General features: G+C 38.8%; 51 protein-coding genes, 7 tRNA genes, 1 pseudogene and 2 riboswitches (1 of these 61 running past the window's edge). Of the genes and pseudogenes, 45 read left to right on the top strand and 14 right to left on the bottom strand.

The genetic code is table 11. The annotated features are described in order from the left end of the window. The 18 genes and pseudogenes from JYB65_RS12625 to JYB65_RS12540 form a co-directional block, all read left to right on the top strand. Positions 1-764: the 3' portion of a Ppx/GppA phosphatase family protein gene (locus tag JYB65_RS12625; RefSeq protein ID WP_206583046.1), read on the top strand. It extends 166 nt beyond the left edge of the window; the window shows 764 of its 930 coding nt (coding positions 167-930); the start codon falls outside the window, past its left edge; it ends in the stop codon at positions 762-764. Beyond that, entirely contained in the window at positions 739-2868 is a 2130-nt protein-coding gene (gene ppk1, locus JYB65_RS12620; protein WP_342366668.1) for a polyphosphate kinase 1, read from the top strand. Before JYB65_RS12625 ends, ppk1 begins: the two co-directional genes overlap by 26 nt. A gap of 197 nt (positions 2869-3065) precedes the next feature. Continuing rightward, entirely contained in the window at positions 3066-4286 is a 1221-nt protein-coding gene (gene sstT, locus JYB65_RS12615) for a serine/threonine transporter SstT (RefSeq protein ID WP_206583044.1), read from the top strand. 122 nt (positions 4287-4408) lie between these two features. Beyond that, positions 4409-4756: an arsenate reductase family protein gene (locus JYB65_RS12610; RefSeq protein WP_206583043.1), complete on the top strand. Its 348-nt coding sequence runs from the start codon at positions 4409-4411 to the stop codon at positions 4754-4756. A 154-nt stretch (positions 4757-4910) separates the two neighbouring features. After that, on the top strand, positions 4911-5981 hold the full coding sequence (locus JYB65_RS12605) for a copper amine oxidase N-terminal domain-containing protein (RefSeq protein ID WP_206583042.1): 1071 nt from the start codon (positions 4911-4913) through the stop codon (positions 5979-5981). Between the two features lie 111 nt (positions 5982-6092). Continuing rightward, positions 6093-6305, top strand: coding sequence for a DUF1653 domain-containing protein (locus tag JYB65_RS12600; protein ID WP_206583041.1), 213 nt, complete (start codon positions 6093-6095; stop codon positions 6303-6305). 161 nt (positions 6306-6466) lie between these two features. Next, positions 6467-6543, top strand: a tRNA-Met gene (locus JYB65_RS12595). A gap of 10 nt (positions 6544-6553) precedes the next feature. Next, positions 6554-6629: transfer RNA gene (locus tag JYB65_RS12590), tRNA-Val, on the top strand. 12 nt (positions 6630-6641) lie between these two features. Beyond that, positions 6642-6718, top strand: a tRNA-Asp gene (locus tag JYB65_RS12585). Positions 6719-6764: 46 nt separating this feature from the next. Then, positions 6765-6840 (top strand) — tRNA-His (locus JYB65_RS12580). A gap of 22 nt (positions 6841-6862) precedes the next feature. Then, positions 6863-6937 (top strand) — tRNA-Gln (locus JYB65_RS12575). Between the two features lie 28 nt (positions 6938-6965). Next, positions 6966-7040: transfer RNA gene (locus JYB65_RS12570), tRNA-Cys, on the top strand. 246 nt (positions 7041-7286) lie between these two features. Next, positions 7287-7796 (top strand): annotated as a pseudogene (locus JYB65_RS12565) (SDR family oxidoreductase); the annotation flags it as partial. A gap of 238 nt (positions 7797-8034) precedes the next feature. Beyond that, positions 8035-8808 (top strand): DUF3862 domain-containing protein, encoded by a 774-nt coding sequence (locus JYB65_RS12560; RefSeq protein WP_206583040.1) that lies wholly within the window; start codon positions 8035-8037, stop codon positions 8806-8808. A 133-nt stretch (positions 8809-8941) separates the two neighbouring features. Next, positions 8942-9016 (top strand) — tRNA-Cys (locus JYB65_RS12555). 196 nt (positions 9017-9212) lie between these two features. Beyond that, positions 9213-10949, top strand: a complete 1737-nt coding sequence (locus JYB65_RS12550; protein WP_206583039.1) for an ABC-F family ATP-binding cassette domain-containing protein — start codon at positions 9213-9215, stop codon at positions 10947-10949. A 182-nt stretch (positions 10950-11131) separates the two neighbouring features. Further along, entirely contained in the window at positions 11132-13375 is a 2244-nt protein-coding gene (locus JYB65_RS12545) for a U32 family peptidase (RefSeq protein ID WP_206583038.1), read from the top strand. Positions 13376-13456: 81 nt separating this feature from the next. Beyond that, positions 13457-14077, top strand: coding sequence for a flavodoxin domain-containing protein (locus tag JYB65_RS12540; RefSeq protein ID WP_206583037.1), 621 nt, complete (start codon positions 13457-13459; stop codon positions 14075-14077). Positions 14078-14156: 79 nt separating this feature from the next. On the opposite strand, the gene JYB65_RS12535 is transcribed toward JYB65_RS12540, so the two are convergent. The 3 genes from JYB65_RS12535 to JYB65_RS12525 form a co-directional block, all read right to left on the bottom strand. Further along, positions 14157-15458: an ammonium transporter family protein gene (locus JYB65_RS12535; protein WP_206583036.1), complete on the bottom strand. Its 1302-nt coding sequence runs from the start codon at positions 15456-15458 to the stop codon at positions 14157-14159. 176 nt (positions 15459-15634) lie between these two features. Beyond that, positions 15635-15787: a hypothetical protein gene (locus tag JYB65_RS12530; protein ID WP_206583035.1), complete on the bottom strand. Its 153-nt coding sequence runs from the start codon at positions 15785-15787 to the stop codon at positions 15635-15637. Between the two features lie 17 nt (positions 15788-15804). Further along, a complete protein-coding gene (locus tag JYB65_RS12525) occupies positions 15805-16413 on the bottom strand; it encodes an HDIG domain-containing metalloprotein (RefSeq protein ID WP_206583034.1) in 609 nt (202 codons plus the stop codon). Between the two features lie 237 nt (positions 16414-16650). On the opposite strand from JYB65_RS12525, the gene rbr reads away from it, so the two are divergent. The 6 genes from rbr to trxA all read left to right on the top strand — a co-directional run bounded on the left by rbr (position 16651) and on the right by trxA (position 23194). Beyond that, positions 16651-17193, top strand: coding sequence for a rubrerythrin (rbr, locus tag JYB65_RS12520; RefSeq protein WP_206583033.1), 543 nt, complete (start codon positions 16651-16653; stop codon positions 17191-17193). Positions 17194-17310: 117 nt separating this feature from the next. Then, positions 17311-17694 carry a desulfoferrodoxin family protein gene (locus JYB65_RS12515; protein WP_206583032.1) on the top strand — a complete coding sequence of 128 codons (384 nt, stop codon included), beginning with the start codon at positions 17311-17313 and terminating at the stop codon, positions 17692-17694. 178 nt (positions 17695-17872) lie between these two features. After that, complete coding sequence (locus tag JYB65_RS12510) at positions 17873-19258, top strand: S-layer homology domain-containing protein (RefSeq protein WP_206583031.1); 1386 nt, start codon at positions 17873-17875, stop codon at positions 19256-19258. Between the two features lie 72 nt (positions 19259-19330). Next, positions 19331-19417, top strand: a riboswitch (ZMP/ZTP riboswitch). Between the two features lie 94 nt (positions 19418-19511). Beyond that, complete coding sequence (pflB, locus tag JYB65_RS12505; protein WP_206583030.1) at positions 19512-21740, top strand: formate C-acetyltransferase; 2229 nt, start codon at positions 19512-19514, stop codon at positions 21738-21740. Between the two features lie 195 nt (positions 21741-21935). Next, positions 21936-22769: a lytic transglycosylase domain-containing protein gene (locus tag JYB65_RS12500; RefSeq protein ID WP_206583029.1), complete on the top strand. Its 834-nt coding sequence runs from the start codon at positions 21936-21938 to the stop codon at positions 22767-22769. A 113-nt stretch (positions 22770-22882) separates the two neighbouring features. Beyond that, on the top strand, positions 22883-23194 hold the full coding sequence (trxA, locus tag JYB65_RS12495; protein ID WP_206583028.1) for a thioredoxin: 312 nt from the start codon (positions 22883-22885) through the stop codon (positions 23192-23194). Between the two features lie 69 nt (positions 23195-23263). On the opposite strand, the gene JYB65_RS12490 is transcribed toward trxA, so the two are convergent. The 3 genes from JYB65_RS12490 to JYB65_RS12480 form a co-directional block, all read right to left on the bottom strand. Next, positions 23264-24148: an NAD(P)/FAD-dependent oxidoreductase gene (locus JYB65_RS12490; RefSeq protein WP_206583027.1), complete on the bottom strand. Its 885-nt coding sequence runs from the start codon at positions 24146-24148 to the stop codon at positions 23264-23266. Between the two features lie 168 nt (positions 24149-24316). After that, positions 24317-25792 (bottom strand): PH domain-containing protein, encoded by a 1476-nt coding sequence (locus JYB65_RS12485; RefSeq protein WP_206583026.1) that lies wholly within the window; start codon positions 25790-25792, stop codon positions 24317-24319. Beyond that, complete coding sequence (locus JYB65_RS12480) at positions 25779-26288, bottom strand: PH domain-containing protein (protein ID WP_206583025.1); 510 nt, start codon at positions 26286-26288, stop codon at positions 25779-25781. The genes JYB65_RS12485 and JYB65_RS12480 overlap by 14 nt, the downstream gene beginning before the upstream one ends. Positions 26289-26640: 352 nt before the next feature. On the opposite strand from JYB65_RS12480, the gene JYB65_RS12475 reads away from it, so the two are divergent. The 4 genes from JYB65_RS12475 (at position 26641) to JYB65_RS12460 (ending at position 29728) form a co-directional block, all read left to right on the top strand. After that, positions 26641-27492 carry a Rossmann-like and DUF2520 domain-containing protein gene (locus JYB65_RS12475; protein ID WP_206583024.1) on the top strand — a complete coding sequence of 284 codons (852 nt, stop codon included), beginning with the start codon at positions 26641-26643 and terminating at the stop codon, positions 27490-27492. A gap of 3 nt (positions 27493-27495) precedes the next feature. Beyond that, positions 27496-28323 (top strand): 3-methyl-2-oxobutanoate hydroxymethyltransferase, encoded by an 828-nt coding sequence (gene panB, locus JYB65_RS12470; RefSeq protein WP_206583023.1) that lies wholly within the window; start codon positions 27496-27498, stop codon positions 28321-28323. Between the two features lie 12 nt (positions 28324-28335). Next, positions 28336-29184: a pantoate--beta-alanine ligase gene (gene panC, locus JYB65_RS12465; RefSeq protein WP_206583022.1), complete on the top strand. Its 849-nt coding sequence runs from the start codon at positions 28336-28338 to the stop codon at positions 29182-29184. Positions 29185-29251: 67 nt separating this feature from the next. Further along, positions 29252-29728: a PaaI family thioesterase gene (locus tag JYB65_RS12460; protein WP_206583021.1), complete on the top strand. Its 477-nt coding sequence runs from the start codon at positions 29252-29254 to the stop codon at positions 29726-29728. A gap of 73 nt (positions 29729-29801) precedes the next feature. Here JYB65_RS12460 and JYB65_RS12455 read toward each other — a convergent pair whose 3' ends face one another. After that, entirely contained in the window at positions 29802-31877 is a 2076-nt protein-coding gene (locus tag JYB65_RS12455) for a sigma-54 interaction domain-containing protein (RefSeq protein WP_206583020.1), read from the bottom strand. Positions 31878-32325: 448 nt separating this feature from the next. On the opposite strand from JYB65_RS12455, the gene JYB65_RS12450 reads away from it, so the two are divergent. Next, the gene (locus tag JYB65_RS12450; protein ID WP_206583019.1) at positions 32326-32571 is read left to right on the top strand and encodes a hypothetical protein; all 246 of its coding nucleotides are present in this window, start codon (positions 32326-32328) and stop codon (positions 32569-32571) included. Between the two features lie 122 nt (positions 32572-32693). Here JYB65_RS12450 and hisD read toward each other — a convergent pair whose 3' ends face one another. From hisD to purR, 3 genes are all read right to left on the bottom strand, one after another. Beyond that, positions 32694-33956, bottom strand: a complete 1263-nt coding sequence (gene hisD / locus JYB65_RS12445; RefSeq protein WP_206583018.1) for a histidinol dehydrogenase — start codon at positions 33954-33956, stop codon at positions 32694-32696. 195 nt (positions 33957-34151) lie between these two features. Continuing rightward, the gene (gene spoVG / locus JYB65_RS12440) at positions 34152-34436 is read right to left on the bottom strand and encodes a septation regulator SpoVG (protein WP_128745164.1); all 285 of its coding nucleotides are present in this window, start codon (positions 34434-34436) and stop codon (positions 34152-34154) included. Positions 34437-34572: 136 nt separating this feature from the next. Further along, a complete protein-coding gene (purR, locus tag JYB65_RS12435) occupies positions 34573-35382 on the bottom strand; it encodes a pur operon repressor (RefSeq protein WP_206583017.1) in 810 nt (269 codons plus the stop codon). A 258-nt stretch (positions 35383-35640) separates the two neighbouring features. Between purR and murC the strand changes: the two genes are divergently transcribed. The 10 genes from murC (at position 35641) to JYB65_RS12385 (ending at position 48820) form a co-directional block, all read left to right on the top strand. Beyond that, a complete protein-coding gene (gene murC, locus JYB65_RS12430) occupies positions 35641-37029 on the top strand; it encodes a UDP-N-acetylmuramate--L-alanine ligase (protein ID WP_483413778.1) in 1389 nt (462 codons plus the stop codon). A gap of 10 nt (positions 37030-37039) precedes the next feature. Continuing rightward, entirely contained in the window at positions 37040-37738 is a 699-nt protein-coding gene (locus JYB65_RS12425; protein WP_206583016.1) for a DapH/DapD/GlmU-related protein, read from the top strand. 106 nt (positions 37739-37844) lie between these two features. Next, positions 37845-38795 (top strand): ribose-phosphate diphosphokinase, encoded by a 951-nt coding sequence (locus JYB65_RS12420; RefSeq protein ID WP_206583015.1) that lies wholly within the window; start codon positions 37845-37847, stop codon positions 38793-38795. A gap of 29 nt (positions 38796-38824) precedes the next feature. Beyond that, positions 38825-39406, top strand: a complete 582-nt coding sequence (pth, locus tag JYB65_RS12415; protein WP_206583014.1) for an aminoacyl-tRNA hydrolase — start codon at positions 38825-38827, stop codon at positions 39404-39406. Between the two features lie 69 nt (positions 39407-39475). Beyond that, positions 39476-42904, top strand: coding sequence for a transcription-repair coupling factor (mfd, locus tag JYB65_RS12410; protein WP_206583013.1), 3429 nt, complete (start codon positions 39476-39478; stop codon positions 42902-42904). A gap of 59 nt (positions 42905-42963) precedes the next feature. Further along, positions 42964-44409, top strand: a complete 1446-nt coding sequence (locus tag JYB65_RS12405) for a sodium:solute symporter family transporter (protein WP_206583012.1) — start codon at positions 42964-42966, stop codon at positions 44407-44409. A gap of 129 nt (positions 44410-44538) precedes the next feature. Next, positions 44539-44733, top strand: a complete 195-nt coding sequence (locus JYB65_RS12400) for a helix-turn-helix domain-containing protein (RefSeq protein WP_206583011.1) — start codon at positions 44539-44541, stop codon at positions 44731-44733. Positions 44734-44747: 14 nt separating this feature from the next. After that, entirely contained in the window at positions 44748-46196 is a 1449-nt protein-coding gene (locus JYB65_RS12395) for a sodium:solute symporter family protein (protein WP_206583010.1), read from the top strand. Positions 46197-46465: 269 nt separating this feature from the next. Beyond that, positions 46466-47362 (top strand): carbon-nitrogen hydrolase family protein, encoded by an 897-nt coding sequence (locus JYB65_RS12390; protein ID WP_206583009.1) that lies wholly within the window; start codon positions 46466-46468, stop codon positions 47360-47362. A gap of 87 nt (positions 47363-47449) precedes the next feature. Then, complete coding sequence (locus JYB65_RS12385) at positions 47450-48820, top strand: APC family permease (protein ID WP_206583008.1); 1371 nt, start codon at positions 47450-47452, stop codon at positions 48818-48820. 115 nt (positions 48821-48935) lie between these two features. Here JYB65_RS12385 and JYB65_RS12380 read toward each other — a convergent pair whose 3' ends face one another. Further along, complete coding sequence (locus JYB65_RS12380; RefSeq protein ID WP_206583007.1) at positions 48936-49430, bottom strand: stage V sporulation T C-terminal domain-containing protein; 495 nt, start codon at positions 49428-49430, stop codon at positions 48936-48938. 219 nt (positions 49431-49649) lie between these two features. Here JYB65_RS12380 and JYB65_RS12375 point away from each other — a divergent pair, with 219 nt between their 5' ends. From JYB65_RS12375 to JYB65_RS12355, 5 genes are all read left to right on the top strand, one after another. Continuing rightward, the gene (locus JYB65_RS12375; protein ID WP_206583006.1) at positions 49650-50939 is read left to right on the top strand and encodes an amidohydrolase; all 1290 of its coding nucleotides are present in this window, start codon (positions 49650-49652) and stop codon (positions 50937-50939) included. Positions 50940-51007: 68 nt separating this feature from the next. Then, on the top strand, positions 51008-52606 hold the full coding sequence (locus JYB65_RS12370) for a putative polysaccharide biosynthesis protein (protein ID WP_206583005.1): 1599 nt from the start codon (positions 51008-51010) through the stop codon (positions 52604-52606). A 39-nt stretch (positions 52607-52645) separates the two neighbouring features. Then, complete coding sequence (mazG, locus tag JYB65_RS12365; protein ID WP_206583004.1) at positions 52646-53497, top strand: nucleoside triphosphate pyrophosphohydrolase; 852 nt, start codon at positions 52646-52648, stop codon at positions 53495-53497. Positions 53498-53551: 54 nt separating this feature from the next. Continuing rightward, entirely contained in the window at positions 53552-53830 is a 279-nt protein-coding gene (locus JYB65_RS12360) for an HU family DNA-binding protein (protein ID WP_206583003.1), read from the top strand. Between the two features lie 175 nt (positions 53831-54005). After that, positions 54006-54248, top strand: coding sequence for an RNA-binding S4 domain-containing protein (locus JYB65_RS12355; RefSeq protein WP_206583002.1), 243 nt, complete (start codon positions 54006-54008; stop codon positions 54246-54248). 99 nt (positions 54249-54347) lie between these two features. On the opposite strand, the gene JYB65_RS12350 is transcribed toward JYB65_RS12355, so the two are convergent. The 3 genes from JYB65_RS12350 to JYB65_RS12340 all read right to left on the bottom strand — a co-directional run bounded on the left by JYB65_RS12350 (position 54348) and on the right by JYB65_RS12340 (position 56190). Continuing rightward, positions 54348-54848: a folate family ECF transporter S component gene (locus JYB65_RS12350; protein ID WP_206583001.1), complete on the bottom strand. Its 501-nt coding sequence runs from the start codon at positions 54846-54848 to the stop codon at positions 54348-54350. A gap of 72 nt (positions 54849-54920) precedes the next feature. Next, a riboswitch (THF riboswitch) is annotated at positions 54921-55025 on the bottom strand. An 80-nt stretch (positions 55026-55105) separates the two neighbouring features. Beyond that, entirely contained in the window at positions 55106-55489 is a 384-nt protein-coding gene (locus JYB65_RS12345; RefSeq protein WP_206583000.1) for a DUF4363 family protein, read from the bottom strand. Next, positions 55486-56190, bottom strand: coding sequence for a DUF421 domain-containing protein (locus tag JYB65_RS12340; RefSeq protein ID WP_206582999.1), 705 nt, complete (start codon positions 56188-56190; stop codon positions 55486-55488). The genes JYB65_RS12345 and JYB65_RS12340 overlap by 4 nt, the downstream gene beginning before the upstream one ends. A 118-nt stretch (positions 56191-56308) precedes the next feature. On the opposite strand from JYB65_RS12340, the gene JYB65_RS12335 reads away from it, so the two are divergent. Further along, on the top strand, positions 56309-57523 hold the full coding sequence (locus JYB65_RS12335; protein WP_206582998.1) for an MFS transporter: 1215 nt from the start codon (positions 56309-56311) through the stop codon (positions 57521-57523). Positions 57524-57671 lie beyond the last annotated feature (148 nt).

The raw sequence follows: 57671 nt of genomic DNA, 5'->3' as shown, positions 1-57671 counted from the left end.
TCGGGATTTTAAGAGCATATCGACAAATTCTTAATAATATTGAAGTAAAAGAGGTTTTTGTATTTGCGACGGCTTCTCTTCGAAATGTCAAGAATACGCAAGAAGCAATTAAGATTATTAATGAGCAAACGGGATTTGATATAGATCTTGTGTCCGGCGAACAGGAAGCTATTTATGATTTTGTCGGTGCAACTCATGTCATGAATTTGGACAAGGGCATTCTGATTGATATCGGAGGCGGCAGCACAGAACTTGTTTTTTACAGCAATGGAGAGATTGAAAAAGCGGTTTCACTACCCATTGGTTCACTCAGTCTTTATACGAAATTTGTGAAAAATATCTTACCGACTAAAAAAGAGCTTTCAAAAATGAAAGACTGCATAAACGATGAATTGAAAACGATCGAAATTTCTGGTGAGTATCAAATCATTTGCGGTGTTGGCGGCACCATACGAGGGGCTTGCAAGCTAAACAATGAAATCTTCGATATGGTTTCCGGCAACAGGAATATTGAAATAAAAAGATTGAATGAAATGTTGAGGGATTTTTCCGAAGAAAGAAAATATGCGGTACAAAAAATTATTAAAAATATCCCTGACCGTATTCACACCATTATACCCGGAATGACTATTTTAGAAAGTATCTCTGAAAAATATAACAGTGAAACTATCGTCGTAAGCGAATATGGAATTCGAGAAGGATATTTATATACAAAACTGTTTTTGGAGGGAAGTAATAGTGACAGCAGTGATAGCGAACAATAGACGTTATACACAAAACAGGGAATTGTCATGGCTTAAATTTAATGAGCGTGTATTAGAAGAGGCAGCAGATTCCAGCGTACCGTTGATGGAGAGATTAAAATTTGTATCCATCTTTACAAGCAATCTAGATGAGTTCTTTATGATACGAGTGGGGAGTTTATTTGATTTATCTGTTGTCGATGAGGAGCATCGTGACAATAAATCCGGTATGACTGCAAAGGAGCAATTGGAGAAGATATATATTGCTGTACGAACTCTTTACGAACAAAAATCAAAAGTGTATAAAGAAATCAAAACGGGACTTCAGGAGTATGGCGTATCTCCTCTTGATTTTTATGAACTGGAAACGGTAGAAGTAAAATACATAAAAGAATATTATAAAGCGAACATAAAGCCGATTTTGTCTCCTCAAATTGTGGACCCCCATCATCCGTTCCCCCATATCGCAAATAAAGAAATCTATATTATTGCGCTTTTGAAACATAGAAATGACAACATTTTGGGACTTTTACCGGTTCCGCATACCCTTCCTGAAATTATTTTTTTCCCGAGCAGCGATGTGCGGTATATTCGTACGGAAAAAGTTCTTTTAGAATTTGCAAGCGATGCTTTTGGAAAACATGAAATCGTCGAAAAAAATTGCTTGTGCGTTACGAGAAATGCGGATATCAATCCGGATAGTGAAACGTTTGAAGCAATTGAAGACTTCAGGAGCTTCATGAAAAAATTTCTACATAAACGAAAAAAACTATCCGTGATAAGACTGGAAGCCAATTATTCGATGAGTGAAAAATTTTCAAACTATCTTTGTGAGAAATTCGACATAGAATCTCGGCAGATTTTTATTTCCGATACACCGCTCAAAATGGAATATGTCTTTGGATTATTCTCAAAACTTTCGGTGTTGCAGACAAAACAGCTTACCTATCCCGCCTTCACGTCGGCACAAAGCGCGAGTCTTACTTTTCAACAGAGCATGATCAAACAAATCAAGCAAAAAGATGTTATGTTGTTTTATCCTTTTGAGAATATGGATGCTTTTTTGCACTTGATTAAAGAAGCAGCCAATGATCCAAATACAATCGCTATCAAGATAAGTATCTATCGACTGGCAAAAAAAGCAAAGTTGGTAGATTACCTCTGTGCTGCGGCGGAAAACGGCAAAGAAGTCACTGTTTTAATGGAACTTAGAGCTCGGTTTGATGAGCAGAATAATATCGATTGGTCGGAAAAATTGGAGGAATTCGGCTGTAAGATCATTTATGGACTGGATGCCTATAAAGTTCACTCAAAAGTGTGCTTGATTATGCTGAAAGAAAAAAGCGGGGTAAGTTATATCACACAAGTAGGTACGGGAAATTACAATGAAAAAACGGCAGAACTTTATACAGATTTATCTTTAATCACGGCAAATCCGGATATCGGACGAGATGCCGCTGAATTTTTTAAAAATATGTCTATCGGGCACATCGACGGAAATTATGAACAATTATTGGTCGCACCGACAAATTTTAAATCATCCTTGCTTGCAATGATCGACGAAGAAATCGGAAAAGGAGAGCACGGTTCCATTATAATCAAGATTAACTCTTTAACGGATATTGATATGATCGACAGACTAACCGAGGCATCGAAAGCAGGTGTAAATATAAAACTGATCGTTCGGGGAATCTGCTGCCTTTTACCAAAGATAAACGGTGAAACCGATAATATCACCATAATCAGCATTGTAGGGAGATTTTTAGAACATTCTAGAATATATAGCTTTGGTAAGGGAGATCAACAACAAATTTATATCTCCTCTGCCGATTTAATGACCAGAAATACCGAACGAAGAATCGAAGTAGCCTGCCCTGTATTAGACAAATATATTAAATATCAGATTAATACTATTCTGGAGGCGATTTGGTATGACAATGTAAAAGCAAGAATTCTTTTTAACGATGGGAATTATATAAAGAAAATTGACAATCGTGCATCGATTGATTGTCAAGTGTACTTTGAACAAGTGTATTCAGAGAGAGCTGCTAAGGTTTCAGCCGTCAAGAAGGGGTTCTGGCACAAATTCTCATCCTTTGTAAGCAAGCTCCGAATTACTTTATAAATATTAAAAAATTAAATCTTAATTTGGAAAAAGGGAGACTGAAAGGCTTAGGAAAATTAATCTTTACAATTTTTTGAAAAACTGCATAAATAATTTTAAACTGACTTCTCAGAAATCTGTTGATAATCATAATCTTTTGAGATAAAATTTAGCTTTGGAGGTTTGTTTAAAATGAATGAAAGAAGGAGAAACGAAAATTGAAAGATATAATAAGCAAATGGAATCAGATCAGTCTTGTTAAGAGAATCATTTTAGGACTTATTATCGGTATTATTTTAGCTTTGCTTGTTCCGGAACAAGCTCAACCCATTACCATTTTTGGTGCACTATTTGTAGGGGCATTAAAAGCAGTTGCGCCGGTATTGGTATTCTTTTTAGTAATGGCGGCTATTTCTCAGCATAGAAGCGGGCATCAGACAAACATGAAATCTATTCTTATACTGTATTTATTAGGAACATTTTTAGCTGGCCTCATTGCAGTTGTTGCAAGCTTTATCTTCCCAGTTAGTCTGACCCTTGGTGCCGGTGCAGAAAATTTGGCCCCTCCGGGTGCCGTGTCAGAAGTGTTGAAGAATCTGCTTACAAGCGTTGTGGACAACCCGGTGAAGGCACTTTTCAATGCAAATTACATTGGCATTTTGGCTTGGGCTTGTCTTTTTGGATTTACGTTAAGAGATGCAAAACAAAGTACAAAGGATATGATTACGAATTTCTCTGATTCGGTATCCACAATCGTAAAGTGGGTCATTAATTTCGCTCCTGTCGGAATTATGGGTTTAGTTTTTGAATCCATCAGTACCAATGGGATTGGCGTATTAAGCGAATACGGCAGACTGCTAGTACTCTTACTAGGATGTATGGTTTTTGTGGCGCTTGTTGTCAATCCGATTATTGTTTTTGTAAATATTCGCAGAAACCCATATCCTTTGGTGTTTAAGTGTTTGAAAGACAGCGGTATCACGGCGTTCTTTACACGCAGCTCTGCTGCAAACATTCCGGTTAATATGCAGCTTTGCGAAAGACTGGGATTAGACAAGGATACTTACTCCGTATCCATTCCTTTAGGTGCGACCATCAATATGGCGGGTGCAGCTGTTACTATTTCTGTATTGACGTTAGCGGCAGTAAATACACTGGGAATTGAAGTGGATATTGCCACAGCAATTATCCTCAGCGTATTGTCGGCTGTTTGTGCTTGCGGAGCTTCCGGCGTGGCAGGAGGATCCTTGCTTTTGATCCCCGTTGCATGCAGTTTATTTGGTATTCCAAATGATGTTGCGTCACAGGTCATTGGAGTTGGCTTCATTATCGCTGTTTTACAAGACTCTTGCGAAACAACACTGAATTCTTCAACCGACGTTTTATTTACTGCTACAGCAGAATTTGCAAAAAGACGTAAAGAAGGAAAAGCATATTAATTTTATCTGGTAATACCTCTATTCCCCTTGTCTTTTTTAATGAACAGGGGGAATATTTTTTATGTTTAAATTCAAATGGAGTGGTAATATTATATTTATCAACATATGAAAGGAGAAAAGGTATGCTGTTTGTTTGCTACCCTAAATGTACAACCTGTCAAAAAGCCAAGCGATGGCTGGACGAAAACGGAAAAGAATATGAATGGAGGGATATAAAAGAAGGTAGGCCTACATATGACGAATTGAAGCAATGGCATCAATGGAGCAAGCTTCCGTTAAAAAGATTTTTTAATACAAGTGGGTTAAAGTATAAGGAACTGAACTTGAAAGATAAACTGCTTACTATGTCAGAGGAGGAGCAGCTTCGGCTTTTAGCCAGTGACGGTATGCTGGTAAAAAGACCCTTATTGATTGCAGAGGATTTGATATTAGTAGGTTTTAAACAATCCGAGTGGGAAGAACATTTATAAGATCGAAATAGGTTGAAGAGAACACATGAGAGACAATGGACTTTCATGTGTTTTGTTTTGAATCTATTGTGTAATGATTAAAACAAGGTGTATAATGTTAAGGAAAATAGGTGGTGTATTTTGGAAGGGATTAATGACTGAAAGGCGAGAAATAATGAAAAAATACATAGTAGTCGGCATTACCGTTTTTATCTTATTGTTTTGCAGCACAGGCGCAGCAGCTTCATCTACAATTAATATCAACATGGATGGAAAGAATATATCCTTTTCACAGAATACAGGAAGCCCATTTATTGATCAGTATAACAGGACATTGGTTCCGTTTCGCGTTACGCTGGAGAGCTTCGGTTGTCAAGTCACATGGGACAATAGTCAAAAACTGGCTTATGCCCAGAAGGATGGTATTCTCGTATGTGTTCCGATCGGACAAAACAATATTTGGATAAATGGTACATCGGTAGAAAATGATACACAGGCTATTATCAAAGACGGAAGAACCTATCTGCCAATCAGAGCTGTGTTAGAGGCCTTTGGTGCCTCCGTAGAGTGGGATAAGACATCGCAAGCAGTTATCGTTGATTCCGATGGAAATTGGAATCAGCAGCGAAATCTGGCCTTGTCACAAGATACCGATGAAAGCTATAAAGCGGTTTCCTATCAATGGGAATATCCGGCCGGATCCATTTGGAGCTATGAGCTGGCATTATCAACCCCTATTTATGACAGGTATAAGAGCATGGACCGGAATCGAATCATTGGATATACTTACTATGTAAATGATACGTACGATGATGAATTCCTGAATGAATTAGCTCATGTTTTTAAGAAAACGGCAGAAGAAAATAATATGAGTGATTGGGATATGGTCAATTTGATGGTGTGCTTTGTACAGAGCTTTGAATACACCTCGGATTATGAGACAACCGGTTACGATGAATACCCGAAATTTCCGTTGGAAACCTTATACGATCGAGGTGGTGATTGTGAAGACACCAGTATTTTATTGGTTTCTCTTTTGAGACAATTGGGATATGGCGCAGTCATGTTGGAATATGATGATCACATGGCAGTAGGGATCAAAGGTGCGGACAACTTAAAGGGTACTTATTATGAACAAGATGGTTCAAGATACTATTATATTGAAACGACAAGTACAGGCTGGAAAATCGGTAAAATTCCAGAGGAATATGCTGAAAAAGAAGTAACGGTGTTACATGTGGATTGATAATAAAAGATAAGCTGGAAGTAAATCTATACGAATTAATTGAAGCTTGGCTCTATCAGGTATTTAATAAGAGAATTAAATCAGAGTATAAATGTGAAAAAAGAGGATAAAATGGATGATATAAAATTGGGAAAATATAAGCACTATAAAGGCCAGGAATATCAGGTTCTTTCTCTGGCGACTCATTCGGAGACGCTTGAACTGATGGTGGTGTATCAAGCTCTTTATGGGGAGAGAGGAATTTGGGTCAGACCAAAATCGATGTGGAATGATCTGGTTGAAAAAGAGGGGAAAATCTATAAACGATTCGAATGGATCGAGTAAGCCTGATTATGAAAAGGTTGAAATATACACATGTGAGAGTGTATGGAAAAATGCCATATACAATATATGCAAAAAAAATGAAAATATGCGAAAAAGTTGTTGACAGTTCTCAAATAAACTGCTAATATATTAAATGTTGACGGCAGAAATGTGGAAGACATGGCGGTGTAGCTTAGTTGGCTAGAGCGTCCGGTTCATACCCGGAAGGTCGGTGGTTCGAATCCACTCGCCGCTACCATTTTTAAAATGGGCGTTTAGCTCAGCTGGGAGAGCATCTGCCTTACAAGCAGAGGGTCATAGGTTCGAGCCCTATAACGCCCACCATTTTATTTATGCGGCCTGGTAGTTCAGTTGGTTAGAATGCCAGCCTGTCACGCTGGAGGTCGTCGGTTCGAGCCCGATCCAGGTCGCCACTTTTAAATATAAAAAAGTGCAGATGAAATGGTAGAATATGACATGGTGGGTATCGTCAAGTGGTTAAGACACAGGGTTGTGGCTCCTGTATGCGTGGGTTCAAATCCCACTATCCACCCCATTTAAAAGATTTAAATGAACATTGGGGTATCGCCAAGCGGTAAGGCAATGGATTCTGATTCCATCATGCGCAGGTTCAAATCCTGCTACCCTAGCCAACAAAAGCCGGTCAAACGGCCGGTGTATGGCGACATAGCCAAGTGGTAAGGCAGAAGTCTGCAAAACTTCTATTCCCCAGTTCAAATCTGGGTGTCGCCTCCAAAAAATTGAGGGATCAGTTTCGAATAGAAACCGGATTCCTTTTTTATTTGCTGAATTTTACATTATCTGCAATAACTAAGCCTAGCGAGGCTTTTTTTATTTTTTAGTGTCCTCTCTTAATTACACAGGATAAGATTACATTATATGAATATATTGTAATAACATAGAAAGATGAATCAGATTAAAGAGAAGGAAGTGAGGGAATGTTTTACCAATTGAGCTTAGACGCCCAATTGCTACTTGTAAACCTTTGGGCAACTAGACGTTTTATGTAATAACGTAGGCATCCAATTTCAACAACTCAGTCTCTTAGATATCAGTGAGGATCAGTTCGATCAGACCTTTAAAGTGAACATATATTCTCATTTTTATACAACAAAAGCGGCACTCCCGTATTTAAAACCAGGAAGTTCAATTATAGGTACAACATCTGTAGTGACTTATGTTGGTGAAAATCAGCTTATTGATTATACCGCTACAAAAGGGGCCATAGTCGGATTTACACGTGCTTTAGCCCGAAGTGTTGCTCCTAAAGGAATAAGAGTTAACGCCGTAGCCCCAGGTAAGATTTGGACGCCTTTGATCCCAGCTAGTTTTTCTGCAGATCAAACTGCATTGCCAGAGGATAATATGATGATGCGTATGGGTCAACCGTTTGAGCTAGCACCTACATATGTCTATTTAGCTTCTGATGATTCGCGCTTTGTAACTGGTCAAGTGCTTCATGTGGATGGTGGGCAATCCACCAATTCTTAATTTTAATATATATAGTAGAATCAAGAAGCTCAAGAGAATTACTTGGATTACGGTGTGCCATAAGGGATACCGCCTTTAAGATTCCAATATCTTATAGATATTGGAATCTTTTTGTCATAAAAATAGAAACAGGAAATAATTTAAAAAGTACGAGGTGTTTACATTTTTACAATATAGTGATATATTAATAATAATGGAATAATTTGTAAAATATTAATATAAGAGATGGAGGGAAAAGATGAAGATTTGTAAAACATGCGGAAACAAATTAAGTGATGATGATAAAGAGTGTTTGATATGCAAAGCCAGTACAGAGAATGCTGTAATCGTTGATGATAACGATACTGCAAAGGTGGAAGAAACGATTGAAGGGATAAGAACAACAGCACAAAACCAGCCTGAAAAAAAGAAAGGCAAAGGTATATGGATAGCAGTTGCGGTTGTAGTTCTTCTTGGTATTATAGGAGTGATTAGCGGCGGCGGAGATAAGGAGAATTCAGGTGACCGGCAGGCTTCAACGTCAACGGTGCAGCCGGATTCAAGTGAGCAATCAACTTCTGATATCAGCGAGGATAAAGTGACCTATGACAATTTTCTAAAAATTAATATGGGTTCTAGCTATTCAGATGTTGTTGCTATATTAGGAGAAGAAGGAACGGAAGAATCCTCCAATGACATTGCAGGAATCAAAACAGTGATGTATAGCTGGAAAGGACCCGGATTGTCCAGTTTAAATATCATTATTCAGGATGATGAGATCACGACCAAAGCGCAAATGGGCTTACAGGAGTCCGCTGAAGAAATCACCCTGGATCAGTACAATCAAGTTCGGGAAGGAATGACTTATGCGCAAGCAAAAGCTATTTTAGGCGAAGGTCAGATACTCTCACAGTCGGAAATAATGGGTATAGATACAACGATGTACGCGTGGATTAACAAAGACGGTGCAAACGCTAATTTGACCTTTCAAGGAGATAGCCTTCAAGTAAAAGCGCAATTCAATTTAAAGTGAGTGATACCATGATGGAGAGAGCAGCAAAAGCTGCTCTCTTTCATATTGTTTTCTTTGTTATTCAGTTATATAATAAAAACAAGATATCATATCTTATATATTTTTGAATAAAATGAATTGTTCCAGTATTAATGGCGACATAGCCAAGTGGTAAGGCAGAGGTCTGCAAAACCTTTATTCCCCAGTTCAAATCTGGGTGTCGCCTCCAAAGTTGAACTCTAAACACATTGAATTTGACGGGTTTAGAGTTTTTTATTTGTTTTTTGTTATGGTTGCAACTGGTTGCACTATCCTAAAGCAGATGTCATTGTTTTGGCAACTTTTCTTGTGTTATGCAGTGTGAATTGTTATAATTCTACTGTGACAAATTCAGATAAAATTTTTTAGAAAAGAGGATAACAAAAATGATTCAAGTAGAAAAACTTTCCTATGGTTTTCCTGCAAAAGATTTATATAAAGAGGTTTCGTTTACATTGAAAATGGGACAGCATTGCGCTTTTATTGGAAGCAATGGTGCGGGAAAATCAACTCTTGTTGATATGATGATTCATCCGGATAAGTATTTGTACGATGGAAAGATAATCAAAGATGAAAGTTGCCGTATCGGTTATGCCAGCCAGTTTGTTGTGAGAGATAAAGAGCAGGAATGCACTGTTTTTGAATATCTAAGTGAGCGGTTCGTGGAAAATCAGCAAGTGACAGCTGCTGTATGTGAAGAAATGGCAGTGGCTGAGGAGGTGGAGCCGTTATTTGGGAAATATCAGGCTCTTTTAGATGCCTTTGAGGCCATGGACGGAGAACATTATGCAAACAATATCCGTAAACAGCTATATGTAGCCGGTATGCGTGAATTAGAAGAAACAAAGGTCTCACAACTTAGCGGTGGAGAGTATAAAAACCTTCAGATTATGAGAGAAATGCTATTATCTCCAAACCTTCTTGTTTTGGACGAACCGGATGTATTTCTTGATTTTGAAAACTTGAATAGACTTTGTCAGTTGATTAATGGTTATGATGGTACATTATTAGTTGTTACACATAACCGCTATTTATTGAATCATTGTTTTAATAAGATTTTACACTTAGAGAACGGGGATATTCAGGAATATGATGGTAATTATACAGAATATCGCTCAGCCCAGTTAAAGGAAAAATTAAAACTTAAACAGATGAGTATGGAAGATCAGGAAGAAATTGAGCGTACGGAGAAAATGGTTGATATTCTGCGCACAAGAGCGACGATACTTGTCAATCCTGTTATTGGAAGCGCCGTAAATGCAAAGCAAACACAACTGGATCGTTTGCGTGCGAGACAAATTAAGGCCCCTTTTATTGAACTGCGTGAGCCAACGATTGAACTTCCGGCAATAGAAGTTGAAACAGAGCAACCTGTTTTAAGCATTACCAATTACAATGTTTCATTTGAAGAAAGCTTATTGGAAAATATCAATGTTGAATTACTGGCTGGCGAAAAAGTAGCCATCGTTGGTGCAAATGGCACAGGAAAAACGACTTTAATGCGGGATATCTTAAAGAATAACCATCCTTCCATCCATATCGATGAGAATATAAGCTATGCCTGTTTGTCTCAGCTTCAGGGCGAAAATATAGATGAAACAAAAACGGTATACGAGGTTATGGAAAACGTAGGTTTTGAGACAAGGGAAAGCATCCGTGAGTATCTCGGGAAATATTGTTTGGAAGGGGATACCTTAAAGCAGAAGGTAGGTCAGTTATCTGGTGGAGAAAAGAATTTGCTCCAAATTGCGATGATTGCAAGTACAAATGCAGAACTTCTTATTCTTGATGAACCCACTAGCCATTTGGATATTTACGCACAAATGGCGCTGGAAAAAGCCATTTCCGACTATAAAGGGGCTGTACTCATGGTAAGCCACGATTTCTATCTTGTAGCGAACTGTGCGGATTACGTTTTACTTGTAGAAGGCAACACCATTAGACGGTTGCGTACACGTTCTTTCCGTAAAATGGTATATGATAAATATTTCGATCAGAAGTATTTAGAAATAGACAAGAAAAAACAAGAATTGGAAGCCAATATTACATTAGCCTTTAAAAAGAATGAGCTGAACACTGTAGAAAAACTTTGCAGCCAGTTAGAAGCACTTAGCGCAGAATAGTTAGTGTAACGTTCACAAATTAACCGGATTAATTACTTGTCTAAACTCCCATATGCAACATCCAAAAAGCCTCGTCGTAGCATCACTACGCCTACGTTTTTTGAACGTCACCTATGAAAGTTTATCAAGCGTAATTCACCCAGTTATTTGATGAACGATACACTAGTAGTACGGAGGAAAAAATGACTGAATTATTAGCACCAGCAGGAAATATGGAAGCTTTAAAAGCTGCAATTTCTAATGGTTGTGATGCAATATACTTAGGAATGCAAAAATTTGGCGCACGTGCATACTCTTGTAATTTTGATTTAGAATCATTAAAAGAGGCTGTTGCATATGCGCACCTGAGGAATGTTAAAATCTATGTAACAATGAATACCATCGTTTTCGAAAACGAAGTAGAAGAGATGAAAGCGCAGATGCACGAATTAAATGAAATCGGTGTGGATGGAATTATCGTCCAGGATCTGGCTGCTCTCGATTATATCGTTAAAAACTTTCTTGATATGGAGGCCCATTGTTCCACTCAAATGGGAATAGACGATTTAGATGGGACTTTATTATTGAAAGAACTTGGTGCGAAAAGGGTTGTTTTGGCCCGTGAGGTTGAGATTGAAAAAGTAAAAGAGATAAAAAGAATCGCTAAAATACCTGTAGAAATTTTTGTTCACGGTGCTTTATGTGTATCTTATTCTGGAAACTGTCTCATGTCCGGATTAATCGGCTATCGAAGCGGGAATCGGGGGAGGTGTGTTGGCTCCTGTCGTAAAGAGTATGAACTGATGGATAAGACAACAGATACAGCTTTAGGGAAAAACTACATTCTATCTGCTAAGGACTTAAACACCATCGATTATATCCATGATTTAAAAGAAATTGATTCTTTAAAAATAGAAGGCCGAATGAAAGAGCCTGCGTATGTTGCCAATGTTGTATCAACCTATCGCATGGCTTTAGATCATAAAATAACCGAAGAAGATAAAGAAAATCTGAACAAAACATTCAATAGAACCTTTACGAAAGGATATTTGTTTCACGAAGATCAGAAAGATATTACAAACATTTTAAGACCCAATAACTTTGGTTATGAAATTGGCCGAATCAGCAAGCTTGCTAATGACATGGTTGAAATAACACTTACGAAGACCTTACATCAAAACGATATCATCAGAATAAGTCATAACAATGAAGATGTTAATTTAACGGTTGTAAAACTGTATGATAAAGAGGACAATTTAATCAACAAAGCAGATGATGTCTGCTATATTAAAATCAAAGAAAAGCTGTCTAAGGGTGATGTAGTATATATAACGAAGGATTATTCCTATTACAAAGAGTTAGAATCATCACTGGAAAAAGAATGTAAGCGTTTTAACCTAGATATTAGCGTGTATGCATACCCAGATTCAAAGCTGATCATAGATGGATCGGGTTTAGGCTTTAATTATTTATATGAAAGCGAGGAAATACTAGGGGTCGCAATTAATAATCCAACAACAAAAGAGCAGGTAATAAAGCAATTTTCAAGATTAAATGATACCATATTCGAACTGAATCATGTAGATTTTGAGGAATGCAATGCATTTGTTCCAGCTAAACTGTTAAATGCAGCAAGAAGAGAACTTGTACAGGGCTTATATGACTTAAAGCTTAACAGTCAAAAGAAAAGAACCAAGGCGTTGAAAGCAAAAGAAAAAATAAGTTTTGACCCTGAAAAACCATGCCTTACGGCCTCTGTAACGAATAAGGAACAGTATGATGCGTGCGTGAGCTGTGGAATGAAGGAAATCTATTTTGAAAACGTTGTTAGAAGAAACCAGAACGATTATAAGGAAAAAGAAGGGCAGCTGCTAATCGGAGGATATGGCGGAATTTATCACTACAGAAAAACGAATCCTTTTGTGACGGACTATTCTCTAAATGTTGTTAATTCTGCTAGTTGTTATGAATTATATCGATTAGGTGCGAAACGAGTAACTTTATCTTATGAATTGAATAAGAGACAAATTGAAGATTTAATTCATGCCTATTATGAAGAAAATGACGGCTATCCTGCGCTAGAAATGATTGTATATGGTAAGGCTCCTTTGCTGTTTACAAAATATTGTCCGCTGAAAAAAATGAATCAGTGTGGTATTTGCAAAAGGTCGAGCTATGAGTTAAAAGATGAGCACGGAACCTTCCCTATCATTTGCCATGATGATTGTACAACGACGATTCTTAACGGGAAGACACTTAATCTTTTAGATGAGCTACCAAGTATAAAAGGAATCGAGGCATTCAGATTAAACTTTACAGTTGAATCAAAAGAGCAGGTTGTGAAAACCATCCATAAGGCCTTAAGCAAATTAAATGGCGGAGTGGATAAAGCTGTCTTTAATAAGGAAACAGACACAAGAGGACATTTTAATAAAGAGATTTTGTAGGGAAATCCCAGTTCAAATATGGGTGTCGACTTCAAGCGTAAAAGCTCTAAGCTTGTTGTATAACAGGTTTGGAGTTTTTGCATGTACGATTTTTTATATGAATTGGAACATAAATGGTTCAAAGATCAAGTTTATCTTGAGGGGGTTATTTTGGTGCAAATAAATGATAATGCAAATCCAAATAAAATTGCGGTAATATATAATTCAAAATCAGGGTTCACCCAGAAATATGCAAGGTGGATCGCAAAGGCCGTGCAAGCAGATTTATTAATTGGTAAAAAAACGAAAGCAGAGGATTTGCTGCACTATGATACGATCGTTTTTGGAGGAGGCCTTTACGCAGGAGGAATAAATGGGTTGAAATTGATCACAAAGAATTATTCCAATCTGAAGGATAAGAAAATAGCGGTGTTTTGTTTAGGAGCCACACCGGTTCGAGATGAAATCGTGGAGGAAGTAAGAAACAAGAATTTAAATGTGCAACAGCAGGAAAGCATTCAATTTTTCATGCTTCGAGGCGGATTTAATTATGAAACGCTAACTCCTTTTGATAAAATATTGATGAATCTGCTTAAACTAAAATTAAAAAGAAAAAAAGTGCTGACAGCTGATGAGCGGGGTATGCTGAGGAGTTATACCCATCCTGTGGACTTCACTAATGAAAAAAATATTGAACCTATCATAAAGTATATAAATGAATAGAACCGTTGCAAATTCTTTGTTATAGTTAAAAAGCGATAGACGTTTTCGTCTATCGCTTTTATATGTATCCGTTACGACTTTATGAAGTTTTCTTGGCTTTTTTAGTATGAGCAGCATTAGAATTAACGGCATGTATTTTTGTATATTCTAATTCTTCAAATTCATCTGCATCACTATAGAGTGCACTCTTCGTTCCCAGTAATCCAATAATGATACCGGCTATTTTCCCGCCTACGAAGGCGATAACAACCGTGGTAACTATACCGAATAGCTGAATGCCTACGTTGCCTGTAATGATAATAGCAGATAATCCGCCTAAAAGACCGGGCATACCGTGCAGATTATGAACGCCGCAGGTATCGGTCCCCTTGATAAGGTTTTGAACTTTTGGTGCAATGATGCTGAACCCACAAGTACTTAATGCACCGGCAGCAATCCCGATGAGCATTGACATGCCAGGATTTCCCAGATCACAGGTTGAACCAATCGCTACGCCTCCGGCAAGAGCCGCATTTGCAATATCCTCTACATCAATATGGCCGCGAATCAATTTGGAGAAGATATAGGTGGCAATGGTTGCGCCGCAAAGTGCAAAAATAGTATTGATAGCAGTTAATACTATTCGGTCAGGTGCAGCGATGGCACTGGTGAAAGAAGGCCAAAAGACCCAAAGAATTAAACTCCCGAGCAGACAAAACTGATTACTTGTAGAATCATTGTCACATGGGTTTCCATTTTTGAATTTGTTATAGGTACCAGTGATCACACCCAGACCGAAATATGCTCCAAATGCATGAATCAGAACACTTCCGCCTGTGTCTAAGAAGCCTTCGAAATAACCGCTTTCGAGGACAAGCCATTCATTGAAGAAATAAATAGGGACAAAAAGTACACCAAGTAATAAATATTGATCCATCTTGAGGCGCCCGAGCGGTGCTCCGATTGTAATCAATAAGCTGGCAGCACAGAATTCTGCAAATAGAAATGCTTCAATACTAAGTGCAGATTCTTCCCCTATAAAACTCTTGAAAAGCATATATACAGGAATAGAAACACTTACAGCCAGAAGCGTCGCTGTTATGGAACTGAATCCATGACCTCTGACGAAGCACATCAAGAATCCAAAACCGAGCAGTAACATCGCAAGGATGTGAATGGAACGGTTATACTGCAGAATCTCGAAAATAGTCTGTGCTTGTGCTGATGTTTCTGAATCAGCACCTCCGGTAAGTGCGGCGATGCTATGGGCTACATTTTCATTGAATGCAGGGCAAAAGGCAATGCCGATAAAAATAAAAAAAATCAGTGCGATTAGCAGGAAGGGCACATTTTTAGCGCTATTTTTCGCTAAAACAACTCCTTCACTTTGAATTTTAGACATTTGGTTACTCCTTTAAAACTCTTAATTTGTAGAAAAATGTTTACATTGCGAATTATACTCCCACCAACTGGATTTGTAAACGGAGCACCAATAAAAAGGTTTGAAACACGAAATATTTTGAAAATTAAGAAGAATGCCGGAAATTCAATATTTCCGGCACTTGATTACTGATTGAATTAAAACGGTTTTGCCTTTGTTTTCCCGCTTTTCGCTTTTCCTTGGATTTCGGGTACTGGGTCGACGTCGTTTTTAGGAAAATGTGTTTTATGATTACTTTCAGTCCCATGAGGTTCTTTTGGGTCTGGTCTCTTCATTCCTGCTTTTGCCATGTTCGTTCCTTCCTTTCTTATTCTTGTATTTTAGATAGAAACAGTTGAATATTTTTTTCTTCCTCGCTGATACTCGAGCCGGTTCTGCCTAATCTGTCACAAAGACCAAGCAATGCAAGTTCGTGAACATCAGTACATTGTTTCAACTTTTGCACATTACCAAAAGGCAAATTATTTATTACATAAAGAACATGCATATGAAACCGTACCAATGCGCAAGTGCTGTCAATAAAATCCTTCGGAGCATCAAGTGAGGATAAAAATTCATCGGCAAGTTTTGCACCAAACGTATCGTGGTTGTATGAGGTTATTCTGCCTTTTCGAACTTTCGTTGTGGGAGGCTTGCCAATATCGTGAAGCAGTGCTGCCCACATGAAAACTTCTGCATCTTTGCTTTGATACTTGCGATTAGCAGCTTCATCTACCACTAACATCGTATGGTTCCAAACATTACCTTCGGGGTGATGTTTCGGTGACTGCTTTGAGTCTTGCAGCGCTAGAAGCATATTAAACGGATAAACCTTAAACTCTGGAGTCTTACATATTTTATTCAAATAGATAGATGGTTTTTCATCTCCCAATAAATGCTCATTTATGGAAGTAAAAAGTTCATCGTTTGTGTTCATAACATCACCTCTAGTTTTTATTATTCTAAGTTTAAATTAAAATATTCCCCTATAAAAGTCATAGATTGTTAGATACAGCAAACCTTTAAAAAATTGCCGATAGTATAATAATATGATGCTATTTAAATTATTTAACATAATTATAATGTAAAATAGATCGAAACCTTATATAATAAGTAATTATAGATTATAAAAATTGCTATAATATGTAAACAAAGAAAATCAAGGAGGTACACAATGAGCGATTTAAAAGGAACCAAAACATTAGCAAACCTGATGGAAGCTTTTGCAGGGGAATCAATGGCTAGAAATAAGTATACTTATTTTGCATCGAAAGCTAAAAAAGAAGGGTATGAACAAATTGCAGCTATTTTCGAAGAAACAGCAGGAAACGAAAAAGAACATGCAAAGATTTGGTACAAGCTTATTCACGATGGAGTTGGTACTACAGAAGAAAATTTGAAAGCAGCCGCTGAAGGCGAACATTACGAGTGGACTGACATGTATGCTAGAATGGCAGAAGAAGCAAAAGAAGAGGGTTTTACTAAAATTGCCACTCTATTTGAAATGGTAGCTGCTATTGAAAAGGAACATGACGAAAGATATAAAACACTTTTAAAGAATTTACAGAATGACTCGGTATTTAAAAAGGATGCAGAACATGAATGGTATTGTGCAAACTGCGGACATATTCTAACTGGAAAAGAAGCCCCTCATGTCTGTCCTGTATGTGAACATCCGCAAGCCTATTTCCAGATAAGAGCACAGAACTATAAATAGTACTTTATATTAGGTAATAAAAATACAAGATGTTGTGTTTGAACAACCTGTCATAGGGTATTATTACAGCATAAAGATTTACTAATAATATGAAATAAGATCACGGAGGTGTACATTATGAGTGACAAGAAATTTTTTGTATGTAAGCATTGCGGTAACTTAGTAGAACTGATTCACGATTCCGGTGTTTCTATGGTCTGTTGTGGCGACCCTATGACAGAATTAGTAGCCAATACCGTAGAGGCAAGTGTGGAAAAGCATATACCGGTAGTAACCGTTGAAGGAAATAAGATCACAGCGAAGGTTGGAAGCGTAGAACATCCAATGGTAGACGAACATTATATCGAATGGATTTACTTACAGACAGAAAAAGGCGGACAAAGAAAGAATTTATTACCAGGTGAAGCACCTGAAGCATCGTTCTTAGTAGTAGACGATGAAAAGCCTGTGGTTGTATTTGCTTATTGCAATTTACACGGTCTATGGAAGGCAGAAGTTTAAAAGTAATCTATAAAAAGAAGATCAGACCCCGAAGCATATCACAATCTGCTTCGGGGTCTTTTTGTAGGAATGGTATAGTCATAAACCGATCCGTATCATTCTACTTTAAATGACTTATGACTACCATAAATTCGTAACATATAGTATAATCTTACAAAAAGGACGTTAGGGAGGCAAGATGTTCATGCGGAAGATGCTTATAGTGACCACATTATCCTGCTGTTTGCTGGTGGGTACCAATTATAGTTTGGCTTTTGCGGCAAACGCAGATAATCCCAATCTGGAATATATAAGAATGGGAATGGATTTATCCGATCAGATTAATTCAAAGTTGGCGGAAGGTAATTTTTCGAACGAAGATACGCTAACGGCCGAAATAGAATCTCAAATAGCTCCGGGCAAAAAACAAGTGGAAGATTCCAAAACCGGACAAGTGGAATTTGACGAATTTGCAACAGATGCTAATAATTCGAATATCAATTTATTTTTAACGGAAATCAGGGATTATTCCGTTAATGGAACCAGCGGAGAATTGAGAGGATATAAAAATGAAGGAATGGTCTACCTCACTCGGTTAACAGCTGCTACGACCATTCTAGAGGCTTCTGATGTGGTTGCCGCAAGGGAAAAAGCGAAAGAAATAGCGGAGGACATAAGAAGTGAAACGGATTCAAAGCAGGAAATGGTTCGGCTTGTAAATGAATACCTAGCGGAAAACACTACGTATATTAAAAACTATAATACAGAAACTCAAAAGTGGCTTTGGTCGAATACCGGACCACTATTGCATGGAGAAGCTGTTTGTATGGGATATGCGTATGCATTCAAGAGCATTTTGGATCAACTTGGGATTCCCGCTCAAACCCTTATTGGGGAGTCTAAAAGCGGAATCAACCATGCCTGGAGCCGATGCCGAATAGATGGGACGTGGTACTACTGTGATGTGACTTATAATGATCCGCTTGGGGGAAAACCTACGGAAGACTATTTATTGCTAAGTAAAAGTGCTTTTTATAAAAAAATCGGACACAAGCCAATTTATGATCCGGATGAAAGGGTTGCGGATAATGCCTATCATGTCGTTTACAGAAATGACCAAGATTATGAAGCAAACGTGCTGAACAAACAAAGTCTATTTATGGGTGATGACAGAGGTTTTCGATTGGAAGATGAACTGACTAGAATCGAAATGGCTGTTCTTTTGACGAGAATGGTTGGAGGGACAAAAGAGATCGCTTCAAACAGCGAATTATACGTGAGCCAGTGTAAGTTTACGGATGTACCGGATTGGGCAAAAAAATATGTTGGCTATTGTGTGACGAAAGGTTTGATAAAAGGGGTTGGAAATAATCTGTTTGGCACCAATAATCAAGCGACGAAGCTGGATTTTTGTACCGTGATACTTCGAGCAACTGGCGTTACAGAAGGTTACCGTCATAGTACTGCAGATGAAAAAGCTGTAGAATTAGGGTATATCAATGAAGGAAGAACGGCTTATAAAGATTTAAACAGGGCAGATGTGGTACATATACTGTATAATGTACATATGTTGGAAAAAATATAAAAAATAAACTATATGTAGAATTTGGACATTCTGGTTGACAACGGATTTCAGTTATGATATAAACTTTACATAAACTGTTTTTGCGACTGACGGAATGAGGTGGGGCAAAACCACCGGGAAACAAAGACAGATCAAATGCCGACCGTCTGGGCAGTGCCATATTGTGGTGCTGCCTTTTTTTATTCAAGTAAGGAAATTATTTCCGGCAGCATCAAGTGGTAAGAGTTTAACAAGAAGAGAAGGAGTTGGCAAGATGAAAGAATGGACAAGCTTTAAGAACGGCAATTGGAACAAAACAATTGATGTTAGGGATTTTATTCAAAAGAACTATACCTCATATGATGGAACGGAAGAATTTTTAGCGGAACCTACCTTACGAACCATTCGAATGAGAGATCATTTGGAAGAGCTTTTACGTGTAGAACAGCAAAATGGAGGGGTATATGCCATTGATACAGAAACGGTGATCACTTCTACGTCATTTAAGCCGGGATATCTCTGCAAAGACGACGAGTTGATCGTAGGACTGCAAACAGATGAACCGTTAAAAAGAGCTTGTAATCCTTTTGGAGGCATGCGCATGGTACACAATGCCTGTGAAGAATACGGGTATCAGATATCTGACAAAATTGAGCAGCAATTTTGTCAGCATAAAACACATAACGACGGAGTCTTTGATGCTTATACGGCGGATGTTATTGCCGCGAGGAAGGCAGGAATTATTACCGGACTTCCTGATGCCTACGGCCGAGGACGTATCATAGGGGATTACAGAAGAGTCGCCCTATATGGCATCGATTTTTTGATTGAAAGAAAAAGAGCGGATAAAGCAGGATTGGGACAACAAGGTATGAATGGTGATAACATCCGACTTGCGGAGGAAGTGGCCGGACAAACGAAGGCATTGGAGGATATGAAAACCATGGCTTCACAATATGGATATGATATTTCTCGTCCGGCTGAAACAGCGCAAGAGGCTGTTCAGTGGCTGTATTTTGGTTATTTAGCCGCTATCAAAGAGCAGAATGGGGCAGCCATGAGCCTTGGCCGTGTTTCTACCTTCTTAGACATTTATTTTGAAAGAGACTTAGCGAACGGCACGTTAACAGAAGAACAGGCTCAAGAAATTGTGGACGACTTTGTTCTGAAATTAAGAGCTGCAAGACATCTGCGCACTCCTGAATACAATGAATTGTTTGGCGGCGACCCGATGTGGATTACAGAAGTTATCGGAGGTATCGGTGAAGACGGCAGATCATTGGTAACCAAAACATGCTACCGGATGCTGCATACCCTGTATAACCTTAAACCAAGTGCGGAACCTAATTTGACCGTTTTATGGTCACAGAATCTTCCGCAGAACTGGAAGAATTATATAGCACGGGTATCCATCGAAACAGACGCTCTTCAGTATGAAAATGATGATATCATGAGACCGATCTACGGGGACGATTATGCGATTGCTTGCTGTGTTTCTGCGATGCGTGTCGGTAAAGATATGCAATTTTTCGGGGCAAGAGCGAATCTAGCCAAATTGATGCTGTACGCTATAAACGGCGGCAGGGATGAATTGAAAAAAATACAGGTTGCACCAAAGATGCCGGTATGGGAAGAAGACTATTTGGATTATGATAAATTAATGGAACGTATGGATTTTTACAGGCCTTGGCTTGCGAAGACCTATGTGGATGCATTGAATATCATTCATGCGATGCATGACAAATACGCTTATGAAAAAAGTCAGATGGCATTGCATGATACGCAGGTCCGCCGATTGATGGCCTTTGGGATAGCCGGGTTGAGTTGCCTTGCGGATTCCCTTTCCGCCGTAAAGTATGCAAAAGTGAAATGCATACGTGACGCTCAAAGCGGATTGGTGACAAACTTTATTGTAGAAGGCGATTTTCCTATGTTTGGCAATGATGATAACCGTGTGGACGAGCTTGCTTGCGAGCAAGTAGAGAAATTTTATCAATGCCTGAGGGCGTATCCGCTCTATCGGGATGCGGTTCATACGTTATCTATATTAACGATTACTTCCAACGTGATGTACGGAAAGAAAACAGGTAATACGCCTGACGGACGGCTTTCAGGTGAACCGCTTGCGCCGGGAGCTAATCCAATGAGCGGAAGAGAAAAGAACGGAGCGCTGGCTAGTCTGAATTCTGTAGCTAAGTTGTCCTATGATATATGTCGTGATGGAATATCCAATACGTTTTCGATTGTACCGGATGCGCTTGGAAAAACAGACGAAGACCGAATCCACAAATTGCTGGCACTGATGACGGGGTATTTTTCACAAGGTGCACATCATTTAAATGTGAATGTATTAAATAGAGAGATTTTAATGGAAGCCTATGACCATCCTGAGCAATATCCGAATCTGACGATTCGTGTTTCAGGGTATGCGGTGAATTTCTATAAGCTTTCCCGCGAGCAACAGCGGGAAGTGATCGCCAGAACTTTCCATACGGTAGCCTAATCCGTTCTTCGCTTTCCGATAGAAAAGCAAGCTTGCTGAAAGCCTCATTTAAGGTACACAGCGGACAATAAAAGATAGATTTTTCTATCTTTTTGTTGTATATATGTAATATTGTGTTAATATAATGATATGTACTGTTTAAATACTACTAATGATTTTAAAATAAGCTTATGAAAAGGTAGAAATAGAGATAAGATGAGTATCGAAAACATTAATCAAATAACACCGTTAAACTATTTAAATAACAAGACGGGCACGAACGATACAGCAAAAACCTTGATGAATTTTGCTCAAGTTTTAAATCAAGTGGCTTCAGGCAATCAGATTGTCAAAAACCGTATGGATCTTGCTGTTTCCGGTTCAGATGTCGGACAAACAACAAATGCAGCATTAAAAACGGACTTAGAGGAACTCTTCACACGGGCTTCAGAGGCCTATAATGTTCCGGCAGACCTATTGAAGGCAGTGGCAAAAGCAGAATCCGGGTTTAATTCGAATGCCGTTTCCAGGTGCGGTGCAATGGGTGTAATGCAACTGATGCCGGCTACGGCAAAAGCATTAGGAGTAACGGATGCCTATGATCCGGAACAAAATATTATGGGTGGGGCAAAATACCTGTCTCAGAAGCTTCAGGCTTATGATGGAGATATTACGTTAGCGCTGGCTTCGTATAATGCCGGATCGGGAAATGTCGCTAAATATGGGGGCGTTCCGCCTTTCCCCGAAACACAGAATTATATCAATAAAGTATTAGGGTATATGGGGCAAGAAATTGAAATCCCTGAGCGAACGGATTGGAAGTCGAATTCTTTGATCCTTGGCGACATTCTTGGAGAGAATTCTCAAACTTTTTCAGAAATGGGCGCAGAGAAAGCATATTATATGAGCCAACTGCAGATTTTACAGCACCAGCTGGAGATGCAGGAATTGTTTGCTTCCAATTTTAAAGATGAGACAAAAAAAGAGGAATCGTACATAGAAAAGTTGTCTGAAATACAAAATCCCTCTAATTTATTGATTCAGGCATAGTGGCTAAATTACTTAATAATTTTTATCTTCGTGTGATATTGTCACTGATATTGGGTATATAATTTTATATAATTAGGGCACAGTAATGTTATAAGAAAAAAGGAGAGATTAATATGTCAGCAATAACAATAACAAAAGAAAATTTTGAGGAAGAGGTAATGAAATCGGATAAGACCGTTCTTATAGACTTCTGGGCACCTTGGTGTGGACCTTGTCGAATGGTTTCCCCGATTGTAGATGAAATTGCAGGAGAAAAGACGGATATTAAGGTGGGAAAAATAAACATTGATGAAGAGACTGATCTTGCCAGAGAATTTAAGGTAATGAGTATCCCAACCTTGGCAGTGGTTAAGGACGGACAAGTTGTAAATGTTGCCGTAGGTGCCAGACCAAAAAGTGATATTGAAGCAATGCTTAACGTATAGTCCTTACATCTATATTAATTCAAAATAAAAAGCGAGGTTTTTACCTCGCTTTTGTTTTTATATATTAATTTATTTTTCTCTCAAATACTTGGCAACGGACGTTCCGGCAATAGCTCCGTCACTGACAGCCTTTGATATCTGAAGAAGTCCGCCTACACAATCGCCGGCAGCAAATAGTCCCGGTACATTGGTCGCCATGTTTGCATCCACTACAATTTTATTTCCGTCCGTAAAAGCACCTATTTTTCTAGCTAGTGCTGTACTTCCGGCTGAACCATATGCGATGAAAAGTCCGGTTATCTCCAAGCGGCTTTCATCTTCAAAAACCACTGCCTCAAGAGGGCCGCGCCCTCTGGATAAAAGATTTGCAGCAGCAGCATCCAGGCCTTTAATGGCTTTTTTGTTCACGGTCACTTCAGAGGGGAATTCCACCACAGGTTCTTCGCCATTGGTAAGCACCGTGATGGTACCTACAATTGGCAACAATTCTTTCACCTCATTAAGAGCATATTCGCCATTCCCAAGCACTGCAACATCTTTGCCTCTGTAGAAGAACGCATCACAGATCGCACAATAACTTACTCCTTGCCCTTCCAATTCCTTTAGACCTTTAATTGGCGGAGCATTTCGGGATGACCCGGTTGCAATAATAACAGCATCGGCGGTATGATCTCCTTTATCGGTGCGAACCAGAAAGGTGTCATCAAAATGAATGCCGACTACTTGCTCGTTTAATATCTTTGCGCCAAGTCGTTTAACCTGAACGAGACCTTTTTCCACCAAATCTTTCCCTGAAACAGGTGTTTCGAACCCATAATAATTTTCTATCTTATCGGCTTTTGCCAAAGAGCCAAGATTATTTCCGATTACTAAAGTATCTATACCAGCTCTTACGGCATATAAAGCTGCAGATGAGCCCGCCGGTCCGTTTCCAATGATTATTACTTTTTTCATATTGCCTCCTTGGCAGTCCTTCATGACTGCATATTTTTATTATGTGTAGTTTTTTATTTTTACCCGCTTTATTATAATTATAACAAACCTGCCAATAATTTGTAAAAAATTTTCTGACAGTACTTTCATAGACTTCTATAAAAGGATGGCAGCAAAGGCAAAAAAGAACTATTGATGTTGCTGATATTGCGCAGCAAAGCTGTCATGTGAAATAATTTGAGTTTCTATTGCCTGAAATCTTTCTTTGGGAAAGTAGCCTATAGCATTGATCTTATTCGCCACAGAGGATAAAATAGACACATTTCCCTTATACAGACCCAGTTTATGACTGATTGGACCGTATCGAACCGACATGTTTTGAATTTTCCCATAAAATACAGTAATGGTTCGCTTTTGAAAAATTCCTGTTGTTATACTGATCTTATCCTCATACAGCGTTAGTGCTTTTGTTATGCTGGAGAAGTAGGCACAAAGCGAGAAAAAAACCAGAATGAGCCAACCGATCCATCCTTTAAAAAATACGGTAAAACCTATCACCGCGAGGATGCCAAAAAACGCCCATGGAATGAAAGTCGGAATAAGAGCAGTTTTAGGGGAATGTTCCGGAATCTTATCTAAGACAAATTCCGGAGCAATTTGATGTATCACATGTTGAAGAACTTCCGGCTTTACGAGCAGACAAAATAGGGGAGCCTGATGATTGGCTGCGTCACCTAATCCTATATTGATGATTTCTCCGTAAGCCAAATTAAAAAATCTGGCTTGAAGAGGCTGTTTTATAACAAGTGCGTTGGTTTTATCTAAAGGCAAGGTGAACTGCCTTCGAGTAAATAAACCGTAGGATACTAAGACTTTATCCCCGCTTTTTTTGAGTGTAAAATCATAGTACAAAAAAAATGCCGTGATGCTTTTATAGATGAGAGGAATTGTAGCAACCCCAATCGACAAAAGCGTAGGAATGATCATACGGCTGATTTCCGGATTGTCATTATTGAAAGACCATATCACCGCACAAATTAAAGCAATGGTGGATATGAACCCTGCTATAGAAAAACTTAAAATACAATGAAGGATGACATCCTTAAAACGAAAAGATATAATATCTTCTTCTGCAGCAGGATCGGATTTTATTACTTCTGACTTGTGCTCTAAAGATGCGGTACGTTCTTGTGAAGGTTCGTTGATATAAGCAAGAATATAATCTTTGAAAGCAAAAGCTAATTGATCGTCAAAAATTAAATTAAAATCTGTTTTATCAGCGGTAACGGAAGAGTTAATGTCCAATTGCAGAGAATATACATCGAATATTCGTTCAAACAGATTTTGTTGTAGATTCACCGTGGAAATACTGGACAATTTTACAGTGGTTTTGCTCTGTGATAATTGATTACGGGCGATGACAAGGGTATCTTCTTCAATATATATTTTTGTCCGCCACCATCTAAGTAAGTGGAAGATAAAAAAGATTAAGATAACAGCAAAGAATATTCCAAGTCCTATCAAAGCTGATGCGGACGGTAAATTTTGAAGCTTTAAGTCTTTTATCATGTTCAAAGCAGAAAAGAAGAATGCAGCGATGATATACCAAATGGATTTAAAGGTTTTCATGATAACGGAAAAAAAGTGACATCTAACTTCGGGCATCTTCATCACCCCTCTGCTTTTGGTCTTTTACAATTGTACCGATTTTTATGCCTAAGTTCTCTGCGATTTCTTCGGCAATATGATTTTCCAAAAACCGAATGACGATATTTCCGCCGGCGGTCGTTGCAATCACTTTGCTTAGGCCATAAATGCGATCGATAGGTCCGCGGGTGATAGCTATCTGATGAACTCGCTCAATCGGGGCAAGATCTTTAGTGATAAACCAGAGGCCTTCCACTACGATAAGCCGTTCGTCATCTATATAATATTTATAACGCTTATACCTAATAATAGGAGCGACTATTACCCATACTACGCTTATGGAGATAACGATGACATATGCAAAATCCGTCCAGGTTGGGAGCGATTTATCTAAAAAGTAAACTATTACTTTCGGAATGCTGCAGAATAATAAAAAAATAATCGTACCTATTCCGGATGAAAGCCGCATACAACCGATTGCTTTTTTATTCAATTGTTTAAATTCTGATTCCATTTAGTGCCTCCTTCATAAATAGCATTAGTGTAACACAACCGGATAGGAAATAAAAGAACTCTTGGTGAATTAATAAATTATTAATAAAGTATAAAGTATTGTATTTTTCAAGGTTTTGTGCTAAGGTTTTTGGCGAGGACGGTATTCAAATAGAAACTGTACCAGATGATAAAAGTAGATTATTTTTATAACGAAGGAAATATCCCTTGTGATATTGACTTCAAAAAAGTCTCCCGCTTAAATGCGAACGAATGGGAGCTAAAATCCCCTCGGAGAGGACTTTTTTACAGTATGTGTTCTATGAAAAATGAATCAATGGTATTGCTCCGCATGTATCAATGGAGGTGATAGCATGAAAATAGGTTTCGTAGGTGCAGGAAAAGCTGGATGTTCTTTGGGAAAGTATTTCATGGAAAACGAGATCCCTGTTATGGGATATTACAGCAAGACTTGTCAGAATGCTGCTGAAGCAGCAGCCTTTACAAATACTGTACATTTTAAGAGTTTAAAAGAATTAGTTCAAGAAAGCGATATTCTTTTCATTACAACCCCGGATGGCGTGATTCGCCTTGTTTGGGAACAAATAAAACATCTACTGCCCATTAAAAATAAAATACTATGTCATTGTTCTGGCTATTTATCATCTGATGTTTTTTCCGGCATCAATACGTTTGGTGCTTATGGATGTTCAGTTCATCCAATTCTCGCAATGAATTCTAAACAAGAAGGATATATCCACTTAAAAAATGCATTTTTCACCGTGGAAGGAAACGACTATGCCGTCAACGTCATGTTGGAATTACTTGAGAAACTCAACAACTCGGCAAAGGTCATTTCACCCCAAAGCAAAGCCACCTATCATACGGCGGCCAGCATTGCAAGTAACAGTGTGATTGCTTTGGTGCAACTTTCAGTGGAACTGCTTGGAACATGTGGATTTACGGAACAGGAAGCCATGGCTGCTTTGTATCCGTTAGCTTCTGCAAATATGGCCAATATTGGCAGCAAAGGCATACAAGGCTCTTTGACAGGGCCTGTAGAGCGATTTGATATCGATACGGTAAAAGGTCATATAAATTGCTTGACTGAAGATAACAAAGCATTATATCTTTTACTATCGAAAAAGCTTTTAGACATTGCAATAAAAAAACATCCGGAAAAAGATCAGGAATTTGCCGTTCTCCAAAAACTATTGGAGGAATGAAAAATGAAAAACACAGTGGTAACTTTTGCACAGGCAAAAGAACAAGGAATCAAACAGACCGTGCTCACTGCTTATGATTATTCAACTGCGAAGTTGATGGATGAAGCGGGGGTGAATGCTATATTAGTTGGCGATTCACTGGGCATGGTTTGTCTTGGCTATGAGGACACGTTGTCGGTAACCATGGAGGATATGATTCATCATACGGCAGCAGTTGCCAGAGGAACAAAAAATGCACTGGTGATAGCAGACATGCCATTCATGTCGTATCAAACTTCCGTGTACGATGCGTTGCTCAATGCAGGACGATTGGTGAAAGAAGGACGTGCTCAGGCTGTTAAGCTGGAAGGCGGAGCGGAAGTAGCCGATCAAATAAGGGCCATCATGAAGGCCTCCATTCCAGTAATGGCTCACGTAGGACTTACCCCGCAATCAGTTCATACCTTTGGCGGTTTTAAAGTACAGGGGAGAACAGAGACTGCGGCACAGAAATTATTGGATGATGCCAGAGCGGTGCAAGAAGCAGGTGCCTTTGCCGTTGTTTTGGAAGGGGTTCCTGCGAAGTTGGCTGAGATGATCACAAAAGAGCTGACCATTCCGACGATTGGTATCGGTGCAGGCCCGGGATGTGATGGACAAGTCCTTGTTTATCAGGATATGTTGGGGATGTTCAGTGATTTTACACCGAAATTTGTAAAAAGATATGGGGCAATCGGAGAATCAATGGTCGCCGCATTCAAACAATATATGGAAGAAGTTCAGAATGGAAGTTTTCCTGACGAGGCACACAGTTTCACGATGGATGATGATGTATTAGACAAGCTATATTAATTGGGGGTAATGATGAAAACTGTTTCAACAATTCAAGAAGTTCGAGAAATCGTGAAGAAATGGCGTCAAGAAAATTGTTCGATTGGATTCGTTCCAACGATGGGCTATTTGCATGAAGGCCATGAAAGCTTGATGAAAGCGGCAAAAGCAAATCACGATAAAGTGGTAGTAAGTATATTTGTCAATCCAATGCAGTTTGGCAAAAATGAAGATTTAGATACTTATCCAAGAGATATGGAGCATGATTCGGCGGTTTGCGAGGCAATCGGCGTAGACGTAATTTTTCATCCGTCTCCGAGTGAAATGTATGGAGAGAATTTTTACACATATGTAGATATGGATTATTTGACAGAAGGTTTGTGCGGAAAATCTCGACCTGTTATGTTTAGAGGTGTTTGCACGGTCGTAAGTAAGTTATTTAATATTGTTCAACCGGACAAGGCCTATTTTGGCCAAAAGGATGCACAGCAGCTAGCGGTCATAACAAGAATGGTCAAAGATTTAAATTTTGATCTTGAAATCGTTGGATGTCCAATCGTTCGCGAAGAAGACGGTCTGGCTAAGAGTTCCAGAAATAGCTATTTAAACGCCGATGAACGAAAAGCAGCGTTAGTTTTGCACCATGCATTGACGATTGCACAAAACTTGATAGAAAGCGGTGAGACAAATGCTTTGCTGATTAAGGAAAAGATGATTCAAGAAATTAAAAAAGAACCATTGGCGCGAATCGACTATGTAGAGATCGTCGATTGGGAAAACATAAAAGCGATTGAGCAGATTCATAAGTCAGCGTTAATTGCTTTAGCTGTTTTTATCGGAAAAACGAGATTGATTGATAATTTTATTCACATCATAAAGTAAGAATCAGATGAATGAGAAAAAGATGAAACGTAGATGAAGAAAGGCTGGAACAGAAAGGGCGATAAGCATGGATTCACTTAGCAAATATTTTGAAAAAGGCAGATTTGAAGCAGGGATTAAAAAAATGATTCAATCCGTACAGTCAGAGGGACAGGGAAAACGGTTAAACAGCTTGATGCACATTGAACTGATTCAGTGCAATGACAACGAAAGAAGTGTGACTTTTGGGTTTCCGGTTGCCGAGTGGCAGCTGAATTCAAATGATGTGATGCATGGGGGGATAAGTGCATCCGTTATGGATTTATCCTTAGGCCTTCCTGCTAATTATATAGCAATGGAAAAAGGCGGTCTGTTTGCTCCTACCATTAATATGAATGTTAGCTACTTGCTTCCCGTTCCTTTGAGCGATAGGTTAGTGGTCACTGCAAAAGTTGTATCTTCAGGAAGTTCTCTCATAACCGTAACCGGCGAAGCGAAGTTGAAAAGCAGCGGAGCCGTTGCTATCACAGCGACCGCCATGTATAAAATATTAATGCCAAGATAAGTAAGACAAAGCTTTTAACCACGTAACAACGTTGTAAGGAATTACAAGGGTTAAAAGCTTTTTTATGGGATCACTACAGCTTATATTTTTGCTTTTTTCGCATTAATTGAGCTTGAGTCATGTTTAAATAGGAGGCGGCCTTTCTGGTGCTGCCTTCTTTTTTTAAGGCGTATTGCAGCAACTTCTTTTCTTGATTTTCTATTATTTGGGTGAAATCCAGGCTGGTTCCTTGCTTCAAGGTGTGCTTCATGTCAAATACAATATCATTATATACATTTTCGTTTAACATCAGGTCGACATCGGCGATATCAATGATGTTACTGCTTGTGTTGATAATGATCCGATGCATTTTGTTTTCTAATTCACGTACATTTCCCGGCCAATCATAGCTGGCCAAACGTCGAAGCGCACTGGCGGTAATTTCTTTGTAAAGTCCATATTGTTTATTATATCTTGACAGAAAAGCTTCGGCTAGGCAGTAGACATCTTCTCTTCGTTCCCGAAGAGGCGGAACGTCGACACTGCATATATTTAACCGGTAAAATAAGTCTTCTCTAAACTTTCCTTCATCGACTAATCGCCTTAAAGGAATGTTATTGGCACATATGACACGAACGTTAACGCTGATCTGCTTTGTACCGCCGATCCGGTAGAAACTGCCTTCTTGGATGACACGAAGAAGCTTGGACTGCAACCCGGCTGACAATTGGCCGATTTCGTCAAGAAAAAGGATGCCCTTATTCGCTAATTCAAAATATCCTTTTTTCCCGCCGGTTTGAGCACCTGTAAAGGCACCTGCTTCATAACCAAAAAACTCGGATTCGGCAAGTGTCTCTTGGATAGTGGCACAATTGATTTTAATGCAGGAATTGGATTTTCTAGTGCTGTTTTTATGTATTAATTCGAGGATTTTTTCTTTGCCGACACCGGTTTCGCCTTGAATAATAACATTGCAGTCATAGTTTGCGATATTAAGCACTTGATCGGCTAAAGCTTTTGTGACAGGACTGCTGAAAACAAAATCATCTATTTTATTAATTTTGTTTAGATTCCTTTGGGCTGTTGCTTTATCACCCGACTTATAGGGGAAGGAAATACTTTCGAATATACTGTTCACATGATCTAAATCTTCCCGCATCTCATTTAAGAGCTCTATGGTGAAGTTGTCATATCCTTCACAGTACTGGTCAAGCGCATAAGTCGTAATTTCTTTACCCATGCTCTCAGCAATCAGGATTGCTTTACTATATCCATTGCGCAATGTGGTGAAATATAAAGAGCCTTTTTCCTTTGTCATCAATACGCTTAGAACCTCTGATCCGGAGAGATCTTCGCAATTAATGGTAAAATCCATCAGTTTAGAGTCTTCAAACATAATTTCTTCAAAGGCTTTGATTGGATTTGTTATATCCAACAAACGAAAGCGATCTGCATATTTGGAAAGAGCAGCGGCAATTTGATCTCGTGTAAGGCTTCCGCATGCTTCATTATCCATAACGACAAAAATGTAGCAATTATCTCCCAAGGATTTTTTTACTGCACCGATATAGATCATGGTGGAGACGAGGTCTTTACCTATGACCAGGATGCGCATGCCTGGCTGCACCATGGTGTTTATCGTATATACCGAACCGGATTCATCCAACGTGGTCATCGTGTAATTCAATGCCAACCCGTTCGGTTTTTTAAACATCGGTGAGCTCTCAAACAATATCGTATAGCCTTTTACCATTAATTCGCCGTAGTCATAATCAATAGAATATATTTCTTCCAGATAAATAGGGATGCAGGTGGTTGTCGTATTGCATAAAACTTCATCCCCGACTCTATAATTTGGCCGAACCTTTTTAAATTCCGATCCGATTTCTTCAATTTCTCCATAAGCCATACCGCCGCTGTCCGTAAACGGGTTATGAAGTTTTCCGCGTTTTTGTATCAAATCAAAGATATTTTCTTTAATCCGTTCTTCTTCATTGCCACATTGATAGCAAACTTGCTCAAAGCTGCTTTTCTCTAAATGAATAGAGTGGAGTTTAATCCGTATTTCCCGTTCATTTATTTCTCGGCTATTATCTATTTTCCATGCAGTAACAGGAATTGCTCCTTTTGGTTCTATCACTCGGTTAATGCCAAATGTATCGATCATCATAGACCTCCTAAAATTTGTATAAACAGTATTAATTTGCTCAATCCAAGAAACTTATTTGCACATAAAACTTAAAAAATGAATCGATTACGACTCAAACTTATCATTAAAACATACAAAAATCAACCCAAAATCAACGAAATTTTGATAATAATGAAAATTTAGGAAAGACTCGAATCGAGAACGATTCGAACAACTGAAAATCGAATCGATTACGACTCGAATTGTTGTATTTCTCTTCTGAAATGGATCTTATATAAGAATGCAAGGAAAAAATATTCCATATGAAAATAGAAACAGTCTTAAGCGCAAAAAAAAATATTTAAAAAAGCCGTTGAAATTTAAGCATTTGCAATACAATAAATTGTTTTTTACTTAAAAAATAAAAAAATGGCATAATTATTGCTTTATATAAGTGTGAAAGAAAAAACAAGGTACAGGGGGAATGAAAATGGAACTTAAAAATAAAAATGAAGCTTTTGAACAGAGTTTCTCACACATATATGCGACAGGGGTTACAACGATAATTACGCTAGAAGAATTGCTAAAAGCTTATACTCAAAAAATGTGCAGGGATTTAGAACATTGCGGTGTTAAGGCTTCCGATGAGGAAATTCAGTCGTATTTATCCAACACTTATAATAGCTTAAAGAAATTAAGCCAAAAATACAGTTATGATGTCAATTATTCTTTTTAATGAATCAGCAAGAATCTTCCTGAATGGGAAATAGTAAATAATAAATCAGCAAAACAAAAAAACGACCGAGCAAATCAGTCGTTTTTTTGTATTATAAATTTTAAATAAATTTTTTTAAAGCACTATTTTAATCGTTTTTTTGCGGCATTGGCGTGACCGTAGAGCCCTTCGCCGATGGCCATATTATACGCGATTTGCCCAATGGATGAGATACCGGATGGATCGATTTTTTGATAAGTACAGGTCTTTAAAAAAGTCCCTACGTAAACCCCGCCGGTATATCGGGAAGCTCGGACGGTAGGGAGAGTGTGATTGGTGCCAGAAACGTAATCCCCAAAAACTTCGGCAGCGTTTTCACCGATAAACAAGGAACCGTAATTGGTCAGCGATTCCATGGCTTTTGTCTCGTCAGAAACGTGTATTTCTAAGTGCTCCGGTGCAATTTCGTTGGATATTTCGTAGGCTTCCTCAATTGTATCGACCAGGATGATTTCACCGTTATTTTCCCAAGCAATACGTGCCTTTTCTTGAGTTTCTAAAGTAGCCAACTGATTGTCTACTTCTCGAAGAACCTGTTTTCCCAAGCCTTCATCTGTCGTAACCAAGATCCCTTTCGCTTGAACATCATGTTCGGATTGAGCGAGGATGTCAGCTGCTATAAATTCTGCGTTCCCCATGCTCTCTGAGATAATTAGGACTTCACTCGGCCCAGCCACGAAATCAATGCCTACCTGTCCATAACACTGTCTTTTAGCTTCGGCAACATATTGGTTCCCCGGTCCTACAATAATATCAACAGGTTTGATTTGCTCCGTTCCATAAGAAAATGCGGCGATTGCGTGAGCCCCGCCGAGAGCATAAATTTCATCAACTCCGGCGATATCCATAGCGACTAGGGTAGAGGGATGGATCGCTTCGGTTCCCTTCATCGTCGGAGAACATGCGGCAATCCTTTTAACTCCGGCTACTTTAGCCGGAATGGCCAGCATAAGGGCGGTGGAGTAAAGAGGGTAACCGCCGCCGGGTACATAGCAGCAGCAGGAGTTAATCGGAATAATCTTGTGGCCGAGAAACACTCCTTGGTTCACTTCAAAATGATCCACCGCGCCGATGGAATTTTTCTGCACTTCAGCAAAACGACGAATGTTGTCGGCGGCTTTCTCCATATCCTGTATCAAAGAGGGTTCGACAAGCTTATACGCTTCTTCGATCTCAGCACGGGATACTCTTAAATCAGTTCGATTATTTCCGTCAAATTTTATATTGTATTGAAAAAGGGCTTCATCCTTATTTTCTATAATGTTGTTAATAATATTTCTTACGTTATTTACCAATTCTTCTTGCTGCGAAAAATCTCTTGGTATTGATTGTTTTATATAGTTCATAGTTACCTCCATAAGATCCGAGCTTCAATCATAGCAAAACCACTTTAACACGCTACGACTTTAAATCATTGTATACGAATAACAAGGTAAAAGCAAGGGCTTGAAAATGAAATATAAAAGAATCTGCAAAAAAAATAATGGCCACCAAACCGATGACCATCATCATTCTTTATTGCAATAACCTGAATTGTAATATCACTCTGCAGGCGCAACGTCAACCTTTTCCTCTAAGACCTTTTCATATTCTGCAAAGATTGCGTCTTTTATCTTATTTCGGGTTTCAGAAATAAGCGGGTGTGCAATGTCTCTAAAGTCACCTTCACCCATCTTTCTGCTTGGCATAGCTATAAATAATCCATTCTGACCTTCGATAATTTTGATATCATGTACAACAAATTCATCATCAAAGGTAACAGAAACTACTGCCTTCATTTTCCCATCATCGTTAACCTTACGAACCCTTACATCAGTAATATTCAAGTCTGGTCACCATCCTTTCATGCCACATACAATGTCTTAAAACACATATAGCGCAATATAAAATAGAAATCTGTCAATATTATACAATATGAAACAAAAACATACAAGGGTTTTCAATGAAAAAAATAAGTATTTTTCAAAAAATCTGACAATTACCAAAAACTTCTATTTCTTTGGTGGATTCATCGACTTTTCCAAGGTAAATAAGGGAGCAATAATTATCTGTTTTCTTTTTTTGAGGCTCAGTAGCCGCGATGACAATACCGGTACCGACGATTTCTACATCGAATTCCGCTAATATATCGGTAATCCCTTTTACGCTGCCGCCGGCACGCATGAAATCATCGATAATAATTGCCTTCGATCCGGGAACGACTGCTCTTTTAGACACAGACATCTTTTGGACTCTGTCAGAAGAACCGGAAAAATAATTAATACTCAAGGTCGAGCCTTCGGAAATTTTACTTTCACGTCGAATCACGATCATGGGCAGATTCAACATATGAGCGGTCATCGTTGCCACCGGAATACCTTTTGTTTCAATAGTTGCCACATAATCCGCTTTTTTCTCTTGAAATTTTCGTGCAAAAACAGTGGCCACTTGTCTCACCAAATTGGAATCAAACATAATATCTGAGGTATATAAAAAGCCGCCGCCAAGAATCCGGTTGCCGTCACAGAGTTTATCACACAGCTCTTTCTGGAGCTGCTGACAAGCTTCATCTGAAATGTAAGGAATATATTTTACGCCTCCTCCTGCGCCGGGTGTTGTCTGTATAACGCCTAAATTGACGGCTTGCAGGGTTTGTTTTGCGGTTTGTAAATCTTCACTGATGCTGGATTTGGCTGCATTAAATAAATCACAAAAATATTTAAGACTATAGGCTTTATTCGGTGTTTCGGATAATATTTTAATTAAGGCTGCAACGCGTTCAGCTCTTTTCATAAATTTCCTCCTCCTGTTATAAACTATATCGACAGTATATCATAAATCTGGAAATAAAAAAGTTTAAATAATTAACACAATTGTACTAATATTCTATATTTAATATTTTCTCAAATTCAAGGATTTTTTTCCTATATTTATGGTATAATGAACGTATTAGACTGAATCCAGCGTTGCTGTAAGGACACGTTCATTGAATCATACTGCGACACGCTTGTATGATATAATGAAACTAATAATATACTGGAGGAATTAACTGTGATAAATTTATCCGATTATAAGCATATACACTGTATTGGAATCGGTGGAATTGGACTTAGCGCCATTGCTGAAATATTGCTGGATAGAGGATATACCGTATCCGGCTCTGATATGAAAGAGAGTGAGATAACGGACCGATTGATAGCAAAAGGTGCTCATGTCTACCTTGGACAACGGGAAAAAAACGTAGAAGGTGCAGACCTCATCATTTACTCATCGGCGGTAACGCAAGATAATCCGGAGATGATACGGGCTGTGGAGTTAAATATACCGGCTGTTACGCGTGCAACTATTCTAGGCGTTCTGATGAGCGAATATAAAAATAGTATCGCGGTGTCAGGAACGCACGGAAAGACAACGACAACTTCAATGGTTTCGTTGATTCTAGAAAAAGCTCAGAAGGACCCAACGATACTGGTGGGAGGGAACCTTTCGGAAATCGGAGGGAACTGTAAAGTCGGAAAGAGTGAATTCTTTGTTACGGAAGCTTGTGAATATATGGATAGCTTTTTAAGTCTGAGACCTAAAATAGAGATTATTCTTAATATCGACTCTGATCATTTAGATTACTTTAAGGACATAGATCATATCGTAAATTCTTTTAAAAAGTTTGCAGCCCTCGTAGGGAAGGATGGAAAAATTATTGCCTACGAAGCAAATCCATTTGTAAATGGCGTCATAAAAGATTTACCGAATGCAGTAACGTTCGGGTTCAACCAAAATTGCACCTATTACGTGACAGGGATTACTTTCAATGCGTTTGGTATGCCTCAATTCTATGTAAATCACAAAGACAAGAAGTTATGTACAATTCAGTTAGCCATTCCGGGTGAGCACAATATCTTAAATGCGCTTGCCGCTTTTGCTTGCTGTCATTCATTAGGCATTGAGGCAGAAGAAATAGTTGCAACGCTGGAAAGCTATACCGGAACGGAAAGAAGATTTGATGTCATCGGTGTGACCAATGACAATATTCAGATTGTGGATGACTATGCGCATCATCCGACAGAGATTAAGGCGACCTTGGCTGCGGCACAAAATATTCCTCATAAGGATTTATGGTGTTTGTTCCAACCTCACACGTATACCAGAACACTGGCTTTGTTCGATGAATTTGCAGAGTCCTTTGAACTGGCCGATAAAATTGTTATCGCTGAGATTTATGCAGCTAGAGAGAAAAATGTATATAAAATCAGCTCGAAGGAACTTGTCAATGAGATAAAACGAGCAAATCCGACGAAAGATGTTTACTATTTTAGTGACTTTGAGGAAATTGCAAACTTTGTAATCAACAATGCTCAGAGCGGCGATCTGGTTATTACAATGGGGGCAGGAGACATTTATAAGGTTGCGGAGATTATTTTAGAAAAGGATAGAAGGAGATAAGGATTGGCCCATGAATATGGAAGAATACCTAACGCTTGAAAACAAGCGGCTTGAGATTAATAAAAAGCACTTGGAAAACGGTGTGAATTTTATAGATATCAGGGCTGCATATATTGGGGAAGAAGTCATTATCGGCAAGGGGACAATTATTGGCCCTTGCGTAACCCTAGAAGGAAGAGTTATAATTGGAGACGATTGTGTCATCGGACAGAATACAAAAATAAAAGATTCAACTATTGGAGATCGCACAGAAATACAAAGTTCTGTTATTACAGAAAGCAGGGTGGGGTGTGACACAACGGTTGGACCTTTTGCGTACTTAAGACCGAAAAGTGATGTCGGTAACCATTGCAAGGTAGGAGATTTTGTTGAAATTAAAAACTCCTCTATGGGAGACGGTGCGAAGGCATCCCACCTAACTTACATTGGTGATGCAGACGTTGGCAGGGATGTCAATATCGGATGCGGTGTTGTTTTTGTGAATTATGACGGAACGCATAAACATCGTTCAACAGTCGGAGACGGCTCTTTTATAGGCTGCAATACGAATATTGTTTCTCCGATTATTATTGAAGAAGAAGCTTATATTGCAGCAGGAACAACGGTTACAAAAAATGTTCCGAAAGGAGCCCTTTGTGTAGCCAGAGTCCGGGATAAAATCATTGAAGGTTGGGTAGAACGAAGAGGACTCTTGAAAAAGAAAATCTAAGAACGAATCCCGATTGAATATGAAAATTCAGGCCATACTATAATGGGTGAATAAGTTGAAGTACATATATTATTACAAGCATGAAAGAAAGAGGTGTTAAAAACAAATGAAGAGCGGAGCATTTTCAGACTTTAAAATTTTTACAGGCAATTCGCATGCAGGATTGGCTGAAGAAATTGCAAAAGTTATGGGAAAACCTTTAGGAAAAGCAACAGTGAGTACATTTAGCGATGGAGAAATTTCGGTGAATCTATGGGAAACAGTAAGAGGGATTGATACATACATCGTACAATCAACTTGCAATCCGGTAAACAACAGCTTAATGGAACTTCTCATTATGATTGATGCAATGAAGAGAGCATCAGCAGGAAGAATCAATGCAGTTATTCCTTATTACGGGTATGCACGTCAAGATAGAAAAGCAAAAGCAAGAGATCCGATTACAGCAAAACTTGTTGCAGACCTTTTGGTTGCAGCAGGTGCTGACAGAGTGGTAACGATGGACTTACATGCCGCCCAAATCCAAGGCTACTTTAATATCCCTGTTGATCATCTTGTTGGTTTACCGATTTTAGTAAAATATTTTCAGGAGAAAAAGCTGGATGATGTGGTTATCGTATCACCGGACCACGGCAGTGTAACAAGAGCAAGAAATATGGCTCAGCCGCTAAATGCGCCTATTGCTATTGTGGACAAGCGAAGACCTGAACCCAATAAGTCCGAAATTATGAACATCATCGGCGATATTGAAGGCAAGACTGCTATCTTGATTGATGATATGATCGATACGGCAGGTACGATTACAAACGCAGCAAATGCATTAAGAGAGCTTGGCGCGAAAGAGGTGTATGCCTGTGCAACGCACCCGATCCTTTCCGGCCCTGCTATTGAAAGGATTGCAGACTCCGCTATTAAAGAATTAGTTCTTTTAAATACGACACCAATTCCTGAAGAAAAGAAGATCGACAAAATAAAAGTACTTTCCGTCGCACCTTTATTTGCGGAAGCGATGATGAGGATCTTCACCAATGATTCAATTAGTAAGTTGTTTGATTAATAATATATGATAAAGGAATAGAATAAACTATGTATGTCATTGTTGGATTAGGAAATCCAGGTAAAAAATATGAAAACACGAGACACAACATCGGGTTTATCACAGTAGATTTGTTAGCTGAACGACATGGAATTAAAATCAACAAGATAAAACATAAAGCTTTGGTCGGAGAAGGTACTATCTCCGACCAAAAAGTTTTACTCGTTAAACCGCAGACTTATATGAATTTAAGCGGAAATTCCGTTCGTGAAATCATGGATTATTATAAAGTAAATATAGAGAATCTGCTTATTATATATGATGATATTGATCTTCCTACAGGAAGCGTTCGAATCCGGAAAAAAGGAAGTGCAGGAACTCATAATGGAATGCGATCTGTTATTTATGATCTGCAGTCCGATCAATTTCCCAGAATAAGAATTGGAATGGGAATGGATAGAAAAATGGATTTGAAAGACTTTGTTACAGGTGGCTTTACCAAAAGTGAGAAAATCCTATTAGAAAAAGCAGTAGAACATAGCGCAGATGCAGTAGAATGCTTCTTGCGATCTGGTATAGATAGAGCGATGAATGAATACAATATAGTAAAGCCCTTGATTGAAAATGAGTAAACAGGCTTTGCTGAATATGGGTATTTTGATATTGCGTAATTAAAGCAGCTGTGGGAGATGAGAAGGGTAATGAGTGATCATCAACAAATCATAAATATATCCGGTATATCAGATGGACGGGTGTCCTATATCGCCGCTGGCATTACAGAGAAGAGGTTTGGACCGGCTTTGCTGGTCACTTCTTCTTCGATTAAAGCGAAGCGGCTGGCAGAGGACCTGTCTTTTTTTTCGCATAAAAAAATATATGTCATGCCGGAAGATGGCGAAGTTTTTTTAAGGTATGAGGCCAAAACTCATCATGACTTATTGGAGCGATTAGAAATTCTTAAAGCAATAGTGACCCGGGAGGATTGCATTATCGTTTCTCCGGTCAATGCCGCTATAAAGAAATTGGTGCCTAAAGTCGTATTTGAAAACAATGCCGTCCACTTAAAGGTGGGTGATGAGTTAGACTTAGAGGAACTGAAAAGACGGCTTTCTGCAATGGGCTATGAACGTGTACCTCTTGTGGACGCAAAGGGACAGTTCAGTCAAAGAGGAAGTATTATCGATATATTTACACCGGACAGTGAGTATCCTTATCGGTTCGAACTTTTTGACGTGGAGATTGATTCCATACGTTTATTTGATTTAGATACACAAAGAGCTGTAGAAAATATAAAATCGATTCAAATATATCCGGCAGAATTACTTCAAAATGATGGGGAATTATTTGCAAATGCCACTAAAAAAATAGAAAAAAGCTATACTTCCTATATTAAACGTTTATCACACAAGGAAGAAAAAACGGATAGTGATTTAAAAAAGATCGAGCAACTCGAAAAAAGAAAAAGTGAATTGCTAGAGTATGTAACCAATTCGACCAACATCCAGCTGCTTGAAAATTACATTCACTATTTTTATGAGGATACAGAATACCTCTGGGATTACTTAGAGGCAGACCAACTGATCATGGTAGATGATCCCGATAGGGTATTAGAAGTCGTTGAAAATAAAGCAAAAGAAGCTCAAGTGGATTTTGAAGTTTTGTTGGAAACCGGGTATGCAATACCGAATGATTATAAAGCCTTTTCAAATGAGAAGGACTATCATAAAATTTACAAACAGCCGTTGATTTATCTATTTACTCCTTTCCAAAAAAGATTAAAGGGAGGAGTGGAATGTACGGAACTTCGTTCTGTTATTAGCAAACAAGGCCCGATGTTTAATGGCCGATTGGATCTTTTGGAAACGGAATTGAAGCGGTTCATTCAGGAAAATTATGTGGTTACCATTGTTTGTTCCACAGATGAAAGAGTCGAGAATCTGAAAGAGTTCATAACACGAAATGGGCTTCTTGGGAAAATAACGATTAAAAAAGGCAGCCTGACAGGAGGGATGGAATTCCCTGAAGAGAAGAGTTGCTTTATCTGGGATGGCGATATCTTTACCAATCAAAAACGTTCCAGAGCCGGCTCAAAAACCAGCAAATCGAAAGGGAAAGCGATTCAGAGCTTTTCGGATATGCACAAAGGAGACTTTGTCGTACATGAAAACCATGGGATCGGAAAATTTCTGGGGATTGAGCAGCTGACTGTACAAAATGTAAAAAAAGATTATTTGAAAATAAAATACGCCGGAGAGGACATGCTCTATGTACCTGTAGAGCAGATGGACTTAATACAAAAGTACATCAGTGCAGATGGTGTCACGCCAAAGATTAATAAGCTGTCCGGCGTGGAGTGGAAGAAAACGAAAGCAAAAGCGAAGGCCGCTATTGCAAACATGGCAAAAGAACTTCTTGAATTATCCGCTGCCAGACAAATTGAGAAGGGGTATGCCTTCTCAGTGGACACGGAGTGGCAAAAGGAATTTGAAGATAATTTCCCGTATGAAGAAACCTCGGATCAATTGCGTTGTATCAAGGAAATAAAAGCCGATATGGAAACATCTGTTGCTATGGACAGACTTCTCTGTGGAGATGTGGGATATGGTAAAACAGAGGTGGCTGCCCGGGCTTTATTTAAGTGTGTTGCCGATGGAAAGCAAGCAGCGGTACTGGTTCCTACCACCCTCCTTGCGAATCAGCACTACTTTAACATGAAGAGCCGATTCGAAAAATTTCCTTTTAAAGTGGAAATGCTTTGCCGATTCAGAAATGACAGGCAGCAGGATGAAATTGTCAGTAAGTTGAGCCGCGGCAGTATTGATCTAGTGATCGGTACGCATCGAATGCTTTCAAAGGACGTAAGCTTTAAAGACCTTGGATTATTGGTAATCGATGAAGAGCAGCGATTCGGCGTACAGCATAAGGAAGCAATTAAACAGCTGAGAAAAAATGTAGATGTTTTAACCATGTCGGCGACACCTATTCCGAGAACGCTTCATATGTCTCTGGTAGGAATCAAAGATATGAGTCTTATTGAAGAGCCTCCTGAAGAACGGTATCCGGTACAAACCTACGTGCTGGAACAGGAAGATGAATTGATTCGGAATGCAATTGAACGGGAACTGGCCAGAAATGGCCAAGTTTATGTCATCTTTAACAGGGTCACAGGCATCAATAAAATAGCGTCGCATATCAGCAAGCTCGCACCGGAAGCCAGAGTGGAGGCTGCTCACGGACAAATGAATGAGCGGCAGCTGGAAGACATCATGCTGCGATTTATGAATAATGAAACAAATGTATTGGTGGCGACGACGATTATTGAATCCGGTATTGATATTCCAAATGCAAACACCATTATAGTTTTAGATGCAGATAAATTGGGATTATCTCAGTTGTACCAATTACGTGGCAGAGTCGGCAGAAGTACTCGGATGTCGTATGCCTATTTGATGTTCCAAAAGGACAAAGTTCTGTCTGAAGTGGCTGAGAAACGACTCCGAGCGATAAAAGAATTCACCGAATTTGGTGCAGGCTTTAAAGTAGCCATGCGTGACCTTGAAATCAGAGGTGCTGGAAATCTTTTAGGATTGGAACAGCATGGACACATGATGATGATAGGCTATGAATTGTATTGTAAATTAATAGATGATGCAGTACGAGCTCTCGGCGGTGAAATTGTAAATCCGGATCGGGAAGAGACGCTGGTGGAATTACAAGTGACCGCTTATATACCGGATCGGTATATTGCAGATGAAGTGCTTAAACTGCAGATGTATAAGAAAATTGCCGCTATCGATGACTCAGAGAAAGAGGAAGAAATCATTGATGAATTGCTGGATCGATTCGGGGAGGTTCCGAAAGAAACCACAAATCTAATTAAAATTTCAAGGATCAGGTCCATGGCGGAAAAGCTTTGTATTACGAGAATACATGAAGATGGAAATAAAATTATTTTTGACTTTGCATCGGAAAACCCTTTAAAAGCAGTGGCCTTTGCGAGATTGGTTGAGAGCTACGGCATGCGGATTTTTATACACGGTGGTGTAAAGCCTATGGTAAAATATACGTTAAATAAGAAAAACAAACTGGAAGAAACCTTGGAAGTATTGGAATTGATGCAGGGTGAATAGCGAATACGCTGTTAACGGTGCGAAAGGCAGGAAAAATGCAACCATACACAGGATACGGGATGATATTGTTATATGTCCTCATCCTTTATGTCATTTACCGAAAAATAAAAAAGAAAAACGATCGTGAAAAAACCATTCATGACAGTATTCTTGCAGGCGGAAAAGTGCCGACATGGTTATTGACGGGAAGCATTTTTTCAGGGTGGCTGTGGGTGACCTCCATTATTGGATCGGCAGAGGCTTGCTTAATTTATGGGATTTCAGGTGCGATTGGATATGCAGTCGGTGCTTCCATTTCTTTTCTCATCATGATTCCGGTGATTCTATCTGTTCAAAAGCATATCGGCAAAGGAAGCGTTATTCGTTTTATGGAATTAAGATACCATAAGAATCTACGCAATTTCTATTACACCTTTGCATTACTTGTTGCAGCTTATGTAATGATTGAACAGGCTGCTGGGATCGGCTTTGTATTTAATGGGATCTTTGGCGTGTCGTATAAAAAGGTCTCTTTCATGGTTGTTGCATTAACGGTCGTTTTTGTGTTATTAGCAGGTATGAAAGGTACATTATATAATGACTTCATTAGCGGCTTGATTATCCTGATTACCTTTGCAATGATTATGGGAATAATTTGGCATCAGGTAGGCATCCATACTATTCTGGAGGGCATTCAAGAAGCAAAAGAAGAGGCGGATTATGTTTATCATGAACCAGCGGTGCTCCACGTTGCTTCAGCGATAGGAATAAGATATTTTATCGTTTCAATTATTATTGCTTTAGGGCAGATATTATTTGATTCCGGATACTACTTGAAATCTGCTATTGCCAAAGATGAAAAAGTGATGAAAAGAGCATTCCTTTTAGGAGGAATTGCAATATGGTGCCCGGTATGCTTTATAAGTGCAATTACTTTAGCCTTTTCCTGTGTAGCTTTAAAAATAGATTTATCGGGGTCCCAAAATATGAATATGGATTTAGCTACCGATCTGATTGAGAAGATTTTAGGTTCTCCTGCGGCAATTATATTTGCACTATTGATATTGTGTGCGGGAATTACCACGATTGCACATTATCTGGTGGGGTTAAGGTGGATTTTCACCGTAGATTTTTATACGCAAAAGCTTAAGCCGGAAGCGATAGAAAAGGAAAAGATACAATTCGGAAATATTATTGTGATATTAATCGGCGTGTTTTGCGGCCTCATAGCTATTTCGCTGGAGGATGTATCGCTTTTAACAATAGATATGTTTAGCGGGGTCTTTTTTGCAGCTCCTTGCGGTGCCTTGTTGATTGGACTTGTCTCAAAGAAAGCTTTTGGAAGGTTAGGACAGGTATCCATATTGTTAGGACTTTTCTTCGGGTTTGCAACATGGTTTTATACAAGAACTGAGTATAACCAAGAAGCTTGGATATTGGGAACGATGGCCTCGTTTGCTATACCATTCATTTTCTTAATTATGGCAGGATTTTTTATTCGAAAGAATTCCGCATTGATGGAATAGCAGATTAATCATGCTCCAAAATACTTGCATATAAAGAAAATGTCATGTATCATAATAAATAATAATGGATAATAATCTTGAAAAATAAAAATTTAAATAGGATTATAAACAATTAAAAGAGGTAAAAAAATGGGAGCAGATACTAAATTTTTAACAGTGGATGATGTGGCGGAGATGCTTCAGGTTGCAAGAAGCACGATTTACAATTTAAAAAAGCAGGGGATGCCGTTTATAAAGCAGGGTAAAAATATAAGATTTGATCAAGAAGAAGTGATACATTGGGTAAAGACAAACAACAGAGGCGAGTCTGAAGACCACGTATAGTAAAGGTGTTTAATATGGAACTTTTATCCTTATATAGTGTGGGAATCTATGTGATAATATTGTTTTGTTTAAGTGCTTTTTGTATTAAAAAGGCACTTAATTCATATGCGGAATATGGGCACTGTGGGAGAGGTTTGACTTTTACCTACATTGCCTTTACTTATTTAGCCACATGGGTGGGTGGGGGAACCATCGTTGGATTGGTTGCTCAAACTTATAACTCGGGGGCAGGACAGTATTGGGTCTTTGCTATTTCCTGTGTGGTCGAGCTGCTTTTCGCAGTCATCTTTCTAAAAAGAATAAGAAAATTACAGGTCAGCAGTATTGCTGGCTTTTTTGCTTTGAGATATCCGGATTACGGGGAAGCAGTCAGAATTCCGGTTACCACAGCAGTACTGATCCGAAACGTAACGATGACGGGAATGCAATTCAGCGCAATGGCTTATATGCTGACTTATTTATTTGATATGAACCGAAACTTGGCAGTTCTATTGATTTTCATTATTATTACATCCTATACCATTCTCAGTGGATTATGGGGAGTTGTGCTGACGGATATATTCCAAGGGATATTGCAAACTGTGGCTATTATTCTGTTGATGGCTTTTACAGTAAAGTTAAGTGGCGGAATTGATGAAATTGTTTTGTTTTTTTCAGCAACACAAAATGAAGATTATTTAAATTTATTAAATTTTAAGAAGTCTGCAATAGATTTTATAAAATACATTGTTGTTTTTGGATTGTTCTTTCTTATGGATGATCAGGCAAATTGGGTCCGGATTTATTCCTCCAAAACGGAGAAGGTCGCTTTTTGGGGCTTTATCATACCACTCATCGTAACCTTAATAATTCTAGTCATACCAACCTACTTCGGAGTATTCCAAAGAGCGTACTCTGCAGGAGTAGAAGAACCGCAGTACGTCATATACAGTTTTGTGTTTCAGGCTCTGGGATTGAAGGTGGCCACGTTAATATTGGTGGGTTTATTGGCATCCATCATGTCTTCAGCGGATTCATTTATGCTGGCGTCAGGTTCGATTTTCGCGGAAGATATTATAAAGCGTTTTATAAATCAAGAGGCAAACGATCGAGAAATGATTTTTTGGACGAGAGCCTTTGTCATGATTACAGGAGTTATTGGCTTTGCCTTTGCGATTATCATTTCAGATCTTATCCACTTGTGGCTAAGCGGTATAGGAATGGCTGCTGTGATCGTATTACCGCCCTATTTTATGGCTTGGTTCTCAAAGCTGGCCAATACGAAAGGGGCATTGGCAGGAATGCTGACAGGGATTTGTTTTTGTGCGGCAATGGCCTTGGGAGCAATTGAAAATAATGTAAATATGTTTCTGATTGGTATGGGATGTAACCTAGCTGTTACGACTATAATCTCCGGATTAACAAAAAAACCATTAGTAGAAACTGTGGAGCAAACTTATTTTTTTGCAGGAAAATTTAAATAGGGGGTCATTTTCTGTGACCTCTATAAAATGTAAAACGAAGTAGGATAGAATGCCTTAAAATCATTAGGCTTCTATCCTATTTTTTTTATGGGTATTTATCCTCGATAAGGCCAAATTATATTATCTTGCTGTTATATTCTTATATGCTTGTTACGTTTGCGTTTGAATTCAGAAAATTACAAATAAACGTTGACAATTAATAGACGTATATATACAATAACGGACATAAGAATATATAAACATACATAAAAAATCACAAGGAGGATGTCATGGAAAATAGAAACGATATTATTACAGTTGCTGTTGTTAATTTTAAGACTGCAGCAGGAAATAAACAGTCCAATTTATCAAGGATTAAAGGTTTCACTAAGGCTGCAGCGAAATCTGGTGCGGACATTATATTATTTCCTGAGATGTGCCTGATGGGCTACGATTATTATATAGATGAAAAAATAAGCCTAGAAGAGAAGGTCGCTGCTACAGAAACCATATATGGCCCTTCCTGCATGGAAATAGCAGAGATCACAAAGGAGCATGGCGTATATGTTGTATTCGGAGCAGCAGAAAAAATGGAAGATAGTGATACACTTTATAATTCCGCTATCGCTATCGGACCGGAAGGTGTGATCGGAGCCTATCAGAAGATGCATCCATTTGAAACAGAAAGCATTTGGTGCGTGAAAGGCGATACGCCTTTTATGTTTGATACGGAGTGGGGTCCGATTTCAGTTGGAATTTGCTTTGACACCTATCAGTTCCCGGAATTAATGAGACATTATGTGGCAAAAGGGTCCAGGTTATATTTAAATCCGACAGCCGTCATTGAAGAAATTCCTAAGGAATGCAGCAGGCAGGCTTTTATTAATTATTACGCACCTACACTAGAATATGGCGTACTTTGCAATACTATTTTTATTGCCAGCGCCAATCTCACCGGGTTTGATGATACCGACTATTTTGGTGGAGGAAGCTGCGTGATTGGTCCTAAAATAAACGCATTTTTTGAAACAGATGTAACCTATTATGCCGGTAATAAAGACAATGTTCAGGAAGGTATTTATTCCGCAGCTATTGACTTATCGTTAGCGACGACACCGTTGTTTGTAAACAGCAAGTTTACAGGAGTACCTGACTATCGACCGGAACTTTATAAGAAGTTTGTATAACCAATTAAGCTATATCAGTGATCTAAATAAGTTTTTCACGGATGGAATGTGGAATTACTTTATTGTTTTCTATTAAAGGAGGAAAAAATGAGTGACAACAACAAGCACGAAAGTGCAAAAGATTTAAAGCGTATCTTGCCCTTATCATCTTTGGTATTTTATGGTTTAGCGTTTATGGTGCCTTTGACAATTTTCACGACCTATGGTTTGGCGACAAATATGACGCATGGAATGGTCTCTATTACTTATGTGATAACCACTGCCTGTATGGGATTCACTGCTTACAGCTATGTTCGAATGACAAAGGCTTATCCGGTCGCCGGTTCTGTTTACACGTTTGTGCATAAATCCATCAATCCATATCTTGGATTCTTATCTGGCTGGGTCATTCTGATAGGGTATATGTTTCTTCCCATGTTAAACTACCTTGTCTCTGCTATTTTCCTTTCAGCCGCAGTACCTCAAGTTCCTTTTTGGGCATGGATTGTTGGCTTTATTGTAATTGTTACCGTGGTTAACCATTTTGGAATTAAAGTGACAGATATTTTTAACAGAACCATCGTGTGGATTCAAATCGTCTTTTTAGTTGCATTAGTACTGATTGTACTGAAGTTTATATTAGGCGGCGGCGGAGCTGGCGTATTAGTTGATCCAAATGCATTTATTAATTTCGATGAGCTTTCTAAGAAAGACATGGGATTACCGATATTACTAAGCGGAGCTTCCATTTTAGCCCTTTCCTTTTTAGGATTTGATGCCATCTCAACGCTAAGTGAGGAAGCAATCAATCCTGAAAAAAACATTGGAAAGGCCATTTTAATCGCCTGTATCGGTGCCGGTATTGCGTTCACCCTTATTACTTACATACTACAGCTTGCGTGGCCGGAAGCATGGTTTCAAATGATTGATGTAGAAGGTGGTTCCTATGAATTGATTAATAAAGTGGCAGGAACGCTAATGGCAAATATATTTGTAGCTGCATATGCGGTAGGCTGTTTAGCTTCATCCATTTCATCCGTGGCCTCCGCTTCAAGAGTATTGTATGGTATGGGCAGAGATCAGATCCTTCCGAAAGTTATATTTGGGTACCTTCACCCTAAATATCAGACACCGACGAAGAGTATTCTTATCATGGCAGTAATAAGCTTGTTGGCATTGGTTATCTCGCTTTCCACAGCAGCTTCATTGCTGAACTTTGGTGCGTTACTTGGCTTTACGATGGTAAACTTATCTGTTATCGCTCATTATTTTATAAAGAGCAAAAAAAGAACCGGGATGGATTTAGTACGATACTTGATTTGTCCAACACTAGGCGCTATCTTTACTTTTGTGATCTGGTGGAATCTTGATGCCACATCAAAAATGCTCGGATTCGCATGGCTTATTATAGGAATCATTTATTTGGCTTATACTACGAAATTTTTTAAGAAACTTCCTGCAGAAATGACATTGGACTAAAAACTAATTTCGAAAAGGGGTTTCGTAAGAAGCAATAGGATACATCCTATTGAAAAGCCTGGTGCTTATGGAGATCAAGAAGTCTCCATAAAAACCAGGCTTTTGTTCATCCTATTTAGTTTTCCATTTGTCTCGCTAAGAAAGACGCTCCTATTTCTGCCGCTTTTAATTCAGCATCACCTAAAACTTTACCGCCGTCCTTTGGCAAAATAGTGATAGATCCGATAGAATCTCCTTGAGATATGATAGGAACAACGATTTTACTTTCGTTTAAAATCCGATCCTTATTCTGGATAATTCTATCAAGTTCATGGTCAATTTTTTTGTCAAGAAGCTCCTTTTTTAAGCCGCCAGAGACCGCAATGATCTGATCTGTATCTGAAACCACTACAGTGCTTCCCAGTACATAGGAAGCAGTTTCGGCGTATTCTCCTGCGAACTGACTTAGTTCGTTAATCGGCGAATATTTCTTTAAAATAACCTCACCATCTTTGCTGGTGTAAATTTCAAGTGGGTCGCCCTCGCGTATTCTGAGGACTCTTCTAATTTCCTTCGGTATGACTACTCGTCCGAGATCGTCGATTCTTCTCACGATTCCTGTTGCTTTCATATAATGATTCCTCCTAAATGATTGATTAGCTGCAAGGTGTATTCTTCCTGCTGTTTTTTTTACTTTCATATTGTTTGTAATATAGGAAGATTTATACTAGACAATTAAAATTTGCTTATAACAAAACATGGAAAATAAGAAGGTAAAAATATGTGCATATAGAACATTTTGTGATATACTTAAATATCTGTGGTGAAAATAACTTTAGGAGGTTTTGATATGATTTTTAAAAATATATCTATATTAAATGAGAATTTTCAACTGGAAGAGAACATGTACGTTGGTATAAAGAACGATAAAATAGACTATATTGGTAAAGAGAATCCTCAAGGCGATTACGGAGAGAGTTACGATGGGAAAGGCAAGCTCCTGATGAGCGGCTTTTATAATTCACATGCCCATTCTCCAATGACCTTGCTGAGAGGATATGGAGAAAATTTAGCGTTGCAGGATTGGTTAAACCAACGGATTTTTCCTTTTGAAGCGAAATTGGATGGAAATGCGGTTTATTGGGGAACGATGCTTGCCATGGCAGAATCTCTTCGTTATGGTATTGTGTCCACAACCGACATGTATTATTTCTGCGAAGACATGGTGAAGGCCATTGATGAATCCGGTGCTAAAAACAATTTAGGCAGGGGAGTGACAAACTTTTCGGATGCAAGCCTCTATGATTTGGAGAGTTTTTCAGAAATGAAAGCGCTTTATGAAAATTATCATAATGCAGCGAATGGCCGAATAAAAGTTGATATGAGTTTGCATGCGGAGTATACTTCAAATCCGAAAACCGTATATCAAATGGCTGAATATACAAAATCCATCGGTGCGAATATGCATGTTCATGTGTCTGAGACCAAATTGGAACATGAAGAATGCAAGAAACGGCAAGAGGGTCTGACACCAATTCAATATTTAAATCGTCTTGGGGTTTTGGATAATAAAACTACGGCGGCTCATTGTGTATGGGTAGAACCGGAAGATATGGATATCATAAAGCAGAAGGAAGTAACCGTTGCAAGCAATCCGATCAGCAATTTAAAGCTTTCCAGCGGCGTATGCAATGTCCCTGAATTGCTTCGAAGAGGAATTAACGTTGCTATTGGTACCGATAGTGTATCCAGCAATAACAGCTTGAATTTTATTGAAGAGATGAAAGTGTTTGCGATTTCCTCTAAGGAAAAATATCAGGATCCCACAGCCGTTACTCCTGTTGAAACCTTAACCGCTGCAACGATTGCAGGAGCGAAAGGTCAAGGCAGAGAAAATTGCGGGAAATTGGCGGTAGGATACAAAGCCGATTTAATCGTTCTGGATATTATGAGACCGAACTTTATACCGGTACATCAAATGGTCAATAATATTGTATATTCAGCTTGTGGCGGAGATATTATTTTAACCATGGTAGATGGAAAAGTTCTTTATAAAAATGGTGACTACATGACGATAGATATTGAAAGGACGATCTTTGAAACCAATCATGCAACTCAAAAGATTTTAGCAATGCTGTAAAGGCCTTTTATAGTAGGAGGAGACATCTTTTGTATTTGATGCTAAAATTTAAATCTTAGGAGAGAATAATGGCTAGGAAATCCTTTATACAAGGAGCTGTGATTTTAGGGATTGCAGGGATAATTATAAAAGTGCTAGGGGCATTTTTCAGGATACCTCTAGCAAATTTAATCGGCGATCAAGGAATGGGCTACTATCAAACGGCCTATCCCATTTATGTTTTGTTTTTGACATTAGCTACAGCCGGCATTCCGATTGCTATATCCAGAATGGTATCGGAACGTATAGCAGTAGATGAATATTCTGAAGCTCATAAAGTCTTTCGGGTTTCATTTATCTTGCTATTTATAATAGGAATAACCTCTGCTTCGATTTGTTTTTTCGGTGCAGATCTGTTAGTAGGAGCGATGGGCAACCCAGGAGCTAAATTTGCCATGATGGCAATTGCTCCGGCCTTGCTGTTTGTACCGATGCAGGCGGCGTACAGAGGATATTTTCAAGGCATGCAAGATATGAAGCCAACCGCGGCATCACAAGTAATCGAGCAGTTCTTTCGAGTAGTAGCAGGGCTTTTTCTCGCTTATTTTCTGATTAAGTACGGACGTGATCTTGCGGCGGCAGGCGCCTCATTTGGCGCTACAGCAGGAGCCGTTGGCGGGTTAATTACAGTGGTTGCCATTTATCTATATAAGAGAGGAAAGCTTGAAGCAAATATTGAACGAACCAAGCGGCATCAGAGTGAAAAAAGCAGTACGATTTTAGTAAAAATATTTATCATCGCTATTCCTGTAACCATTGGAGCAGCGATCATGCCTATTATGAATGCAATAGATGTTGGTATCGTTATGCGCAGATTGCAGGAAACCGGCTGGACTTATAAGGCTGCTAACAGCATGTATGGGCAGCTGACGGGAATGGCAGGTCCCCTTATCAATTTCCCGCAGGTATTGACCCAGGCAGTGGCTATGAGTTTAGTTCCGGCAGTGGCTGCTGCATACAGACAGAAAGACATGACTTTTCTTAGAGAAAACGTTCAAGTGGGACTGAGAATGTCTATTATTATAGGCCTTCCGTGTGCTTTTGGACTAATGACTCTAGCGGAGCCGATTATGTTGCTTTTATATCCAATGCAAAAACAAAGCGCAATAAGTGCTGCTCCTTGCCTCTTTATCATGGCCGCCGGTGTTATTTTCCTTTCTACCGTTCAGACGTTAACCGGCGTATTACAAGGTATCGGACAACAAATGATTCCGGTAAGGAATTTATTGATCGGTGCTATTGCGAAGGTCATTATTACGTATACCTTAACCGGTGTAGAGGCAATCAATATAAAAGGAGCTGCCATAGGGACTGTTGCCGCGTATATTATAGCCGCAACCTTAAATGTCGTGGCGGTTAAAAAATACACGGGGGCAAAATTTGACTTAATGCTTACCTATATAAAACCTTTTATTGCTGCGCTTGCGATGTCGGCAGGAGCATGGATCACCCACCGAATTCTGTTTGGTATCATGGGGAATGCGATGGCGACAATTATAGCAATCGGAATAGCAGCTATGGTTTATTGCATCATGCTCTTTATAACAAAAGCAATCAAGAAAGATGAAATCGAGCGTTTACCGAAAGGGAAGACGATGATTCGAATGGCAGATAAGTTTAAACGGTAAGAAATAAAATGAATAGAACAAGTGGTAATGGGTAAAAAAATGAAAGATGAACTAAAAGAACAAGTTTTAGAAGAGTATGCCGATCTTTATATAAAAGCTGGGACTTCGGAAGAAGCCATAGCGAGGTTAATAAAGATCATCCATATCTTGCGCAGGGAATGCCCGTGGGATAAAGTACAAACGCATAAAAGTCTCCGGAAATGCATGATAGAAGAGGCATACGAAGTAGTGGAAGCGATAAACAACGAGGATCAAGACAACTTAGAGGAAGAGCTTGGTGATGTGCTTCTTCAAGTGATATTTCATAGCGGTTTGGGTGCAGAGCAAAAGCATTTTGATTTTGTTTCTGTAACCAATCGTGAATGTGAAAAAATGCTTCGTCGTCATCCTCATGTTTTTTTCAAAGAAACGGCTAAAACTATTGACAACGCCCTTGAAAAATGGGAAAATGTGAAAAGAAAAGAGAAGGGAAAAGCAAATGGTAAATCAAGACTCACAGATGTGCCGAAAGCATTACCTGCTTTAACAAGAAGTTATAAGGTTCAAGCGAGGGCTGCTGAGGTAGGATTTGATTGGGATGATGTGTCGTGCGCTTTTCACAAAATAAAAGAAGAGACTGAAGAACTGTTGGAGGTTTATAAAACGGAAGATCGGGACAGTATTATTGCAGAGTTAGGTGATTTACTTTTTTCTGTAGTAAATGTTGCCAGATTTCTGAAAGTAGATCCGGAAGAAGCGTTAAATTCTACTTCTGAGAAATTTATTAGAAGATTTGCTCATATTGAAAATGTTGCAGTTGCAAAGGGGTTACTCTTGGAGAATATGACTCTAAGCGAAATGGACAAGCTATGGGAAGAGGCAAAAATTCTTGAGAGAGAAACGGGGAAGTAGAGTGTTTCACAATTATTTTTAGTCAGGTTTATATTTTTAAGGAGGTTTTTATTCATGAATAAGGCGGAATTGGTTGCTAGCGTAGCAGAGAAGACAGGTTTTACAAAGAAAGATGCTGAAGTTGCAGTAAATGCATTTGTTGCAAGCGTAGAAGAAGCATTGGTTAAGGGTGAGAAGGTACAGTTGATCGGATTTGGTACATTCGAAACTCGTCAGAGAAAAGCAAGACAGGGCAGAAACCCTAGAAAACCTGGCGAAATCATTAAGATCGAGGCTGCAAAAGCGCCTGTATTTAAAGCAGGAAAAGCTTTAAAAGACGCTGTTAACAAATAAGCTTAAAAATGAAATAATAAAGGTAGCCTTTTGGTTACCTTTTTTTTCTTTACGCACCTAACCTCATTTGCGCAAACAAAGGTCTGGTAGGTGCCATACAGAAATTGCCTAGCTTTAGCTAGAGTGCAATTTTTCAGTTTAGATGGAAGGGAATTCTTCCACTGAAAGAGGTAGTATGCGAATAGACAAATTTTTAAAAAATTCAAGATTGATTAAAAGACGCACTGTTGCGAAGGAGGCTTGCGACCAAGAGCGAATCACTATTAATGATAAAGTTGCAAAAGCCGGCAGCGAGGTAAAGGTAGGCGATGTGATTCATATACAATTCGGAAATAGTTCCATTAAAGCGAAGGTACTGGTGCTTTCTGAATCTTGCAAGAAAGAAGATGCTGCAACTATGTATGAAATTATTCAATAGAGTTAAAAGAGCTGTTTCAAAAAATATTTCGAGCAGCTCTTTTTATTATGTCATAAAAGAAAGGCCCTGTGGGAGACAAGGCCTTTCTACAATGAGTTCTTATTTTATTTTTTTCAAACATTTATTCCATACCAGAGGAATTAGAATGGTCTGAGTCGGTATGGCAAACGCTACTTTAATCAGTCTGGCAGGAAGTAAGGCTATAATCCCTTTTCCGGTAAGTATGTATATCCAGTAGGTATCCAGCAGCAGGTTCCATACACCGCACACGATGAATGCCGCTATAAAGGCACGTTTCCAGGTGATAGGTTTTTTATACAGGAGTAATCCGAAAGTTATGCCGGTTAGAAAAGCGGTTAACGTAAATCCTGGGAAATACGGCCCTGAAGGGAAAATCATCATGCCGAGAATATCTCCTAAAGCGTATGCAATCCCTGCCCAAATCGGCCCATATAGGATACTTAGCATAGCAACCGGAAGGAAACCAAAACCTATTCTTACAATAGGGGTACTGATTGAACAAAACCTCGTCAGAATAATTTCCATTGCGATAAACAGACCGATAATAACCAATCGTTTTAATTGTGAGTCATTGCGCATAAAAAAACTCCTTTCTCTAATATTAAGTAGTGAACTACATGAAAGAGAAAAGAGTGATTTACCTCTTTATGTAGTAGCGGACGCAATATTGTACCGCAAGCAACAAATTTCTTGTTGTTTTTCGTTCATAGGCAACATCCCATCCTATGACACTTAACGCACAATATTTACTCTACTTTTGTATCACAATACTAGCACAACTCCATTCGATATGCAATAAATATTATGACAGATATTTAGGATCAAAAGAACAATGATTAAAAGATATTCTGAAGCGTAATACTCTCATTTTCATGCAAAAACTTCAATTGCTCTTTTAAACAAGATAATTCGCCGGAAGCATTCGATCCATCTTCCGCTTTGATGTAATATTTGATTTTGGCTATGGAATAATCAGCTTCATTGATTTTGTCCGTACTAAAAAAGAAACACGCGATAGATTTATATTGGTGCCAGCTGTCTTCTAACGTATTAAATTTATCTTCTGCTTGCGGCCAATTATCTGACGTTACATCTAAAAGAATTCCATTTTCAATATCGTTAATATAAGTATGAATTTTTTTGTCTGAGTAATCGCTGTAAACCGCCCAAGTACCGATCAATAAAACCAAACAAAGAAAAGATACAACTAATGATCTCATACGACTACCTCCACCGCTATTTTACCATCTTGAGAGGCTTCGTAAACATGCAAAGTCTTTTGTTCATCACTAAATGCAAGGAGCACATCTTTGAATGAAAAAATATTCAATGGGTCCAACAGGGAATGGAGGTAATCTTCATTCCATCCTAATCGTTCCAAACTGCTTGGATATAAAGCTCCATCGCATATAACGATGAGAGGCATGACTTCTTTGGACTTTATAATTCCCATATCACTAGGTGTTAATGGCCTCTTCTCCGGTTTTGTAATAACCGAGAGGTCACCGTTTGATTCCATTACCGCATAGGATACATCACTTAATGAAGGAGCATTTTTAAGTCTTAGCTGTTCAAATAAATCATTAATATTGATACGAAGCTTTTTCAGTTCATCTTCATTGATTTTTCCGTCTTCTATTATGATGGTTGGCTTACCGTTAATTAAATTCTTGAACCATTCGAATTTCAAAGACAAATAGGAAAGAAAAATTTCAAGAAAGATAACAGTAAAAATAGCAGAAACACCGCTTATAACAGACAAATTAGTATCCTCTATGGATAATGTGGCTAACTCCGCGACCATAAAAAGCACTACAATTTGAAATGGGGATAGTTTTGAAAGTTCGGATTTTCCCATAATACGTAAGGCTAATAGAACAAGTAAATATAAAATAGCCGTTCGAATTAAAATAATACTCAATGACGTACCTCCTAAGATTCAGGCAATAAAAATACCGCCCTGCTATTCAAGTCCTCTCTATTGTGTACCAATATTTAGTCTGTTATACTTAATACGTTTACGAAACTTGGAGGAAACAATGAAAAAAGAGTATTATGGGCACGTTCTGCTTTTCACGCTAGTATACGGTGCCATGGGCGTCTTGGCCCCGTTGATCGGGCAATATTTAAAAGGAATCGGATTTTCAGGTACACAAATTGGCAGTGTCACTGCGACGGGGACTTTTGTCTCTATATTTGCTATTACATTTTGGGGGAATATCTATAATCATAGCCCTAATAAGAGAAAAGTAGTTGCCGTCGTTTTTCTGATGGCAGGTGTAACCGGATTATTGCTTATGGAAGTCCGCCAATATATGATTTTTTTACTGGTATTTGGATTCGTATATTTCTTTCAATCAGCAACACTGCCTCTTTTGGATGCTATGACGTTAGAAAATCAACAACCATTTGGCCAAGTTAGGAAATGGGGAGCGATCGGTTATGCGCTTGCTGTTTTTTTTGCGGGAAAACTTGCGACTGAATGGGGCAGCAGTGTTATTTTCCCTATGTTTTGCATTGCATTTATGATGGCCATATTTGCCCTTTATGGATTCATGGGAAAAGGCAAGTGTGCCCATGACTTATATGCGTGTGCCCACCATGAAAGCGGTGGGATTCAGCAAGATATTGAAAATACTGAAAAAGGGATCTTGAAAAACAAAAAGGCGTACAGCGAATTACTGAGCAATAAGCATTATATGTTATTGTTAATATGTACTTTTTTTGTAGGGGGTACAAACGTAGCAAACAATACATATTTTAGTTTCTTATATATAGAAGCAGGGGGAACACTTGCAGGAGTGGGGGTTACCTTTTTGCTCATGGTAGGAAGCGAAGCGCTGATGATGGCATTTGTAGAGAAAATAGAACGGGTTATTTCTTTAGAAAAGATGATTGTCATTGCGATGGCTATATCTGCTCTTCGTTATTTTTGGTATAGTACCAGTCCGGCGTATTGGATGTTGATCGCTACCTGTTTTGCGCAAGGTATTGTCAACGGTATCATCCTTGTGGAGATAGTGAAAGAAATCGGAATTATTGTTAAACCTCATATCTTAGGAATAGCGGTATCCATTTATCATGCCATTTGTTCAAACTGCAGTGCTATTTTGTGTCAATATGCGGGAGGCGTGATTTTAGACCGATATGGAGCCAGCACGGTATATCTGTTCTTCGCAGCATTTAACTTAATAGGAGTCATCCTGTATATGGCCTCCGGCCTTCATAAATATGATGCTTCGACAAAATGTTAAGGCAATATTAAAAAAATATTAAGAAAAGGTAAAAAAAGTTTATAAAAGGTATTGACAATCCGTACAAGCTTTGCTATTCTAATATAGCTGTCGCAAGTGAATAACGAGCGCGGCATGAACCTTGAAAACTTCATAGTATGGAAAATTA

This window comes from Clostridium aminobutyricum (assembly GCF_017255415.1).
In the GTDB taxonomy this organism is placed as follows: Bacteria; Bacillota; Clostridia; order Peptostreptococcales; family Anaerovoracaceae; genus Aminipila; species Aminipila aminobutyrica.
The sequence above is the reverse complement of the archived record's forward strand: the minus strand, read 5'-3'. Positions and strand labels throughout refer to the sequence as shown.

Coding starts and splice junctions, on each gene's coding strand:
- JYB65_RS12610 (WP_206583043.1), top strand. CDS start 4,409: ATGCTGTTTGTTTGCTACCCTAAATGTACAACCTGTCAAAAAGCCAAG.
- JYB65_RS12605 (WP_206583042.1), top strand. CDS start 4,911: ATGAAAAAATACATAGTAGTCGGCATTACCGTTTTTATCTTATTGTTT.
- JYB65_RS12600 (WP_206583041.1), top strand. CDS start 6,093: ATGGATGATATAAAATTGGGAAAATATAAGCACTATAAAGGCCAGGAA.
- JYB65_RS12560 (WP_206583040.1), top strand. CDS start 8,035: ATGAAGATTTGTAAAACATGCGGAAACAAATTAAGTGATGATGATAAA.
- JYB65_RS12550 (WP_206583039.1), top strand. CDS start 9,213: ATGATTCAAGTAGAAAAACTTTCCTATGGTTTTCCTGCAAAAGATTTA.
- JYB65_RS12545 (WP_206583038.1), top strand. CDS start 11,132: ATGACTGAATTATTAGCACCAGCAGGAAATATGGAAGCTTTAAAAGCT.
- JYB65_RS12540 (WP_206583037.1), top strand. CDS start 13,457: ATGTACGATTTTTTATATGAATTGGAACATAAATGGTTCAAAGATCAA.
- JYB65_RS12535 (WP_206583036.1), bottom strand. CDS start 15,458: ATGTCTAAAATTCAAAGTGAAGGAGTTGTTTTAGCGAAAAATAGCGCT.
- JYB65_RS12530 (WP_206583035.1), bottom strand. CDS start 15,787: ATGGCAAAAGCAGGAATGAAGAGACCAGACCCAAAAGAACCTCATGGG.
- JYB65_RS12525 (WP_206583034.1), bottom strand. CDS start 16,413: ATGAACACAAACGATGAACTTTTTACTTCCATAAATGAGCATTTATTG.
- rbr (WP_206583033.1), top strand. CDS start 16,651: ATGAGCGATTTAAAAGGAACCAAAACATTAGCAAACCTGATGGAAGCT.
- JYB65_RS12515 (WP_206583032.1), top strand. CDS start 17,311: ATGAGTGACAAGAAATTTTTTGTATGTAAGCATTGCGGTAACTTAGTA.
- JYB65_RS12510 (WP_206583031.1), top strand. CDS start 17,873: ATGTTCATGCGGAAGATGCTTATAGTGACCACATTATCCTGCTGTTTG.
- pflB (WP_206583030.1), top strand. CDS start 19,512: ATGAAAGAATGGACAAGCTTTAAGAACGGCAATTGGAACAAAACAATT.
- JYB65_RS12500 (WP_206583029.1), top strand. CDS start 21,936: ATGAGTATCGAAAACATTAATCAAATAACACCGTTAAACTATTTAAAT.
- trxA (WP_206583028.1), top strand. CDS start 22,883: ATGTCAGCAATAACAATAACAAAAGAAAATTTTGAGGAAGAGGTAATG.
- JYB65_RS12490 (WP_206583027.1), bottom strand. CDS start 24,148: ATGAAAAAAGTAATAATCATTGGAAACGGACCGGCGGGCTCATCTGCA.
- JYB65_RS12485 (WP_206583026.1), bottom strand. CDS start 25,792: ATGCCCGAAGTTAGATGTCACTTTTTTTCCGTTATCATGAAAACCTTT.
- JYB65_RS12480 (WP_206583025.1), bottom strand. CDS start 26,288: ATGGAATCAGAATTTAAACAATTGAATAAAAAAGCAATCGGTTGTATG.
- JYB65_RS12475 (WP_206583024.1), top strand. CDS start 26,641: ATGAAAATAGGTTTCGTAGGTGCAGGAAAAGCTGGATGTTCTTTGGGA.
- panB (WP_206583023.1), top strand. CDS start 27,496: ATGAAAAACACAGTGGTAACTTTTGCACAGGCAAAAGAACAAGGAATC.
- panC (WP_206583022.1), top strand. CDS start 28,336: ATGAAAACTGTTTCAACAATTCAAGAAGTTCGAGAAATCGTGAAGAAA.
- JYB65_RS12460 (WP_206583021.1), top strand. CDS start 29,252: ATGGATTCACTTAGCAAATATTTTGAAAAAGGCAGATTTGAAGCAGGG.
- JYB65_RS12455 (WP_206583020.1), bottom strand. CDS start 31,877: ATGATGATCGATACATTTGGCATTAACCGAGTGATAGAACCAAAAGGA.
- JYB65_RS12450 (WP_206583019.1), top strand. CDS start 32,326: ATGGAACTTAAAAATAAAAATGAAGCTTTTGAACAGAGTTTCTCACAC.
- hisD (WP_206583018.1), bottom strand. CDS start 33,956: ATGAACTATATAAAACAATCAATACCAAGAGATTTTTCGCAGCAAGAA.
- purR (WP_206583017.1), bottom strand. CDS start 35,382: ATGAAAAGAGCTGAACGCGTTGCAGCCTTAATTAAAATATTATCCGAA.
- JYB65_RS12425 (WP_206583016.1), top strand. CDS start 37,040: ATGAATATGGAAGAATACCTAACGCTTGAAAACAAGCGGCTTGAGATT.
- JYB65_RS12420 (WP_206583015.1), top strand. CDS start 37,845: ATGAAGAGCGGAGCATTTTCAGACTTTAAAATTTTTACAGGCAATTCG.
- pth (WP_206583014.1), top strand. CDS start 38,825: ATGTATGTCATTGTTGGATTAGGAAATCCAGGTAAAAAATATGAAAAC.
- mfd (WP_206583013.1), top strand. CDS start 39,476: ATGAGTGATCATCAACAAATCATAAATATATCCGGTATATCAGATGGA.
- JYB65_RS12405 (WP_206583012.1), top strand. CDS start 42,964: ATGATATTGTTATATGTCCTCATCCTTTATGTCATTTACCGAAAAATA.
- JYB65_RS12400 (WP_206583011.1), top strand. CDS start 44,539: ATGGGAGCAGATACTAAATTTTTAACAGTGGATGATGTGGCGGAGATG.
- JYB65_RS12395 (WP_206583010.1), top strand. CDS start 44,748: ATGGAACTTTTATCCTTATATAGTGTGGGAATCTATGTGATAATATTG.
- JYB65_RS12390 (WP_206583009.1), top strand. CDS start 46,466: ATGGAAAATAGAAACGATATTATTACAGTTGCTGTTGTTAATTTTAAG.
- JYB65_RS12385 (WP_206583008.1), top strand. CDS start 47,450: ATGAGTGACAACAACAAGCACGAAAGTGCAAAAGATTTAAAGCGTATC.
- JYB65_RS12380 (WP_206583007.1), bottom strand. CDS start 49,430: ATGAAAGCAACAGGAATCGTGAGAAGAATCGACGATCTCGGACGAGTA.
- JYB65_RS12375 (WP_206583006.1), top strand. CDS start 49,650: ATGATTTTTAAAAATATATCTATATTAAATGAGAATTTTCAACTGGAA.
- JYB65_RS12370 (WP_206583005.1), top strand. CDS start 51,008: ATGGCTAGGAAATCCTTTATACAAGGAGCTGTGATTTTAGGGATTGCA.
- mazG (WP_206583004.1), top strand. CDS start 52,646: ATGAAAGATGAACTAAAAGAACAAGTTTTAGAAGAGTATGCCGATCTT.
- JYB65_RS12360 (WP_206583003.1), top strand. CDS start 53,552: ATGAATAAGGCGGAATTGGTTGCTAGCGTAGCAGAGAAGACAGGTTTT.
- JYB65_RS12355 (WP_206583002.1), top strand. CDS start 54,006: ATGCGAATAGACAAATTTTTAAAAAATTCAAGATTGATTAAAAGACGC.
- JYB65_RS12350 (WP_206583001.1), bottom strand. CDS start 54,848: ATGCGCAATGACTCACAATTAAAACGATTGGTTATTATCGGTCTGTTT.
- JYB65_RS12345 (WP_206583000.1), bottom strand. CDS start 55,489: ATGAGATCATTAGTTGTATCTTTTCTTTGTTTGGTTTTATTGATCGGT.
- JYB65_RS12335 (WP_206582998.1), top strand. CDS start 56,309: ATGAAAAAAGAGTATTATGGGCACGTTCTGCTTTTCACGCTAGTATAC.